This window comes from Streptomyces sp. NPDC032091, assembly GCF_055580265.1.
This window is the reverse complement of record NZ_JBVILR010000008.1, coordinates 191,042-243,932: the sequence shown is the minus strand read 5'-3', so window position 1 is coordinate 243,932 and position 52,891 is coordinate 191,042. Positions and strand designations below refer to the sequence as shown.

63 protein-coding genes and 1 pseudogene (1 of these 64 only partly in view) are annotated in these 52,891 nt (G+C 74.0%); 38 read left to right on the top strand and 26 right to left on the bottom strand.

The window, feature by feature from the left end:
• Positions 1–441, top strand: the final stretch of a protein-coding gene (locus ACZ5NJ_RS16195; RefSeq protein WP_468765514.1) for an exo-alpha-sialidase. Its footprint begins 1,596 nt before the window's first position; the window shows 441 of its 2,037 coding nt (coding positions 1,597–2,037); its start codon lies off the left edge, out of view; it ends in the stop codon at positions 439–441.
• Between the two features lie 42 nt (positions 442–483).
• Here the strand turns inward: ACZ5NJ_RS16195 and ACZ5NJ_RS16190 are convergent, their stop codons facing one another.
• Entirely contained in the window at positions 484–1,644 is a 1,161-nt protein-coding gene (locus ACZ5NJ_RS16190; protein WP_468765513.1) for an FAD-dependent oxidoreductase, read from the bottom strand.
• A 106-nt stretch (positions 1,645–1,750) separates the two neighbouring features.
• On the opposite strand from ACZ5NJ_RS16190, the gene ACZ5NJ_RS16185 reads away from it, so the two are divergent.
• Positions 1,751–2,311 carry a TetR/AcrR family transcriptional regulator gene (locus ACZ5NJ_RS16185; RefSeq protein ID WP_468765511.1) on the top strand — a complete coding sequence of 187 codons (561 nt, stop codon included), beginning with the start codon at positions 1,751–1,753 and terminating at the stop codon, positions 2,309–2,311.
• A 64-nt stretch (positions 2,312–2,375) separates the two neighbouring features.
• Here the strand turns inward: ACZ5NJ_RS16185 and pgm are convergent, their stop codons facing one another.
• Positions 2,376–4,016, bottom strand: coding sequence for a phosphoglucomutase (alpha-D-glucose-1,6-bisphosphate-dependent) (pgm, locus tag ACZ5NJ_RS16180; RefSeq protein WP_468765510.1), 1,641 nt, complete (start codon positions 4,014–4,016; stop codon positions 2,376–2,378).
• 235 nt (positions 4,017–4,251) lie between these two features.
• Here pgm and ACZ5NJ_RS16175 point away from each other — a divergent pair, with 235 nt between their 5' ends.
• The gene (locus ACZ5NJ_RS16175) at positions 4,252–4,461 is read left to right on the top strand and encodes a hypothetical protein (RefSeq protein ID WP_468765509.1); all 210 of its coding nucleotides are present in this window, start codon (positions 4,252–4,254) and stop codon (positions 4,459–4,461) included.
• 36 nt (positions 4,462–4,497) lie between these two features.
• On the opposite strand, the gene ACZ5NJ_RS16170 is transcribed toward ACZ5NJ_RS16175, so the two are convergent.
• Both ACZ5NJ_RS16170 and ACZ5NJ_RS16165 read right to left on the bottom strand, forming a co-directional pair.
• Complete coding sequence (locus ACZ5NJ_RS16170; protein WP_468765507.1) at positions 4,498–5,688, bottom strand: spore photoproduct lyase family protein; 1,191 nt, start codon at positions 5,686–5,688, stop codon at positions 4,498–4,500.
• A 144-nt stretch (positions 5,689–5,832) separates the two neighbouring features.
• Positions 5,833–6,318, bottom strand: a complete 486-nt coding sequence (locus tag ACZ5NJ_RS16165; RefSeq protein ID WP_468765506.1) for an MSMEG_6728 family protein — start codon at positions 6,316–6,318, stop codon at positions 5,833–5,835.
• A 152-nt stretch (positions 6,319–6,470) separates the two neighbouring features.
• Between ACZ5NJ_RS16165 and ACZ5NJ_RS16160 the strand changes: the two genes are divergently transcribed.
• From ACZ5NJ_RS16160 to ACZ5NJ_RS16140, 5 genes are all read left to right on the top strand, one after another.
• Entirely contained in the window at positions 6,471–7,346 is an 876-nt protein-coding gene (locus ACZ5NJ_RS16160; protein WP_468765505.1) for a hypothetical protein, read from the top strand.
• 119 nt (positions 7,347–7,465) lie between these two features.
• Positions 7,466–7,834 (top strand): PRC-barrel domain-containing protein, encoded by a 369-nt coding sequence (locus tag ACZ5NJ_RS16155; protein ID WP_468765504.1) that lies wholly within the window; start codon positions 7,466–7,468, stop codon positions 7,832–7,834.
• A 27-nt stretch (positions 7,835–7,861) separates the two neighbouring features.
• Positions 7,862–8,065 carry a hypothetical protein gene (locus tag ACZ5NJ_RS16150; protein ID WP_468765503.1) on the top strand — a complete coding sequence of 68 codons (204 nt, stop codon included), beginning with the start codon at positions 7,862–7,864 and terminating at the stop codon, positions 8,063–8,065.
• Between the two features lie 130 nt (positions 8,066–8,195).
• Positions 8,196–8,603 carry a VOC family protein gene (locus ACZ5NJ_RS16145; protein ID WP_468765501.1) on the top strand — a complete coding sequence of 136 codons (408 nt, stop codon included), beginning with the start codon at positions 8,196–8,198 and terminating at the stop codon, positions 8,601–8,603.
• 153 nt (positions 8,604–8,756) lie between these two features.
• The gene (locus ACZ5NJ_RS16140; protein WP_468765500.1) at positions 8,757–9,194 is read left to right on the top strand and encodes a VOC family protein; all 438 of its coding nucleotides are present in this window, start codon (positions 8,757–8,759) and stop codon (positions 9,192–9,194) included.
• 181 nt (positions 9,195–9,375) lie between these two features.
• On the opposite strand, the gene ACZ5NJ_RS16135 is transcribed toward ACZ5NJ_RS16140, so the two are convergent.
• Entirely contained in the window at positions 9,376–9,642 is a 267-nt protein-coding gene (locus ACZ5NJ_RS16135; RefSeq protein WP_468765499.1) for a GlsB/YeaQ/YmgE family stress response membrane protein, read from the bottom strand.
• 114 nt (positions 9,643–9,756) lie between these two features.
• Positions 9,757–10,383, bottom strand: coding sequence for a TetR family transcriptional regulator (locus ACZ5NJ_RS16130; protein WP_468765498.1), 627 nt, complete (start codon positions 10,381–10,383; stop codon positions 9,757–9,759).
• 100 nt (positions 10,384–10,483) lie between these two features.
• Here ACZ5NJ_RS16130 and ACZ5NJ_RS16125 point away from each other — a divergent pair, with 100 nt between their 5' ends.
• From ACZ5NJ_RS16125 to ACZ5NJ_RS16110, 4 genes are all read left to right on the top strand, one after another.
• A complete protein-coding gene (locus ACZ5NJ_RS16125) occupies positions 10,484–10,657 on the top strand; it encodes a hypothetical protein (RefSeq protein ID WP_468765497.1) in 174 nt (57 codons plus the stop codon).
• A 110-nt stretch (positions 10,658–10,767) separates the two neighbouring features.
• The gene (locus ACZ5NJ_RS16120) at positions 10,768–10,983 is read left to right on the top strand and encodes a DUF4190 domain-containing protein (protein ID WP_468765496.1); all 216 of its coding nucleotides are present in this window, start codon (positions 10,768–10,770) and stop codon (positions 10,981–10,983) included.
• A 116-nt stretch (positions 10,984–11,099) separates the two neighbouring features.
• Positions 11,100–11,831: a hypothetical protein gene (locus tag ACZ5NJ_RS16115; protein ID WP_468765495.1), complete on the top strand. Its 732-nt coding sequence runs from the start codon at positions 11,100–11,102 to the stop codon at positions 11,829–11,831.
• A 135-nt stretch (positions 11,832–11,966) separates the two neighbouring features.
• Positions 11,967–12,500, top strand: coding sequence for a cysteine hydrolase family protein (locus ACZ5NJ_RS16110; protein WP_468765493.1), 534 nt, complete (start codon positions 11,967–11,969; stop codon positions 12,498–12,500).
• 46 nt (positions 12,501–12,546) lie between these two features.
• Here ACZ5NJ_RS16110 and ACZ5NJ_RS16105 read toward each other — a convergent pair whose 3' ends face one another.
• From ACZ5NJ_RS16105 to ACZ5NJ_RS16095, 3 genes and pseudogenes are all read right to left on the bottom strand, one after another.
• Positions 12,547–14,139, bottom strand: coding sequence for a phytoene desaturase family protein (locus ACZ5NJ_RS16105; RefSeq protein WP_468765492.1), 1,593 nt, complete (start codon positions 14,137–14,139; stop codon positions 12,547–12,549).
• Positions 14,126–14,572, bottom strand: a complete 447-nt coding sequence (locus ACZ5NJ_RS16100) for an SRPBCC family protein (protein WP_468765491.1) — start codon at positions 14,570–14,572, stop codon at positions 14,126–14,128. The genes ACZ5NJ_RS16105 and ACZ5NJ_RS16100 overlap by 14 nt, the downstream gene beginning before the upstream one ends.
• A 39-nt stretch (positions 14,573–14,611) precedes the next feature.
• Positions 14,612–15,627: pseudogene (locus ACZ5NJ_RS16095) on the bottom strand (SDR family NAD(P)-dependent oxidoreductase).
• 159 nt (positions 15,628–15,786) lie between these two features.
• Between ACZ5NJ_RS16095 and ACZ5NJ_RS16090 the strand changes: the two are divergent.
• Entirely contained in the window at positions 15,787–16,167 is a 381-nt protein-coding gene (locus ACZ5NJ_RS16090; protein ID WP_468765490.1) for a hypothetical protein, read from the top strand.
• 12 nt (positions 16,168–16,179) lie between these two features.
• Here ACZ5NJ_RS16090 and ACZ5NJ_RS16085 read toward each other — a convergent pair whose 3' ends face one another.
• The 3 genes from ACZ5NJ_RS16085 to ACZ5NJ_RS16075 form a co-directional block, all read right to left on the bottom strand.
• Positions 16,180–16,875 (bottom strand): DUF6766 family protein, encoded by a 696-nt coding sequence (locus ACZ5NJ_RS16085; protein ID WP_468765489.1) that lies wholly within the window; start codon positions 16,873–16,875, stop codon positions 16,180–16,182.
• 82 nt (positions 16,876–16,957) lie between these two features.
• Positions 16,958–17,407, bottom strand: coding sequence for a hypothetical protein (locus tag ACZ5NJ_RS16080; RefSeq protein ID WP_468765488.1), 450 nt, complete (start codon positions 17,405–17,407; stop codon positions 16,958–16,960).
• Positions 17,404–17,880 carry a hemerythrin domain-containing protein gene (locus ACZ5NJ_RS16075; protein ID WP_468765487.1) on the bottom strand — a complete coding sequence of 159 codons (477 nt, stop codon included), beginning with the start codon at positions 17,878–17,880 and terminating at the stop codon, positions 17,404–17,406. The genes ACZ5NJ_RS16080 and ACZ5NJ_RS16075 overlap by 4 nt, the downstream gene beginning before the upstream one ends.
• Positions 17,881–18,071: 191 nt before the next feature.
• Here ACZ5NJ_RS16075 and ACZ5NJ_RS16070 point away from each other — a divergent pair, with 191 nt between their 5' ends.
• The 5 genes from ACZ5NJ_RS16070 (at position 18,072) to ACZ5NJ_RS16050 (ending at position 21,440) form a co-directional block, all read left to right on the top strand.
• Positions 18,072–18,905, top strand: a complete 834-nt coding sequence (locus ACZ5NJ_RS16070; RefSeq protein WP_468765486.1) for an SDR family NAD(P)-dependent oxidoreductase — start codon at positions 18,072–18,074, stop codon at positions 18,903–18,905.
• Positions 18,902–20,083, top strand: a complete 1,182-nt coding sequence (locus tag ACZ5NJ_RS16065) for a zinc-dependent alcohol dehydrogenase (RefSeq protein WP_468765485.1) — start codon at positions 18,902–18,904, stop codon at positions 20,081–20,083. Before ACZ5NJ_RS16070 ends, ACZ5NJ_RS16065 begins: the two co-directional genes overlap by 4 nt.
• A gap of 113 nt (positions 20,084–20,196) precedes the next feature.
• Positions 20,197–21,114: a serine/threonine-protein kinase gene (locus tag ACZ5NJ_RS16060; RefSeq protein ID WP_468765561.1), complete on the top strand. Its 918-nt coding sequence runs from the start codon at positions 20,197–20,199 to the stop codon at positions 21,112–21,114.
• Positions 21,105–21,251, top strand: coding sequence for a hypothetical protein (locus ACZ5NJ_RS16055; protein WP_468765484.1), 147 nt, complete (start codon positions 21,105–21,107; stop codon positions 21,249–21,251). The genes ACZ5NJ_RS16060 and ACZ5NJ_RS16055 overlap by 10 nt, the downstream gene beginning before the upstream one ends.
• 24 nt (positions 21,252–21,275) lie before the next feature.
• Positions 21,276–21,440 carry a hypothetical protein gene (locus ACZ5NJ_RS16050; RefSeq protein WP_468765483.1) on the top strand — a complete coding sequence of 55 codons (165 nt, stop codon included), beginning with the start codon at positions 21,276–21,278 and terminating at the stop codon, positions 21,438–21,440.
• A 42-nt stretch (positions 21,441–21,482) separates the two neighbouring features.
• Here the strand turns inward: ACZ5NJ_RS16050 and ACZ5NJ_RS16045 are convergent, their stop codons facing one another.
• Complete coding sequence (locus ACZ5NJ_RS16045) at positions 21,483–21,818, bottom strand: hypothetical protein (protein WP_468765482.1); 336 nt, start codon at positions 21,816–21,818, stop codon at positions 21,483–21,485.
• 328 nt (positions 21,819–22,146) lie between these two features.
• Between ACZ5NJ_RS16045 and ACZ5NJ_RS16040 the strand changes: the two genes are divergently transcribed.
• Together ACZ5NJ_RS16040 and ACZ5NJ_RS16035 are read left to right on the top strand one after the other, a co-directional pair.
• Positions 22,147–22,542 carry an ATP-binding protein gene (locus ACZ5NJ_RS16040; protein WP_468765481.1) on the top strand — a complete coding sequence of 132 codons (396 nt, stop codon included), beginning with the start codon at positions 22,147–22,149 and terminating at the stop codon, positions 22,540–22,542.
• A gap of 370 nt (positions 22,543–22,912) precedes the next feature.
• Positions 22,913–23,659: a dienelactone hydrolase family protein gene (locus tag ACZ5NJ_RS16035; protein ID WP_468765480.1), complete on the top strand. Its 747-nt coding sequence runs from the start codon at positions 22,913–22,915 to the stop codon at positions 23,657–23,659.
• Positions 23,660–23,677: 18 nt separating this feature from the next.
• Here ACZ5NJ_RS16035 and ACZ5NJ_RS16030 read toward each other — a convergent pair whose 3' ends face one another.
• Positions 23,678–24,424 carry a GAF and ANTAR domain-containing protein gene (locus ACZ5NJ_RS16030; protein WP_468765479.1) on the bottom strand — a complete coding sequence of 249 codons (747 nt, stop codon included), beginning with the start codon at positions 24,422–24,424 and terminating at the stop codon, positions 23,678–23,680.
• A gap of 265 nt (positions 24,425–24,689) precedes the next feature.
• Here ACZ5NJ_RS16030 and ACZ5NJ_RS16025 point away from each other — a divergent pair, with 265 nt between their 5' ends.
• A complete protein-coding gene (locus ACZ5NJ_RS16025; RefSeq protein WP_468765478.1) occupies positions 24,690–25,070 on the top strand; it encodes an STAS domain-containing protein in 381 nt (126 codons plus the stop codon).
• 10 nt (positions 25,071–25,080) lie between these two features.
• Here ACZ5NJ_RS16025 and ACZ5NJ_RS16020 read toward each other — a convergent pair whose 3' ends face one another.
• The 5 genes from ACZ5NJ_RS16020 to ACZ5NJ_RS16000 all read right to left on the bottom strand — a co-directional run bounded on the left by ACZ5NJ_RS16020 (position 25,081) and on the right by ACZ5NJ_RS16000 (position 28,450).
• Positions 25,081–25,875: a GAF and ANTAR domain-containing protein gene (locus ACZ5NJ_RS16020; protein ID WP_468765476.1), complete on the bottom strand. Its 795-nt coding sequence runs from the start codon at positions 25,873–25,875 to the stop codon at positions 25,081–25,083.
• Positions 25,868–26,620: a GAF and ANTAR domain-containing protein gene (locus ACZ5NJ_RS16015; RefSeq protein WP_468765475.1), complete on the bottom strand. Its 753-nt coding sequence runs from the start codon at positions 26,618–26,620 to the stop codon at positions 25,868–25,870. The genes ACZ5NJ_RS16020 and ACZ5NJ_RS16015 overlap by 8 nt, the downstream gene beginning before the upstream one ends.
• Positions 26,621–26,710: 90 nt before the next feature.
• Positions 26,711–27,166 (bottom strand): hypothetical protein, encoded by a 456-nt coding sequence (locus tag ACZ5NJ_RS16010; RefSeq protein ID WP_468765474.1) that lies wholly within the window; start codon positions 27,164–27,166, stop codon positions 26,711–26,713.
• A 255-nt stretch (positions 27,167–27,421) separates the two neighbouring features.
• Positions 27,422–27,661, bottom strand: coding sequence for a hypothetical protein (locus ACZ5NJ_RS16005; RefSeq protein WP_468765473.1), 240 nt, complete (start codon positions 27,659–27,661; stop codon positions 27,422–27,424).
• Positions 27,662–27,724: 63 nt separating this feature from the next.
• Positions 27,725–28,450 carry a VOC family protein gene (locus ACZ5NJ_RS16000; RefSeq protein ID WP_468765472.1) on the bottom strand — a complete coding sequence of 242 codons (726 nt, stop codon included), beginning with the start codon at positions 28,448–28,450 and terminating at the stop codon, positions 27,725–27,727.
• 223 nt (positions 28,451–28,673) lie between these two features.
• Here ACZ5NJ_RS16000 and ACZ5NJ_RS15995 point away from each other — a divergent pair, with 223 nt between their 5' ends.
• The 9 genes from ACZ5NJ_RS15995 to ACZ5NJ_RS15955 all read left to right on the top strand — a co-directional run bounded on the left by ACZ5NJ_RS15995 (position 28,674) and on the right by ACZ5NJ_RS15955 (position 35,882).
• Positions 28,674–30,182, top strand: coding sequence for a DUF4246 domain-containing protein (locus tag ACZ5NJ_RS15995; protein WP_468765471.1), 1,509 nt, complete (start codon positions 28,674–28,676; stop codon positions 30,180–30,182).
• Positions 30,183–30,266: 84 nt separating this feature from the next.
• Positions 30,267–30,980, top strand: coding sequence for a hypothetical protein (locus ACZ5NJ_RS15990; protein WP_468765470.1), 714 nt, complete (start codon positions 30,267–30,269; stop codon positions 30,978–30,980).
• Positions 30,981–31,074: 94 nt separating this feature from the next.
• Positions 31,075–32,115 (top strand): YihY/virulence factor BrkB family protein, encoded by a 1,041-nt coding sequence (locus tag ACZ5NJ_RS15985; protein WP_468765469.1) that lies wholly within the window; start codon positions 31,075–31,077, stop codon positions 32,113–32,115.
• Between the two features lie 156 nt (positions 32,116–32,271).
• Positions 32,272–32,688, top strand: a complete 417-nt coding sequence (locus ACZ5NJ_RS15980) for a phage holin family protein (protein ID WP_468765468.1) — start codon at positions 32,272–32,274, stop codon at positions 32,686–32,688.
• A complete protein-coding gene (locus tag ACZ5NJ_RS15975) occupies positions 32,685–33,167 on the top strand; it encodes a DUF3618 domain-containing protein (protein WP_468765467.1) in 483 nt (160 codons plus the stop codon). Before ACZ5NJ_RS15980 ends, ACZ5NJ_RS15975 begins: the two co-directional genes overlap by 4 nt.
• Entirely contained in the window at positions 33,164–33,430 is a 267-nt protein-coding gene (locus tag ACZ5NJ_RS15970) for a DUF4235 domain-containing protein (RefSeq protein WP_468765466.1), read from the top strand. Before ACZ5NJ_RS15975 ends, ACZ5NJ_RS15970 begins: the two co-directional genes overlap by 4 nt.
• A 241-nt stretch (positions 33,431–33,671) precedes the next feature.
• Positions 33,672–33,791 carry a putative leader peptide gene (locus ACZ5NJ_RS15965; protein ID WP_468765465.1) on the top strand — a complete coding sequence of 40 codons (120 nt, stop codon included), beginning with the start codon at positions 33,672–33,674 and terminating at the stop codon, positions 33,789–33,791.
• A 97-nt stretch (positions 33,792–33,888) separates the two neighbouring features.
• Positions 33,889–34,767 carry a glutathione S-transferase C-terminal domain-containing protein gene (locus ACZ5NJ_RS15960; protein WP_468765464.1) on the top strand — a complete coding sequence of 293 codons (879 nt, stop codon included), beginning with the start codon at positions 33,889–33,891 and terminating at the stop codon, positions 34,765–34,767.
• Positions 34,768–34,982: 215 nt separating this feature from the next.
• Entirely contained in the window at positions 34,983–35,882 is a 900-nt protein-coding gene (locus ACZ5NJ_RS15955) for a formylglycine-generating enzyme family protein (protein ID WP_468765463.1), read from the top strand.
• 18 nt (positions 35,883–35,900) lie between these two features.
• On the opposite strand, the gene ACZ5NJ_RS15950 is transcribed toward ACZ5NJ_RS15955, so the two are convergent.
• Positions 35,901–38,132, bottom strand: coding sequence for a sulfatase-like hydrolase/transferase (locus ACZ5NJ_RS15950; RefSeq protein WP_468765462.1), 2,232 nt, complete (start codon positions 38,130–38,132; stop codon positions 35,901–35,903).
• Between the two features lie 324 nt (positions 38,133–38,456).
• Here ACZ5NJ_RS15950 and ACZ5NJ_RS15945 point away from each other — a divergent pair, with 324 nt between their 5' ends.
• Entirely contained in the window at positions 38,457–39,206 is a 750-nt protein-coding gene (locus tag ACZ5NJ_RS15945; protein ID WP_468765461.1) for a hypothetical protein, read from the top strand.
• A gap of 53 nt (positions 39,207–39,259) precedes the next feature.
• Positions 39,260–39,793 (top strand): DUF7822 domain-containing protein, encoded by a 534-nt coding sequence (locus ACZ5NJ_RS15940; RefSeq protein WP_468765460.1) that lies wholly within the window; start codon positions 39,260–39,262, stop codon positions 39,791–39,793.
• A 35-nt stretch (positions 39,794–39,828) separates the two neighbouring features.
• Here ACZ5NJ_RS15940 and ACZ5NJ_RS15935 read toward each other — a convergent pair whose 3' ends face one another.
• From ACZ5NJ_RS15935 to ACZ5NJ_RS15915, 5 genes are all read right to left on the bottom strand, one after another.
• A complete protein-coding gene (locus ACZ5NJ_RS15935; RefSeq protein WP_468765459.1) occupies positions 39,829–40,905 on the bottom strand; it encodes an LLM class flavin-dependent oxidoreductase in 1,077 nt (358 codons plus the stop codon).
• 136 nt (positions 40,906–41,041) lie between these two features.
• Entirely contained in the window at positions 41,042–41,824 is a 783-nt protein-coding gene (locus tag ACZ5NJ_RS15930) for a GNAT family N-acetyltransferase (protein WP_468765458.1), read from the bottom strand.
• Positions 41,821–42,837, bottom strand: coding sequence for an ABC transporter substrate-binding protein (locus ACZ5NJ_RS15925; protein ID WP_468765457.1), 1,017 nt, complete (start codon positions 42,835–42,837; stop codon positions 41,821–41,823). Before ACZ5NJ_RS15925 ends, ACZ5NJ_RS15930 begins: the two co-directional genes overlap by 4 nt.
• Before the next feature lie 32 nt (positions 42,838–42,869).
• Positions 42,870–43,841: an amino acid ABC transporter permease gene (locus ACZ5NJ_RS15920; protein ID WP_468765456.1), complete on the bottom strand. Its 972-nt coding sequence runs from the start codon at positions 43,839–43,841 to the stop codon at positions 42,870–42,872.
• Positions 43,842–44,017: 176 nt separating this feature from the next.
• Positions 44,018–44,974: an amino acid ABC transporter permease gene (locus ACZ5NJ_RS15915; RefSeq protein WP_468765455.1), complete on the bottom strand. Its 957-nt coding sequence runs from the start codon at positions 44,972–44,974 to the stop codon at positions 44,018–44,020.
• A gap of 620 nt (positions 44,975–45,594) precedes the next feature.
• On the opposite strand from ACZ5NJ_RS15915, the gene ACZ5NJ_RS15910 reads away from it, so the two are divergent.
• The 6 genes from ACZ5NJ_RS15910 (at position 45,595) to ACZ5NJ_RS15885 (ending at position 50,813) form a co-directional block, all read left to right on the top strand.
• Positions 45,595–46,752: an LLM class flavin-dependent oxidoreductase gene (locus ACZ5NJ_RS15910; protein WP_468765454.1), complete on the top strand. Its 1,158-nt coding sequence runs from the start codon at positions 45,595–45,597 to the stop codon at positions 46,750–46,752.
• 74 nt (positions 46,753–46,826) lie between these two features.
• The gene (locus tag ACZ5NJ_RS15905) at positions 46,827–47,756 is read left to right on the top strand and encodes an ABC transporter substrate-binding protein (protein WP_468765453.1); all 930 of its coding nucleotides are present in this window, start codon (positions 46,827–46,829) and stop codon (positions 47,754–47,756) included.
• Positions 47,757–47,779: 23 nt separating this feature from the next.
• Positions 47,780–48,532 (top strand): amino acid ABC transporter ATP-binding protein, encoded by a 753-nt coding sequence (locus ACZ5NJ_RS15900; RefSeq protein WP_468765560.1) that lies wholly within the window; start codon positions 47,780–47,782, stop codon positions 48,530–48,532.
• 157 nt (positions 48,533–48,689) lie between these two features.
• Complete coding sequence (locus ACZ5NJ_RS15895) at positions 48,690–49,082, top strand: MarR family winged helix-turn-helix transcriptional regulator (protein WP_468765559.1); 393 nt, start codon at positions 48,690–48,692, stop codon at positions 49,080–49,082.
• Positions 49,083–49,132: 50 nt separating this feature from the next.
• Positions 49,133–50,482 carry an MFS transporter gene (locus ACZ5NJ_RS15890; RefSeq protein WP_468765558.1) on the top strand — a complete coding sequence of 450 codons (1,350 nt, stop codon included), beginning with the start codon at positions 49,133–49,135 and terminating at the stop codon, positions 50,480–50,482.
• Between the two features lie 34 nt (positions 50,483–50,516).
• A complete protein-coding gene (locus ACZ5NJ_RS15885) occupies positions 50,517–50,813 on the top strand; it encodes a DUF1330 domain-containing protein (protein ID WP_468765452.1) in 297 nt (98 codons plus the stop codon).
• Positions 50,814–50,902: 89 nt separating this feature from the next.
• Here the strand turns inward: ACZ5NJ_RS15885 and ACZ5NJ_RS15880 are convergent, their stop codons facing one another.
• Positions 50,903–52,372: a hypothetical protein gene (locus ACZ5NJ_RS15880; protein WP_468765451.1), complete on the bottom strand. Its 1,470-nt coding sequence runs from the start codon at positions 52,370–52,372 to the stop codon at positions 50,903–50,905.
• Positions 52,373–52,891: the final 519 nt, after the last annotated feature.

Sequence of the window (52,891 nt, the reverse complement as noted above, 5' to 3'; positions counted from 1 at the left end):
GCGTACGGCATCGAGGTCGTCGGCGGCAGGCTGGTGGGCCGGATCAAGCCCGCCGGGCAGAGCGAGACCACCGTGGCCACGGCCGACTCGTACGCCAACGCCTGGCACCACGTGCTGCTCCAGCGGCAGGCGGGGCAGCTGTCCCTGTGGGTGGACGCCGAGCTCAAGGCCGGCCCGGTCGCCGCCGCCGGCGACTTCACCACCGCCAACGAGGGCTTCTCCTTCCTCATCGGCGCCCGGCCGAGCTACGCGGACGTGACGACCGTCGGCCAGCCCACCGTGTACGGCCATTTCAAGGGCGGGATCGACGAGGTCCGCCTCTACGGGGCGGCCCTGACCGACAGCGAGATCCGGACCGTGAAGGACGGCCAGGACGTCCGCCCGGACGACCTGCTCCTGAAGCTGTCGTTCAGCAGCGTCTGGAAGCCCGCCGCCTCCTGACCCGCCCGGGGACGGGCACCCGCCCCGCGCCGCCGCCGGCTTTCAGCGGTAGTCGAGCTCGGCGAGTTCGGTGGCCAGGCGGCGGCGCAGGGCGGGGACGCGGGAGGCGAGCGGCAGGACGGCGTTGCGCGCGGCGCGCAGGGCCGGGTTGCGGAGGGTCGCGATCCGGGTCATCCGGTCGGTGAGGGCCACCACCCGCCGGGCGACGGGCCGGCGGCGGGCCTCGTAGCCGTCGAGGTCCTTGTCGGCGAAGGCGCGGCCGAGGGCGTACGCGTCCTGGATGCCGGTGTTCATGCCCTGGCCGCCGGCCGGGCTGTGGACGTGCGCGGCGTCCCCGGCGAGCAGCAGCCGGCCCGCCCGGTAGCGGTCGGCGACCCGGTGGTGGATCCGGAACCGGGAGGACCAGGCCAGCTCGCGGACGGCGGCCTGGCCCGGCGCGCGCTCGTCCAGCAGCCCCCGTACGAACGCGAGGTCCGGCTCGGCGGGGGCCTCGGCGACGCTCGCGACCACCCGGTAGTGCCCCCCGGGCAACGGAGCGACCACGGTGAGCCCGGCGGCGCCCAGGGTGAGCGAGACCTCGCCGGCCCCCGGGGCCCAGTCCATGACGACGTCGGCCAGCACGAAGGACTCCCCGTACGTGCTGCCGGTGAAGCCGATCCCGGCGGCCTGCCGGACCGTGCTGTGCATCCCGTCGGCGCCGACGGCGTAGTCGGCGCGCAGGGTCTCGCCGGTGCCGGTGGTGAGGGTGACCCCGTCCGGGTCCTGGGTGATCGAGGTGACCTCGTACGGGCGGTGGACGTCGCCGCCGAGGGCGCGCAGCCGGGCGAGGAGCACGGCCTCGGTCCGGTCCTGGGGGACCATCAGCGCGTACGGGTGGGTGGTCGGCAGGCCGTCGAAGCCGATCGTGGCGAGCGGGCGGGCGCCGTCGCGGATCCGGAACGTGCGCACCGGGATGCCGCGGCCGATCAGCTCGGCGGACAGGGCGCGGGTGGGGTCGAGCTCGTCGAGGACCTCCAGCGTGCGGGCGTGCACGACGGCGGCCCGCGAGGTGTTGGCGCCCTCGGCCTGCCGGTCCAGGAGCACGAAGTCGATCCCGGCCTCGGCGAGGGTCACGGCGAGGGCGAGGCCGGTGGGTCCGGCCCCGACGACGGCGGCACCCGTCGTGGCGGGAAGCGGACGCGGGAGCGGGGCGGTGCTGGTCATCGCTGGCCTCCTCCAGTAGGCCAACACTTGTTGGCCAACGGCTGTTGACCCCAGGATGACGCGGCCGCCCTGGCGTGTCAACGCCTGTTGGCCTACGCTTGTTGGCATGACGGTACGACGCACTTCCGACCACACCAGGGCGGCAATCCTGAAGGCCGCGCGAGAGCGCTTCGCCGTCCAGGGCTACGAGCGCGCCACCATCCGCGCCATCGCCGCCGACGCCGGGATCGACCCCTCGATGGTCATGCGGTACTTCGGCAGCAAGGAGCGGCTCTTCGACGCGAGCCTGGCCATCGACCTGCGCCTGCCCGACCTGGGCGCCGTCCCGGCCGAGGAGCTGCCCGCGGCGCTGGTGGGGCACTTCGTGGCGCGGTGGGAGGGCGACCCCGCGGACGACGCCCTGCTGGTCCTGCTGCGCTCCGCGGTGACGAACGAGCAGGCGGCGGCCCGGATGCGGGAGGTGTTCGCGGCGCAGGTGGCCCCGGCGCTGGCGGCCGCCCTCGGCCCGGAGCGGGCGGGCAGGGTCGCGGGCCTGGTCTCGTCCCAGCTCCTGGGGCTGGCCCTGACCCGCTACCTCCTCAAGCTGCCCGGCGTGGCCTCCCTGTCCCCGGAGGCCGTGGTCACGGGCCTGACCCCGGCCCTGGCGGCCGTCCTGTCGAGCCCCTGAAGCCGGCCGGGGGCGGGCCGGGCAGCCCGGAGCCGGGCCGGGCGACCCTGAGCCGGGCCGGACGTCAGGAGGACAGGGCTGCCGCGACGACCGACCGCGCCGCCTCCTGGACTTCGGCGAGGTGCTCGGGGCCCCGGAACGATTCCGCGTAGATCTTGTAGACGTCCTCGGTGCCCGAGGGGCGGGCCGCGAACCACGCCTGGTCGGTGGTCACCTTGATCCCGCCGAACGCCGCCCCGTTGCCCGGGGCGCTGGTGAGCACTCCGGTGACCGCGTCACCGGCCAGCGTGTCCGCGGTGACCTGCTGCGGGGAGAGCCGGCCGAGGACCGCCTTCTCCTCCCGGGTGGCCGGCGCGTCCACGCGGGCGTAGGCCGGCGCGCCGAACCGGGCGGTGAGCGCGGCGTACCGCTCGGAGGGGCTCTGCCCCGTGACCGCGAGGATCTCGGAGGCGAGCAGGGCGAGGAGGATGCCGTCCTTGTCGGTGGTCCACACCGACCCGTCACGGCGGAGGAACGAGGCCCCCGCCGACTCCTCGCCGCCGAACCCGAGGGTGCCGCCGGCCAGGCCGTCGACGAACCACTTGAAGCCGACGGGCACCTCCACCAGGTCCCGGCCCAGGTCGGCGGCGACCCGGTCGATCATCCCGGAGGACACCAGGGTCTTGCCGACGGCCGCGGACGCCGGCCAGCCCGCGCGGTGGCGGTAGAGGTAGTCGATCGCCGTGGCGAGGTAGTGGTTGGGGTTCATCAGGCCGCCGTCCGGGGTCACGATGCCGTGCCGGTCGGCGTCGGCGTCGTTGCCGGTCGTGACGTCGAACCGGGCCCGGCCCTCGATCAGCGAGGCCATCGCGTAGGGGGAGGAGCAGTCCATCCGGATCTTCCCGTCCCAGTCCAGGGTCATGAACCGCCAGGTGGGGTCGGTCTCCGGGTTGACGACGGTCAGGTCGAGGCGGTGCTCCTCGGCGATCCGCCCCCAGTAGGCGACCGACGCGCCGCCGAGCGGGTCGGCGCCGATGCGCACCCCGGCCGCGCGCACCGCCTCCAGGTCGAGCACGGAGGGCAGGTCGCGGACGTAGGCGCCGAGGAAGTCGTACCGCCCCGTGGTGGCGGCCGCGAGGGCCCGCGCGTACGGCAGCCTCCGGACCTCCTTGGAGCCGCCGGCGATGATCTCGTTGGCCCGGTCCTGGATCCAGCCGGTGGCCTCCGATCCGGCGGGGCCGCCGTGGGGCGGGTTGTACTTGAACCCGCCGTCGCCGGGCGGGTTGTGCGAGGGGGTGACGACCACCCCGTCGGCCAGGGCGCCGGCGCGGCCGCGGTTGTGGGTGAGGACGGCGTGGGAGACCGCCGGAGTCGGGGTGTAGCCGTCCTCGGTGTCGACGAGGAGGGTCACTCCGTTGGCGGCGAACACCTCGACGGCCGTCACCCGGGCGGGCTCGGACAGCGCGTGCGTGTCGGCTCCGAGGAACAGCGGCCCGTCGACGCCCTGCCGGGCCCGGTACTCGCAGATGGCCTGGCTCGTCGCGGCGATGTGGTCCTCGTTGAACGCGGTGGCCAGGGACGAGCCGCGGTGCCCGGAGGTGCCGAAGGCGACGCGCTGGGCCGGATCGCCCGGGTCCGGGTGCAGGGCGTAGTACGCGGTCACCAGCCTCGCCACGTCGACGAGGTCCTCCGCCCGCGCCTGCTGCCCCGCTCGCTCGTTCGACATCCGTTCGCTCCTCCGTACCGCTCGGGCCCCGACGGGGCCGGCGCCGCTCCATGGACGTGCCGCAGCGGACGCGCCGGCAGATCCGGCGCTCACCGCTCCGATCGTCCTCCCCCCACGGCCTACCCAGCGGGAGCCACTCCTATCGGCCGGTTTCCGCCGCGCTGAGCGGCCCGATACCGGGTAGACGCCACCGGTCGAGGAGCGTCGAGGAGAGTCGAGGAGAGGAGTCCCGGTCATGGACGGCACGCGGCACGAAGCGACGGGCGGCAAGGAGCACAAGCGGCAGGAGCCGGGGATCGGCCGTGAGGAGCAGACCAGCGAGCATCCCGGCCCGGACCCCGTCCACCCCGAGGCCAGTGAACCGGTGGCCGGCAGGTCGCCGGAGGAACGGCGGGAGCGCCAGGAACGGAACATGGAGCGCGGTCGCCGGCGCTCCGCCCGGTGACCGCACCGGGTCCCGCCCGCGCGCGGGCCCCCGCCCTCAGAAGGCGTACCGGATCCGGAGCCAGGGCGCGCGGGCGGCCACGAGGGCGCGCAGGGTCTCGACGGCCCGCGCCTTCACACCGGCCCGGTAGCGGACGTTCCAGCTCCCGTTCTCGGAGCGCTTGGGCTCCTGGAGGCCGGGCTGCCACAGGACCTCCTCCGCGCGCGGGTGCCAGCCCAGGTTGAGGTCGTGCAGGCCCTCGTTGTGCGTCAGCATGATCACTTCCGCGGCCGCCTGGGCCTTCACCGCAGCGGGCAGGACGTCGTCCATCTGCCGGAGCAGCAGGCCCCAGTCCCGTTCCCACCCGGGGCGCAGCACCACGGGCGAGAGGTTGAAGTGGACCTCGTATCCCGCGTCCAGGAAGTCCCCCGCGGCGGCGATCCGGTCCTCGACCGGGCTGGTGCGGAGGTCCAGCAGCCGGGAGTCCTCCTGCGGCATGACGGAGAACCGCACCCGGGTCCGGCCGCGCGGCTCCAGCAGCAGGAGGTCGGGGTTGACGAACTTGGTGGCGAAGGAGGCCTTGGCGGCCGGCCACCGGGCGAACGAGCGGACCAGATCGGCGACGTTGTCGCTGATCAGGGCGTCGACGGAGCAGTCGCTGTTCTCTCCGATGTCGTACACCCACGCCGTCGGGTCGCACTGGTTCGCCTCCGTCTTGGGGCCGAGGCGCGCGACGTGCCGCGAGAGGTGGGCGATGATGCGTTCGATGTTGGTGAAGACGGTGACCGGGTTGGCGTAGCCCTTGCGGCGCGGGACGTAGCAGTAGGCGCACGCCATCGCGCAGCCGTTGGCGGGACCGGGGGCGATCCAGTCCGCGGAGCGGCCGTTGGGGCGGGTGGTGAGGGTCTTCTTCTCCCCGAGCACCAGGACCTCGGACTTGGTGCGCACCCAGCGGTCGACGTTGCCCGCGTTGCCGTGGAGGTCCGGGATCCCCCAGTGCGAGGCGACGGGGACGACCTCGGCGCCGGGGAAGCGGGCGAGGACCTGGCGGCCGCGCGGGGAGGCCGCCGCCGCCGGTTCGGCGTGGATCACCCGTACGGAGAGCATGCGGCGGGCTGCCGGGGAGTCGCGGAACAGCGGTCCGGCACCGGCGGGGGGAGGGAGCTCCCGGCCCGTGTCGAGGTCCTCCAGGGCGAAGAGCGCGTCCGGGGGGCCGGCCGGCCGGTCCGGGTGGGGGTGGGCGCCCATGTGCGTCTCCTGCGCGGTCGTCGCGGCTGCCCGGCGCGGGCGCTGCCCCCGGGGGAGGAGCCCCGGGTGGACCCTCCACTGTAGGCGAACCCGCCCGAGGGCCCGCTGCGCGCCGGCGCCCGCGCCTGCCGTACCGCTCGCCGCTCAGCGCGGTCGCGCGCGGGGGTCGCGGTCGGAGGCGGGCCAGACGTAGGGGAGGTCGTCGGGAACCCCGGGGAAGTGCCTGCCGTAGAAGTCCGCGTCCTTGCGCACCAGCGCCGACTGGTGGCTCCGGTGGAACCCCGGGTCGCCGAGCCATGGCGGAAGGTCCCCGGCGGCGGCGAGCTGCTCCTGGGTGCGGGGCTCCGCGTCGCCCGGCAGCCAGGTGCGGAAGTCCCGGACCAGGGTGACGGCGCAGGTGTCGCCCCGCCCCTCGGCGGTCCAGACCCGGCAGACGTCCAGCCCGTAGCGGACGAGGGCCTCCTCGTACCCCGCCCACATGCGGACCGCCGGATGATTGCGCCACCCGTAGCCGGGCAGTGTCAGGCCCCGCAGCACCTGCACGGCCTCCACCCGTTGCTTCCCGAGCCGCCGCCCGTCGAGGACGGCGGCCGAGGCACGGAACGACGCGAACGGCAGGAAGGTCTGCACGGGGCCTCCTCACCTCGGCCGACGACCGCCCCGGACCCCGAGCCCACGAACGGCGACTGCCCCCACCGGACCGCACCCAACCCTCGGCCGCGCCCTGCCCCCTCCCCGAGCCGGACCGTGCGGGGCGCGGCCGTGGGGCTCATGGTGGTGGTGTGAACGTGGAGCAGGTGATCAGCGAGCTGTACGGGCTCCGCCCGGCGCAGTTCACCGCGGCACGCGGCGCGTACACCGCCCGAGCCCGGCAGGAGAAGGACGCCGAGGCCGCCCGCCGGATCGCCGCCCTGCGCAAACCCACCCTCGCACTGTGGGCGGCGGGCCTCTTCGCCCGCGCCCGCCCCACCGAGGCGCAGGCGCTCCTGCGCCTGGGCGGGGAGCTGCGGACGGCACACCGGGAGCTGGACGGTGCGCGGCTGCGCGCGCTCTCGCACGAGCAGCACCGGGTGATCGGCGCGCTCGCGCGGGAGACCTCTCGGCTCGCCGGCGAGGCGGGGGAGCGGATCAGCGAGAGCGTCCTGCACGAGATCGAGCAGGTCTTCCACGGTCTGCTGGCCGACGAGGACGCGGGCCGGCAGTGGCTCGCGGGCCGGCTGACGGCCGCCCCGAAGGCGCCGGTCGGCTTCGAGGGCGTGGCCCCCGCCCCGGGCGCCTCCCCGCCGCCCCCGGCGACCCCGCGCGAGCGGCCGGCGCCGTCCCGCCCGGAGCGGGACGCGGCGGCCGAGCGGCGCGCTCGGGAAGACGAGCGGCGCGTCGAAGCGGCCCGGCAGGCGGCGGCCGAGGCCGCCGCCGCGCACGAGCGGGCCCGGGCGGAACTCACCGAGGCAGCCACCGCGCTGGAAGGAGCCCGCAGCGAAGCCGCAGCCGCGCGGGAAGAGCTCCACGCGGCACAGCGGCGCCTCGACGCCGCCGAGCGGGCGACCGCCGACGCGCGCTCGCGCCACCAGCGGGCCGAGACGGCGGCCGGGAAGGCCGCCCGGGCGGCCGAGTCCGCCACCCGGCGCCTGCGGGACACCGGGAACAGCGCGGCATAGGGCGCGTCCGCCCCGACGCTCGCGGCCGGCCCACGACGCGCCTGTGTGAGATCCGCGGGACGGGGCAGCCGGGACAGGGAGACAAGGCGGTATCCGCACCACGGAAAGGACCACCCTTCATGAACGAGAACGCCTGGGACTACCGCGAGACGGACGCCCGGACGCAGGGCATCGACCTCAGCGGGTACAAGGTCGAGGCCGTCGACGGGAGCATCGGCAAGGTCGACAAGCACTCGGACGAGGCCGGCTCCGCCTGGATCGTGGTCGACACCGGCGTGTGGATCTTCGGGAAGGAGGTCCTCCTGCCGGCCGGCACCATCTCGCGGATCGACGTCGACGAGGAGACCGTCCACGTGGACCGGACCAAGGAGCAGATCAAGAACGCCCCGGAGTTCCACCGCGAGACGCACCTCGGAAACGCCGACTACCACGACGAAGTGGGCGCGTACTACCTGCAGGGCGCCCCGTTCGGCGGCCGCCCCTTCTGAACCTGAACCGGTACGAGGAGCACGAGCGTGAACGAGCACGAGAAGCACCACCGCGAGCACCACGAGGGCACGCCTCCCTCGAAGGCCGTCGGGGAGAGCGGCGACCGTGAGGCCCGCAAGGAAGCGGAGGACGCGGTCATGCCCGGCAGCCAGGACGGCGAGGCCGGCGACGCCCTCACCCCGAACACCGGGGCCCAGAGCCGTACGGCCCACCGCGACCGCCGGAGCTGACGGACCCGAGACGCGGACGCGGAGATGAGCGCGGCTCCCCGGTGCCCCCGAGGCACCGGGGAGCCGCGCCCGTCCGGGCCCCCTCGATGACGCCACGTATACGTACGGCCGCACAGGGCACACGGGGTTCATGACCGTACCCAAGACAAGCGTGCTCGTACTGGACTGCGCGGAGCCCGAAGCCCTGGCCCGCTTCTACGCCTCCCTGCTGGACGCCCGTGTCGGGCCGGCCGAGGGCGACGCCGGCCTCCTCCTCGTCACCGGCCCCTCGGGCACGGTGCTCGGCATCCGCCGGGACCCCGACCGCGTACCGCCCAGCTGGCCGCTCCCCGAGGGGCCCGAACAGCCCCACCTGCGCATACTGGTGACCCCGGAGGCACTCGACGAAGCGGAGCGCGAAGCGGTGGCCCTGGGGGCGCGGCCCGTGGCGGCGGAAGGGGAGGACTCCGGCCCCGAGGGCAGGACGACGCAGCGCCGCTACGCCGACCCGGCGGGCCACGCCTTCGTCCTGGCCGCCGCCCGGATCCCGGCGCCCTGACCGGTGGGCCGAACGTCGGCGGGCCGCGCTCCGTTCCGGGGGGACGGAAAACGGAGCGCGGCCGCCGTCGGCGCGTATGTCCGCTCCCCGCGCTCCCAAACCCCGTGGAAGGCCGTCCTCTGGGAACCGGGCCCGCTCGGTAGCATGCGGCGCATGGCCATCAGACTTGAGAACGTCGGCATCGCCGTCCGCGATCTCGAAGCGGCGATCTCCTTCTTCACCGACCTCGGCCTCACGGTCGTCGGCCGCGACACGATCAGCGGCGAATGGACCGACACCGCCGTCGGCCTCGACGGCAACCACGCCCGCATCGCGATGCTCCAGACTCCGGACGGTCAAGGCCGCCTCGAGCTCTTCGAGTACATCCACCCCGAAGCGATCGAGGTGGGGCCGGCCCGTCCGAACGACATCGGCATGCACCGCGTCGCCTTCTCGGTCGACGACATCGACGCGGCCCTGGAGACGGCCGCACGGCACGGATGCCACCCGCTGCGCGGCGTGGCGACCTACGGGGACGTCTACAAGCTCACGTACGTGCGCGGCCCCAGCGGCATCATCGTCATGCTCGCCGAGGAGCTGAAGAAGGCCTGACGGCGTGAGAGGGCGGCGCGCAGCACGACCCGTACCGTGAGCCACGCGCAGCGCACCGCCCACCGCGCGCCCCACGCCGTCACCCGGGTCATGGCACGGCGGGCGACGGCGCGGGGCGCCAGGCGCCGCAGCAGCCGTCGCCGTCTCCTCCTCGCGCGCCGGCCCCGCCCCGGAAGGGCCTTCATCCATGCCTCCGGCCTACCACGAGGCGGTAGACCCCCAGGAGGATGAGGGCGCCCACGATCGCCGCGATCCAGGTGGAGAGCTGGAAGAACCCGTCGATGGACTTGACGTGGAAGATCACCTTGCCGAGCCATCCTCCGAGGAGGGCGCCGGCGATGCCGATCAGGATCGTCACGACGCAGCCGCCCGGGTCCCGCCCGGGCATGATGGCCTTGGCGATGATCCCGGCGAGCAGACCCAAGACGATCCAGCCGATGATGCTCATGAAACGCCCCTTGTCCTTGTTCGATCCGTGTGGTTCTTCTACGCCTCCCAGCGGATTCCAAACGCGGTGACGCCGCAGGCCGGCGGCCGTTCACCCGGTCGGGCCGTACGGGGATCACCCCCTCCAGTGCAGGCGCCCCAGATGGATCAGCCGGAGCTGGGCCCGGGCGGTCCCGGTGGCGGCCTCCCAGTCCTCGCCCCGCAGCGACGCGGCGAGGAACGCCGACGCCGTCATGAACATGTGGTCCACCAGCAGCCGGGCCAGCATCCGCACGTCCTCGGCGGCCCAGCCCGGACCGGTGGGATCCGCCCGCAGGGCGGCGCCTATCTCGTCGGCGAAGGCGTCCAGTTGGGCGGCGATGGCCGCGCGCACCGCCGGCACCCCTCCGTGGCGCTCGCGCACCAGGAAGCGGACGTGCGCCGGCCTGCTGCGCACCAGTGCGGCGACGAGCCGCACCGCGGCGTCACCGCGCCGCTCGGCGTCACCGGTCGCGGCCAGCATGCCCCGTACCGTCACGTGCAGGGTGGCCAGGGCCTCTTCGACGAGCGCGATCCCCAGCTCGTCCATGCCCCGGAAGTGCCGGTAGAAGGCGGTGGGGGAGACGCCGGCGGCCCGGGTGACCTCCCTGAGGCCCAGACTGCCGAGGCTGCGCTCCTCCAGCTCCGACAGGGCCGCGTCGAGCAGGGCCCTTCGGGTGCGGCGGCGCTGGATCTCGCGGGCTCCGGTGGTGTGCAGGCTCATGACGCGCAGTCAAGCGCGTCACACTCGCGCACCGCCAGCATGAGGCTGATTGGACCGGGTAGTCAGTGCACAACTGTCATCCGAAGGGAAGGACGTCCCCATGCTCTTCCTCGTTGGTGCCCTGCTCGTCCTCGGCGTCGTGCTCGGCGCCGTGGCCCACGTCCCCGTCCCCGTCAGCGTGGGCGGCGGCCTCGTGATCGCCCTGTGGCTCGCGGTGTTCGCCGCGCGCGAGCGGTTCTCGGGCCGCCGCCGGACGCACGGAGGTGCGCGATGAACACCCGGACCGATGCGCATCCCCGTGACCGTGCCGGTGCTCGCGACCACGGCCGCGGCCGCGCCCGTGACCGTGCCCTTGCCCTTGCCCGTATCCGCGACGCCGACGCGATGGCCGTCACCGCGTTCGTCCTCGGCCTCGTGGGCCTGCTCGTGACGAACCTGCTGCTCGGCCCCGTCGCCATCGTCCTCGGCGCCCTCGCCCTGGGCCGGCGCACGAGCAGGCCCGGCCGCGCCCGCCTGGGCATCGCCCTGGGCGTGGCCGACCTGGTCGTCCTCGCCTGCCTCGTCACCGCCGACGGCACCTGGTCGTGGAGCCTCGCCTGACCACTCCCCGCCCAGGGCCGCTCCGCTGCGGGAACCCGGCCCGCCCCATGGACCTCGGACGTTGCAGGGAGCGATCTCTTTGTACACACTGCACTACCGGCGATGAGGAGGAGACGATGAGCGCGGCCCACGAGGCACGGCAGTGGCCGGACGAGGTCAGCGTCGACAACGCGAGGACGACGCTGCTGCAGCTCCTCGCGCGGGCCGGGGTCCCCGCCGGTGACGCGCGCCAGCTGATCGGGCTCGTCGAGGCCGGCATCCTCGCCCTCGCGCACACGGAACTCGACGGCGCCGGCCGTACCGTCCCGGGGGACAAGGGAGAGGAGTACCGCTCCGGCTGGCTGGACGGCGCCGAGGCCTTCCTGGACGACCTCGGCGCCGTCGCCGAGCGGACCCTGGCGGGGGTCACCGGGCCCGAGGGGGACCACGGCGGCGCGGGCGCCCACCCCCGGGCGCGGCGCATGGAGGTGGAGCGGGCCAAGGTCGCCCTCACTCCCCTCTACCTGTCGTTCACCGCGGCTTCGGAACTGGACCCGGAGGTGACCGAGGAGGTGCTCGTCGCCGTCCTCGGCACGATGAGCCCCCGGCAGCGGGCCGGCTACGCCGGACGGCTGACCGAGTTCACCGCGCTGCACCGCAGCCGGCTGGAGCGGCTGTTCGCGGCGTTCGGGCCGGACAGCGCCACCACCATGCACGGCCGCTACTCGCTCCTCCACTCCGTGACGAGCATCGCCGTACTGGAACGGCTCCTCGCCTCCCCCCGGACGCTGCGGGAACAGTGGGACGCCGCGGAACTGCCCCCCGCCTGGCTCGACGGCCTGACGACCGCCTGGACCGCCGAGGCCTAGCCGGACAGAACCCAGCCCGGCGTGCCGGTGCTCGTCCGCGCGGGGCCGCGAACCCGCAACAATCCGGAGTGACAGGGTGAACCCCGCGGCCCGGCCACCCGCCGGAACGCGGGGAGGGGGGCGAGATTCGACGGTATGGACAACACGGCCGTGGTGGTCATCGACATGCTGAATCCCTACCGGCACCAGGACGCGGACCTCCTGGTCCGGTCCGTCCGCGCCGCGCTGCCCGGGGTGGTGGACGTGATGTCCGCGGCGAGGGCCGCCGGCGTGCCGGTCGTCTACGCCAACGACAACTTCGGCCAGTGGCGTTCCCACCACGGCCAGATCGTCGACTTCGCCCTGGCGGGCGAGCACCCCGAGCTGGTGGAGCCGGTCCTGCCGGACGAGGACTCCCTCTTCGTGGTCAAGGCCCGCCACTCCGTCTTCTACGAGACGCCGCTCGCCTACCTGCTGGGCACCATGGACGTCACCCGTCTGGTGCTCGTCGGCCAGGTCACCGAGCAGTGCGTGCTGTACTCCGCCCTGGACGCCCACATCCGCCACCTCGACGTCGTCGTCCCCACGCAAGCGGTCGCCCACATCCACGCCGACCTCGCCGACGCGGCGCTGCGCATGATGGAGCGCAACATGGGCGCCCGGCTGATCGACGGCCCCGTACCGCTGTGATCGGCCGCCGCACCCGCCACGGCCCCGACCCCGGCCCGCCGGCCGCTCAGCCGGTCCGGCGCAGCAGCCGCGCCGGGGACCGCCGGGTGCGCAGGGCGGTCCGGGCCGCGTTCGCACCCGGGGCGCCGTGCACACCGCCCCCGGGATGCGCGGTGGCGGAGGCCAGGTAGAGCCCGGGGACGTGCGTGGCCGGCCGGCCGGTGCCCGGGACCGGGCGGAAGAAGAGCTGCTGGTGGAGGGCGGTGGTGCCCTGGTTGACGGCCCCGCCCACCAGCGCGGGGTCGAGTCGTTCGAGGTCGGGCGGGGCCAGCACGCGGCGGGCGCGGACCGTCCCGGCGAACCCCGGCGCGTACCGCTCGACCTGCGCCTCGATCCGGTCGGCGATGGCCTCCCTCTCCCGCTCGTCCCAGCGGCCGGTGATGCCGTCGCCGCCCGCGTCGCCCACGATCTCCTGGGGCACGTGCGTGTACGCCCACGCCGACTCGGTGCCCGCCGGGGAGCGGGCGGGATCGGCGGTGGTCATCTGCCCGAGGACCGCGAACGGGGACGACGGCACCTGCCGCATGGCGATCTGGGCGGCGAAGAGCGTCAGCTCGTCCACACCGTCGGCCAGGTGCACCGTGCCCGCCGTCCCCGGCCCCTCGGCGGACCAGGGGACGGGCCGGGACAGCGCCCAGTCGACCTTGACGGTGGAGAAGTCCCACTGGAACCGCCGCAGATCGCCCCGCAGCCGGTCGGGCAGGTGCTCGGGCCGCAGCAGCCGCTCGTAGAGCACGGGCGCCGGCACCGCGGCGAGGACCGCCCGGCGGGCTTCCACCAGCGTGCCGTCCACCGTACGGACCGCCGCCGCCCGCCCGCCGCGCACCACCACCTCGGCCGCCGCCCGCCCGCAGTGCAGCACGCCGCCGTGCGCCCGCAGCCGCCGCACGAGGGCGTCGGTCAGCGCCTGGGCGCCGCCCTGCGGCACGGGGAAGCCGTGGGCCTGGCCGAGCATGCACATCAGCCACCCGAAGCCGCCCCCGAGCGCGGACTCGGGCGCCAGGTCGGCGTGGAGGGCATTGCCCGCGATCAGGAGCCGGCCGCCCGCACCGGCGAACTCCTCCTCCCCGAACCGGCGGGCCGGCAGCAGCATCCTGCGGGCCATCCGCAGCCCCTCGGCGCGGCCCAGCCGCAGCGCCAGCCGCCCGCCCGCGCGCAGCGGCGGGAACGGCGTGAACAGACAGTCCATCAGCAGGTCGTCGATCCGCTCCCACAGCCGGCACAGCCCCAGCCACGCCTCCCCGTCCCCGGGGGCGAACCGTTCCAGCGAGGCCGCCGTCGCCTCCGGGTCGGCGGCCAGGACGGCGCAGCGGCCGTCCGTCAGCGGGTGGGCGACCACGGCCGGGGCGCGGCTCCAGCGCAGCCCGTACTCCTCCAGGCGCAGCCGCCGGATGACCGGCGAGGCGGCCGCGAGCGGGTAGAAGGCGCTGAAGAGGTCGTGGACGTACGCCGCGTCCAGGCCGCGGTCGCTGCGCACCGCTCCGCCCGGCGACGGCCCGGCCTCCAGGACGACCACCTGCCAGCCGGCGTCGGCCAGGACGTTCGCGGCGACCAGCCCGTTGGGGCCGGCGCCGATGACCACCGCGTCAGGACCGGTCACGGCCGTCGCCGTCCTCGCACTCGCGGGCCAGGCGGGCCAGCAGCAGGCGGTGGCGCACCTGGGCGACGGCGTCGACCGCCGCGTGGTGGAAGGACCAGCCCCGGCCCCGCAGGGGATGCTCGTCCATGACCACCAGCGTGTCGGCCCCCCAGGGGCGGACCTCGAAGGCGATCCGCGCGCTGGAGTTGCCCGCGACGGCCTCCAGCTCCAGCCGGTCCGGTGCCGCGTTCACCCGCACGACGGTCTCGCCCTCGTAGCGCAGCGGTCCGAGTTTGACCTGGTAGCGCAGGGTCGAGCCCTCCTGCGGCCACCGGCCGTCCGCCTCGGCGGAGTCGTGCGCCCCCACCACCCAGTTCGCGTACCGGTTCCCGTCCTCCAGGACCTCCCACACCCGTGCCGGACGGGCCCGGACCAGTCGGTGCTGCAACGCCATGACGCCTCCCACGCGGCTCGGGGTCTCCCGGAGCGGCGCCTACCCCCGCCGGGCGCACCCCACGCGGAGCCGGCCGCCCCCGCCCCCGCGCCGGGCGGCCAGCGCCCGCAGAGCCGCCGGCAGGGCCGCGACGGCGGCCGTCCCGGCCGCCCGGCGCACCACGGTCCGCAGTCGGCCGTGGCGCCCGCCGTGCACCGCGGCGGACCGGCCGGACGGAGCCCGCAGGACGCCGGCGCCGCCCGGCCCGCCCGGCCCGGCGGCGAAGTAGGCCCGGTCCGTGCGCCACGCCACCGCGCGGCGCACCGGCCCCGGCGCCACGAGCCGCGCTCCGGTCAGCAGTCGGGCGTACGGCCCGACCAGCACCCGGCGCCGCGGCCGCCGGGCGGCCCGCACGACGGCACGGGCGACGCGCTCCGGCGTCCCCACGGGCGGCAGGGAACGCAGTTCGCGCCCGCTGCGGTTGGCCGCGTGCCGGAAGAACGGCGTGTCCACCCCGGTCGGCAGGACGGTGCACACGTGGATCCGCCGCTCGCCCAGCCGCGCCAGCTCCTGGCGCAGCACGTCGTCGAACGCGACCAGCGCCGCCTTCGACATCACGTAGCCGCCCATGTACGGGGCCGTGACCCGCCCCCCGAGCAGGGAGGAGACGTCGACCAGCACCCCGTGCCCCTGGCGCCGCATGACCGCCAGGGCGGCACGGGCCCCGCGGACCACGCCGAGCACGTTCACCTCGAACAGGCGCGCCAGGTCCGGCACGGGCACCTGGTCCCACCGCCCGAGGATCCCCACCCCCGCCGCGTTCACCCAGACGTCGATCCGCCCGAACCGCTCCACCGCGGCCGCGGCCAGCCCTTCCACCGCCCGCTCGTCGCACACGTCGTCGGCACGGCCAGCGCCCGGCCGCCCCGCCGCCGGCACTCCCGCGCCGCCTCCTCCAGCGGCCCGGCGCTGCGGGCCGCCAGCACGACGCACGCACCCCGCCGGGCGCAGGCCACGGCGGTGGCGCGCCCGATCCCGCTCGAAGCACCGGTGACGACGACGACGGCGTGGCGCATCCTCATGCCCTGCCTCTGACCGCTGTCCGCCCACTCCATGCCCCGCACCGGGCGGGGCCGTCGGACGGGACCGCCCCGGGCGGGACGGTCGCGGGGTTGGGCGGCCCCCGCCCGGGCAGGGGCGGGGGGACCGGGGCGACGCCCGAGGAGGTACTCCTGATGTCCAGCACACCCAAGTCGCACGTCCCGCACGGCCAGGGACCCGGCCGGCACGAGGGCACCGAGCAGCACGGCTGGTCGCCCGACGTCGATTCCACGCACACCCAGGACAACCCCAGCGCCCGGCGGTCCTTCGACCCGCCGGAGAAGGGCACGGCCGCCCGCCGCGCCCCGTCCGCGTCGTCGGCGGACACCGACAGCGGCACCCCGGTGGAGAGCACCTCCCGCAGCGGCGAGGACCTGGCCAAGAGCGGCACCCACAAGGGCCACCACGACCTGGGACCCCGCGGCCGCTCACAGCGCCCCAGCGGCGGCAAGGACGACGACGCCTTCACCGGCGTGGACGCCGGCAAGGGCCCCAAGCACCTCCGCAAGGGCTGACGCCCGACTGTCCTAGCCCTCCACCCCGGTGGCGCCGTGGGAGGCGCCGACCGGCTTGGATTCCGGGGAGCCGCGCTGGCGGAGGTAGACGGAGAGGATGGCCATCGCGGCCACCGCGAGGAGTTCGGACTGCCAGTTCTGCAGGGTCCGGCTCCAGAAGTCCGCGGACGCCAGGTACGCGGCCCAGCTCACCGGCTGCGACCGCTCCCGCAGCTGTTCGGCGTTGTAGGCGGCGGTGCCGGCGATGGACTGCGCCAGCCAGGACAGCAGGAAGAGCAGCGCCATCACGATGCCCAGCGAACGGGAGTACGCCGCCTGCCGCCAGCCGCCCGCGGCCGCCCAGCGGGGCGAGTCCGCGCGCGCGTGCTCGCCCATGCGCTGCTCCTCCTCGCTCTCCGGGCCGACCTTGTGGAGCTCCTTCGACTCGGGGGAACCGCGCTGGAGCAGCCACACGGTGCCGAAGACGTAGAGGAAGAACTGCAGGAACTCCGACTGCCAGTTCTCGGTGACGTCCACCGCGAAGTCCGAGGACGTCAGGTACTGGACGAAGGAGACCTGTTGCAGCCCCGCCGTGGCGAGCTGCTCGTTGAACTCCGCCCGCCCGGCGACGGCCTGGCAGGCCAGCACGACCAGGAACGCCCCGCCGAAGGCCAGCGTGAGGCCGTTGTCGCGCCAGAAGCCGCCCGCCGGGGCCCGTCGTCCGGTCATCGTTGCAGCAGTCCGATCGTGATGAAGTAGCCCAGGCCGACGAGGATGACGGCCAGCGTCCCGATGAACAGCCCGCGCACGTTCAGCCTCCCGTGACCGTGCAGTCGTACGGCCGGTCGGGCTGCGGGGTGCAGCCGGCGGCGACGACCTTCCAGCCCTCGCCGAACTGGGACAGGAACAGCGTGTCCCCGCCCAGCCGTACCATCGCCTGCCGCCCGTACACCTCCGCCGCCGCCTCCGTCCCCCCGCCCGTCACGGCCGGCAGCCCCTCCTTCGCCAGGGCACGGGCGCACTCCTGCCCGTCCGCCACCTCCCGGCGGGTCTGCGGCGCCAGCCACGCGCAGGCCTGCCCGTACCGGGCGGCGCCCAGCGCGTCCTCGAACGCGCGGGCCGCCGACACGGCGTCGTCCGCGCGGGGCCCCGGCGCCCCGCATCCGCCCACGGCCAGGACGCCCACGAGCCCCAGGGCCACGGCCGGCGTCCGGCGCAACCGGGGTGCCCGCTCCACGGCGCGCCCCGGTGCGACGGTCACGCGGACGCCGCGCTGGGGACCTTCAGCGGGTCCCGCGGCGCCTGCCCCTTGGCCTCCGCCAGCTGGGACCCGAGGTCGAGGAGACGGTTGCGGCCCATGGCCTTGCGGACGTCCGGGAACCAGTCCTTCTCCTCCTCCTCGACGTGGTGGCGCACCTGTTCCATCAGCACGGTCATCTTGGCCTTGAACCGCTCGTCGGCGGGGTCCATGGCCTTGAGCTCGGAGAGCATCCACACCACCGCGTGGTGCTCCTCGATGCTCTCCAGGACGTGGTCCTTGGTGTCGGGCGCGGCCTCCCGCGCGGCCGGATAGAAGTACTGCTCCTCGATCCAGGCGTGGACGGTGAGCTCCTCGATCACCTCGTCCGCGATCCTGCGCCGTTCCGAGGTGTCCTCGTCGTCGGTCTTCTCGAACTCCTTGAAGAGCTTCTCGACGGTCTTGTGGTCTTCCCGCAGCAGCACGATGGCGTCCAACAGCGTTTCCTCCCGCCGGGCGGCGGCGCCGGCCGCCGCCGCAAGATCTCCGCTGCCGACCGTTCCCCCGCCCGGGGCCCCTCTCCCGCCGCGTCCGGGGATCTCACCCGTCCGGCGACCGTTCACCACCCCGGTCGGCCGAACCCCGTCACCCCCGCGTATCCGCCGCCGAACCGGGCACACGGCAGGGCATGAACCCAATGAACCCCTTTGCGGTAGTAACCGGCGCTTCGAGCGGAATCGGGTACGAACTGGCGCTCCAGCTGGCCGACCGGGGCTACGACCTCGTCATCAACGCCGAGGACGACGCCCGGCTCCGGACGGCGGCGCAGCGGATCCGGCAGGCGGGCACCCAGGTGGACGTCGTACAGGCGGACCTGCGCCGGTACGAGGAGGCCGAGCGGTTGTGGCAGGCGGTCACCGCACGCGGCCGCCCGGTCGCGGTCGTCGCCCTCAACGCCGGCGTCGGCCAGGGCGGGGCGTTCGTCGACACCGACCTCGCCGACGAGCTGGAGATCGTCGACCTCAACGTGCGCTCGACCGTGCACCTCGCCAAGCGGGCGCTGGGCCACATGGTCGAGCGCGACGAGGGGAGCGTACTGATCACCTCCTCGATCGCCTCGACGATGCCGGGCTCCTTCCAGGCCGTCTACAACGCCTCGAAGTCCTTCCTCCAGTCGTTCTCCCAGGCCCTGCAGAACGAACTCAAGGACTCGGGCGTCACCGTCACGGCGCTCATGCCCGGCCCCACGGAGACCGACTTCTTCCGGCGCGCGGACATGGGCGACACCAAGGTCGGCCGGCAGGACAAGGACGACCCCGCCGACGTCGCCCGCCAGGGCCTGGACGCCATGGAGTCCGGGGACGACAAGGTCGTCGCGGGCTCCGTGAAGACCAAGGCCCAGGAACTCCTCAACAAGGTGCTGCCCGACGCGCTCAAGGCCGAAGGGCACCGCAGGATGGCCGAACCCGGGACCGGCGACGACCGGGAGCCGGCCGCGGGACGCGGGGAGGGATCGTCATGAAGGCCCTGACATGGCACGGGAAGGCCGACGTCCGCGTGGACACCGTCCCCGACCCGGTGATCCAGGACCCGGCCGATGTGATCGTCAAGGTGACCACCACCGGCCTGTGCGGCTCCGACCTGCACCTCTACCAGGTGTTCGGCCCGTTCCTCGAAGCGGGCGACATCCTGGGCCACGAACCGATGGGCATCGTCGAGGAGGCCGGACCGGACGTCACCGCCCTGCGCCCCGGCGACCGCGTCGTGGTCCCCTTCAACGTCTCCTGCGGCACCTGCTTCATGTGCGCCCGCGGCCTGCACTCGCAGTGCGAGACCACCCAGGTCCACGAACACGGCAAGGGCGCCTCCCTCTTCGGCTACACCAAGCTCTACGGCCAGGTCCCCGGCGGCCAGGCCGAGTACCTGCGGGTGCCCTTCGGCAACACCCTGCCCGTCAAGGTCCCCGAAGGGCCGCCGGACGACCGGTTCGTCTACCTGTCCGACGTGCTGCCGACCGCCTGGCAGGCCGTCCGGTACGCCGACGTCCCGGCGGGCGGCAGCCTCGCCGTCCTGGGCCTGGGCCCCATAGGCGACATGTGCACCCGGGTGGCCGCCCACCTCGGGGTGGAGACGGTGATCGGCATCGACCTCGTACCCGAGCGCCTGGACCGGGCCCGCCGCCACGGCGTCCACGTCTTCGACGTCGAGCGGGACGACGACGTCGTGGCCGCCGTCCGGGACCTGACCGGCGGCAGGGGCCCGGACGCCGTGATCGACGCGGTGGGCCTGGAGGCGCACGGCGCGCCCGTCGCCGCCGGAGCGCAGACGCTGACCGGCCTCCTGCCCGACGCCCTGGCCGCCCGGCTGATGAAGCGCGCCGGAGTGGACCGCCTCTCCGCCCTGTACCTGGCCATCGAACTGGTCCGCCGCGGCGGGACCATCTCCCTGTCCGGGGTCTACGGCGGCATGGCCGACCCGCTTCCCCTGCTCACCCTGTTCGACAAGCAGATCCAGCTGCGCATGGGCCAGGCCAACGTCCGGCGCTGGACCGACGACCTCCTGCCCCTGGTCTGCGACGGCGACCCCCTGGGCGTCGAGGACTTCGCCACCCACCGCCTTCCCCTCTCCGAGGCCCCGATGGCCTACGACATGTTCCAGAAGAAGCGGGACGGCGCCGTCAAGGTCCTGTTCACCCCCTGACGGGGGCGGGCGGGCCCGCATCGGTCAGGGCGGGACGGGGACGGTCTACCTCTCCCGCAGCCGCGGTGGAGAGCCCGTCGCGCTGAAGGTGATCCGGCGCGAGTACGGCGACGATCCGGGGTTCCGCCGAGCGGGAGGTCCGGGCGGCCCGACGGGCCCAGGGCTACCACGTCGTCCCGGTCGTCGACCACGACACCTCCGGCGAACTGCCCTGGCTGGCCACCACGTTCGTCCCCGGCTTGTCCCTGCACGCGGCCCTCGCCGCACACGGTCCGCTCCCGCCGGCAGCCGTCCTGCAGCTCGTCGGCTGCACCGCCCGGGCCCCGACCGCGATCCACACCGCCGGCATCGTCCACCGCGACCTCAAGCCCGGCAACATCCTGCTGAGCGGCGAACAGGGCCCGTACGTCATCGACTTCGGCATCGCCCGCGCCGCCGACGCCCCCCACGTCACCGCGTCCGGGGGCCTCGTCGGTACCCCGCAGTTCATGTCGCCGGAGCAGGCGCTCGGCGAGCCGGTCGGACCCGCCGTGGACGTCTTCTCGCTCGGCCTGATCGCCGCCGTCGCCGCGACGGGCCACCACCCCTACGGTGACGGCGGCGCCCTCACCGTCGCGACGCGGATCGCCGACACCGCCGTACGGCCGCCCCGCCTGGACTCCTACGACGAGACGCTCCGCCCGCTCCTGGAGCGCTGCCTGGCGGCCGGGCCGGCCGACCGGATCGGCGCGGCGGAACTGGCCGCGCTGTGCGAGGGGGCGGCGGGCCGCCCCCTGAACGAGTTCACCGGCTGGCTGCCGCAGCCGCTGGCGCGGGAACTGGCCGCTCGTGGACGCGCCCCGCTCGCACCGGACCCCGAGCCGGCGGACACCGGCTCACGGCCCCGCCCGCCGCACGGCCCCGACCTTCGCCGCGGCCCCCACGGCGCCGCCGCCCCCGCCGCCGTCCGCCCCGGCGGCGACGCCCGCCCCCCCGGCGTACCCGCACGGCCCTGGTCACCGGCGCGGCTGTCGTCCTCGCGGTGGCCCTGACCTGGACGGTGGCCCGCCCCGCCGGCACCTCGGACCGCGCCGAGGGCAAGGGCGACGCCGGGGCGTCCGCCCAGCCGGCCCACGGCTGGGAGTTCTACACCCCCATGGGCAAGGCCGCCGCGAAGACGCCGCAGTAGTGCCTGGAGGGCGCCCGGAGCAATGTGCTGCCCACCGAGGTCCGGGCGGAGGACCTGACCGCCGCCCTCCCCGTCGGAGCCCTGCTGTGCACCGTCACGACGGAGGACCGGCCGGCGCTGCTGGAGATCACCGGCGTCACCGCCGGCCCGGTCGACCTGCCCGAGTACACCACCCGGCTCACCCTCTGACAGAAGCGGTGAAAGCCCTCCGCGAGGGCCCGGGGCCGCCCCTCAGAGTTCGGGCCGGCGGGCCGGGTCGATGACCAGGAGCCACTCGTCGCCGCGCGTCTCGACGCCGTACCCGGCATTGCGGAAGGCCGCGGCCAGGGCCAGACCGAAGGCGTGACGGAGCCCGGGCAGGTCGGGCCGGCCGTGGTTGCGGGTGCGCCGGGGCCCGCGTCGGCGTCCGCGCAGGCGCGGGATGTCCTGGGGCATCCAGCCGACCATCACACCCCGGGCGTGCGCGATGGTGTGGACGCCTTCCGCCCCGGCGACGCTCTCGGGGAATCCCGCCTCGTCCAGTACGGCGCGGACCGCGGCCAGGAACCGGCTCTCGTGATCGTTCACGGCCGCACTCTAGAGCGCGCGGTGCCCCCGTCCGCTCAGCCTCGCAGGTGGCGTCCGCGCCAGGGCCGGGAGCGCGCCGGCCGGCCCGGGCCGAATGTGTCCGAAGTCCTGCGTGCCGACGGCCGGGCGGGGCAGACGCGAGGCGTCGCCCTGTCCACTGCTACCGGGGGTGTTGCTGATGGCCCGCGCCCTGCGGGTACCGGTTCCGGTTCCGACGCTGCCTCCTTGGCGCGGCGTGGTGCCCGCTCCGCCCGTGTCACTCTTGTACGCCCCCGCTCCGGCCCCCGCCCCGGCCCGGCCGCGCGGCGCAGCCGGTGCGGGGCCGCCGGTGAGGGGGTTCGCGGTACGGCTGGGACGCGGCCGGGGCCGGGCGGCGGCCGCCCGTGACCTGACCCGGCACGCCCTGCGGGCCCGCGCCGCCGGCTCCGAAGCGGTCGAGGACGTCCTGCTGGTGGTCTCGGAACTGGTCACCAATGTCCTGGACCACACCGCCTGCGATCCGCTGCTGGTGATCGGCCTGCGCCCCGAACGGGTGCGGGTGGAGGTCCGCGACGCGGACGCGCGTCTGCCCGTGGCCCGGCACCCGTCGCCCGGCGCCCCGCACGGGCGGGGCCTGGCCCTGGTGGCGGCGGTCTCCGTCCACCATGGGGCGCGGGTGCTGCCCGGCGGGGGCAAGGCCGTCTGGGCGGTCCTGGCGCTCCCACCGGCCGGCGGAGGGAACTGACGATCCCGGTGCCGGCCGACGACTCACGCCCCGGCGCGTGGGGGACGCCCCTCCACGCCTGAGCCCCCTCAGCCGGCGGCGCGGAGCCGCGAGAACGCACGCCGCGCGGAGGCGCCGGCCGGGCACGAAAGGCCCGTCAGGCCCCTTGGCACCGTAGTGCTGGCACCCGCTCTCCCCGGTGGGCTATGTTGCGTACATGACCACCGGGACGGCATCGCGCCACACACGGATCGGTGACCCGGTGCTCCTCTGAGCGCCGTACGGGCCCCCGCGGGCCCGCCGCCCGATCGAGGAACCCGCCCCGCCGCCCGGGCTCCGCCCCCGTCGTGTTGACCCAAGGCCCCACACGTCAACCACGACCGGAGGATCCATGCCCCTCGACACGCTGCACAAGACCCTGCACCTTCCCACGGCGGACGGCCGGGCCGACGCTTTCGCCGCCTTCCCCGACGACGGCGCACGACACCCCGGGGTGCTCATGTACCCCGACGGCTTCGGCATCCGTCCCGTAGTGCGGCGGATGGCCCGCGAACTGGCCGGCCACGGGTACTGCGTACTCGTCCCCAACCCCTTCTACCGGCACGGCCCCGCGCCCGTGATCCGCCTCCCCGAGCACATCGGGGAGGCGGAGCGGCCCGCGGTCTTCGCGCAGGTGATGCCCTTGATCGAGGCGCACACCGCCGAACGGGCCCGCGACGACGCCGACTCCTACCTCCGGTTCCTCTCCGCGCGGCCCGAGGTCGCGGGCGGCCCCCTCGCGGTGATCGGCTACTGCGTCGGCGGCCTCCTGGCGATGCGCACCGCCGCGGCCCACCCCGGCCGGGTGGCCGCCGTCGCCGCGTTCCACGCCCCCGTGGGCGCCGACGGCCCCGGCCTCTTCTCCGCGCTCACCGCCCAGGTCCACCTGGGCCACGCGGCGGGCGACCTGACGCCCGGGGCCCTCGGCGAACTCAACCGGTCCCTGGACGACGCGGGCGTCGATCACACCTCCGAGATCTACCCCGGGACCGTCCACGGCTTCACCCTGTCCGACACCGACGCTTTCAGCCCCTCCGGGCTGAAGCTCCACTGGGACCGCCTGCTCGGCCTCCTGGAGGACACCCTGACGGCCGGCTGAGGCCACCCTCCGGCTGCCTCACGCAGGCCCGCGTTCGCCCGTGACCCGCGAGGGCGCGAGACGGCCGGCGACCAGGTCGTGGGCGGTGCGGGCGAGGGAGACCCGGTGGCGGTCGGCGTAGGCACGCAGCAGCTGTGCGGCTTCCTCGACCGTGAGGCCGGTCCACTGGGCGATCATGCCCTTCGCGATCTCCAGGGTGTTCCGCAACGAGATCGCGTGCTGCGTGCCGGTGACGAAGTCGCCGTCGGGCACGGGGTCGGCGCTCCAGTGGAGCAGTGAGAGGGCGGCTGCGTCGGCCAGGGCCTGGGCCAGCTCCGCCTCCACCTCCGGCAGGGCGCCCGCCGGGCGGCGGAAGAGGGTCACGGCGCCGATGACCTCGTCGCGCAGCCGCAGGGGCACGGTGTGGGAAGAGCGGTAGCCGATCAGCAGAGCGGTCCGTACGAGGTCGGGCCAGCGACGGCGTTCGGCTGCCAGGTCGGGCACCCGCAGCGGCCGGCCGGAGCGGCAGCATTCGACACACGGCCCGCTGTCGCTCTGCAGCTGGAGCAGCTCCAGCAGGACGGCTTCCTCTCCCGAGGCCGCCATGATCCGCAGGCCGCCGCGCGCATCGCCCATCAGCACGCCCCCGGCATCCACGTGCAGCAGACGCACGCAGTGGGTGACGAGCCGGTCGAACAGGGTGAGCGGGTCGAAGCCGGGAGCGAGCGTGTCGCCCAGGCTGACGAAGGCCTCGGCCAGCTGCTGCTCACGGCCCGTCCCGACCATCTCGCTCGCCCGCCTCCGCTTCTCCGCCCCCGCCCCGTGCTTCTCACCCGCGCGGCACCGTTCATGCGACCGGCGGCCCGGAGCCGTCCGACGGCTCTCCCTTTCGCTTCCCGGCGGCCGTACTTCGTTCAGGGGGCAGCGCCGGCCCCGTCCGCCGCCGCATCCTGGAGATCTCCCCGCCCGACCGGGCGGGCTCGCCCACCGCGTGGCCGCGGTCTCCGGGCGGCGGATGCGACACCGGCTCCCTTGAGGGGAGGCACCGCGCGTGATCGAGATCCTTTCCGCCCACGTCACCCTGGACACACCGGCGGCGGCTCCGGGGGTGGCGGTCTGCCGGATCTTCGGCGAGGTCGACATCGAGTCCCGCCCGGACCTCTACGACGCCTTCGCCAGGGCCGTCGCGCGCGCCACCACGGCCGTCCTCGTCGACTGCGCGCAGCTCGTCTTCGCCGACTCCACCCTTCTCAACGCCCTCGTCCAGCTCCGTAAGGAGACCCGCGCGCGCCACCTGCCCCTGGCTCTGGTCGCGCCCCCGCGCCAGCTGCGGCACCTGCTCGACCTCACCGGTACGGCCGGCCTGCTGCCCGCCCACCCCAGCCTCGCCCAGGCCATCGCCGCCACCGCCGGCCCCACCGGCAGCCCGTGACGGAGGCTGGTCAAGGGGCCGGCGCGAGGACGGCCTGGGGGGTGACGCGGCGCCGCACGAGGTCCTCCGCGATGTCGGCGGCCCGCCGGTGATGGAGGACCGCGTAGGCCCGCAGGCGGTGCGCGCCTTCGGCGGGGGAGATGTGGGCGGTGGCGGCGAGCATGCCGGCGGCGATGTCCAGGACGGTCTTCGCGGAGAGTGCCGCCTGGGTGCGGGTGACGACGTCGTACGGCCGCAGGGGCTCACGACTCCAGGTCAGCACCGACGTGGTGGCCGTGGTGGCGAGGGCCTCCAGGAGGCGTGCGTCTTCCGGCGGCAAGGGCGTGGGGGTCCGCGCGAGGAGATTGAGGGCGCCGATGTTGTGGTCGCGCAGCCGCAGGGGGAAGCTGTGGGCGGCCGAGAAGCCGGCGGCCCGGGCCAGCGGGGCGAAGACGGGCCAGCGGTCCCCGGCCGCTGCCGCCGCCAGGTCGTCGGCGTGGACCGGCTCGCCGGTCGTGTAGGAGTCGATGCAGGGCCCTTCGGCGACCTGCGCCTGGAACATCTCGGTGATCTCGACGCGCTCCTCCGTGACGACCGCCGACTGCAGACGGCCGCGGGCGTTGGCGAGCATGACGCCGGCCGCGTCCATGTCCGTCAGGCGGACGCAGTGGTCGGCCAGGCGGCGCAGGAGCGTGAGGGGGTCCACGTCGTCGGCGATGGTGTCGGTGAGGCCGACGAACGCCTCGGTGATCGACTGCTCGCGGTTCATGTCCCTCGTCCCCGTCTTCTTGGCTCCCGTCCGGCCGTACGGGATGGAGCTAGTCATCGAACCTCACCCTTCCGGCGAGCACGTCACGGGCCGCTGCGCTGACGCTCTGGCCCTCGGCGAACGCGTGCGCCCGGAGGCGGGCCAGAGCCTGCGGTGCGTCCAGACCGAGGAGCACCATGAGCATGCCGGTGGCCTGGTAGACCTCTTCGTGGTCGCTTTCGGCCGCATCCAGCCACGCCGCCCCGTCGCCCGGTGGTTCCTGCGCCTGGAGGGCCAGCAGGGCGGTGGTGATCGCGTCGGCTGCGGGGAAGGCGAACGACCGGTCCCGTTCGGACAGCGGTCCGGGGCGGTCGCGGTAGAGGTCGAGCGTCCCGATCGCCAGGCCGGCCGAGCCCAGCGGGATCGAGAACACCGCCCGCACCCCGAGGTCGACGGCCTGCTGGGCGAAGACCGGCCAGCGCCGGGCGTCCGTGCCGACCGCCAGGTCCTCGGCGAGTACCGGCGCCGTCAGGGCCAGCGCGCTCTGGCAGGGGCCGTCGCCGAGCGTGTACTGGGCTTCGGCGAGCTGTCCGGCCACCGGGTCGCTGGACCACCACAGCGTCTGGGCTCCGTTGTCGCCGCTCAGCGACACCGACGCGCCCGTGACGTCCATGAGGTCCACGCACGCCCGGCACAGCGCCGCCGGCGTCTCGACACCGCAGGTGCCCGCGAGGGAGTCGGCGAGCAGCCGGGACAGCCGTTTGAGGTCCTCCGCGCCGAACGGCGGGCCTCCGTCCTCCGGGAAGTCCGCACGATCCCCCACGGCACATCACCTCCCGTGTCGGCCGCCCCGGCCTTCATTCTCACCTACCGGCTACCCGCCGGACGCACCGCGACACCCCGGGCCCGGCCCTCAGGAACACGGGTGCCCCTGGTGACGGGCCTGCCGGATCCCCGCCGCCTGACGCACCAGTACCCGCACTCCGAGGACCCGCCGCAGCCGGTGGGCCGACGACGCCCCGCCATACGAGGGGACGAGGGGGCGGCTCGGGGGCGGGCCGGCGGGGGCCGGGCGCAGGGACGGGGCACCCGGCCGAAGCGTCCCGCCGCAGTCGTCGGGGGCCAGCACCACCACGGTGACCGTCCTGCCCGCCGCCCAGGCGTCGACGGCGGCCAAGGCGTCCCCGGGGGCCGGGTACGGCGCGCAGTCGAGGTCCAGGACCACGGAACGCACGCCGGTGCCGATGGCCTCCAGTACGCGGACCAGCTCGCGCAGCGCTGCCGCGCCGTGGCCGCGGGCGTGCCGCGCGCACAGCGTCACCACCGCCACGGACCCGTAGAGGTGCACTTGAACGGTGTAGGACTTCACAACGGGCTCCCCCTCACACGGGGTACCAGCCCTGGAAGCGGAAGGCCGCGGTTGCGGCGGCTGCTCGGAACACGGTCCGCGGGGCGGCTCGTGTTCATGTCCGGCGATCAGGGCCACCAGGGCACCACGCGCATGCCGCTGCCCGTCGGGAAACGACGGCCGAGCCTCAAGCGACGGAACCAGAACGGTCCATCCCCTCCACCATCCCACACCCTTCCCCCTTCGGGGACTGCCCGGGCCTCGCACACCGTGCGCTCACGCCGCCGTCCCCCACCCCCGCTCCCGGGCCTGCCGCCGCAGCTCGGGCCAGCCCGCCGGGGGGCGGCCGGGCGCAGCCCAGTAGGGGTGCGCGTGGAGCCGGCAGGACAGCCGGAGCAGCCGCCGCCGCAGCACCGTCGTACTCCGGACGCCGGGCGTCCGGGCCAGCGCGGCGTAGGTGTCGAGCCAGGCGGCCTGGAGTTCCACCAGGTCGTCGGGAAAGCGGAACGGATCCATCCATTAATTAGAACACGCGTTCGGCCTCCTTGGTGCGGAGGTGGCCCTCGCCCTCCACCGGGGTTACCGGAGCCGATGGGGCCGCCGCAGGGAGAACTCGTTGCCGTCGGGGTCGAGCATCAGCGTCCCGCCGTCCTCGCCGGTGCCGGCGCGCGTCGCGCCGAGTGAGACCAGGCGCTCGACCTCCGCCTCCCCGTCGGCGCCGGCGGGCAGCGCCAACTCCAGGTACAGCCGGTTCGCGCCCCGCTTCGGCGCCACCGGGGGACCACCCCACGTGATCTTCGTACCGCCGTCCGGCGACTGGATCGCGGTCTCCTCGTCCTGGTCCCAGACCAGCGGCCACCGCAGCGCCTCGCTCCAGAAGTAGCCGACCTCCTGCGTTCCGTCGCAGGCCAGCGCTCCGATGAAGCCGGTGTCGGCGAGGAACGAGTTGCCCGCCTGGATGACACAGAACTCGTTGCCGTCCGGATCGGCGAGCACCACGTGCCCCTCTTCCGGGAGTTGGCCCACGTCGATGTGCCGGCCGCCCAGTGCCAGCGCCCTGGCCACCGTCTGCTGCTGCTCCTCCGGGGAACCGCTCGTCAGGTCGAAGTGCGCCCGGTTCTGCCCGGACTTCGGCTCCTGACCCGGCACGAACCGGATGCGGAACCCCGTGGCATCAGGGGGCAGGATCGCGACGTCGCCGTCCGCACCGTCGGCCGGCTTCCAGCCCAGGACCCCGGACCAGAACCGTGCCAGCTCCGAGGGCCGGCTCGCGTGGAAGCAGATCGCGAACAACTGACTGGTCATACCCGCACCTCTCTGTTCCTCGGCGGCGACACCCGCCACCCGGCGCGCGCAGCCTAGGCGCGGCCCTACGGCATCCGCATCCCGGTTTCGGGTTCGGCGGTTCACCGGGCCACGCCGGCGCCGGCGCACTCCGTCTCCGCCCGCCCAGGGGGCCGCGGCCGGGGTGTCAGTGGGCCGGGCTATCCTTCCCGGCACCGCAATCCGACCGTGAGGACCACCCGAAGTGACCGGCCTGTCCGCCTTCCCGCTGCCCTTCCAGAGCTCCCTTTCCCCGGCGTTCGCGACGCCCCGGACGGTGCGGGAACTACAGATGATGCGGTGCAGCGCGGCCCTGCGCGCCAAGACCGCGTGGTTCGACAAGCGGAACGACCCCGACATCGCCGCCAGATGGACGCGGGAGGCGGTGGCCCAGGGCCTGACAGAGGCACAGGTGCGTTACGTGCTCGCCGAGCTGGGACACTACGCCGCGCTGCGGGACGCGCGGACCGGCATCGAGGTGTCCGCCGTCGACGGGGTCTGGCAGTCGGACACCCTGGTCGACGAGCCGCTCCGGGCCCGGCTGCGCGAGGCCGTCCGGGTGCTGGAAGAGGTCCCCGAAGCGGAGCGGGACTGGCACCCCGGATCCGGCGGCCAGGTGCTGGACCTCGTGCACCCCTCCCTCTTCTGCCTGGTGAAGGACGTGAGCGGCGGGCCCGAGCGGGCCTGGCAGAACCCGGCCAAGCACTACGCGAAGTACGAGTTCTCGGAAAGGTTCCAGTGGCTGCCCACGGAGGTCGACGTCAGTGACGACGGGGCCGTCGCCTTCCGCTCCTATGTCAACAACGTCCACCCCGAGACGCATCACGCCCTGGCCTCCGTCCTCCCGGACGTGTTCGCGCGCCTGCGCCCGCTGTTCGAGAACGTGCTGACCGATCTGCGGCACCCCCGGCCCCTGCGGATCGAGGCCGACCCCTACGGCTGGTACGACGCGGAGCCGGAGTATCCCCACCGGTCGTCCTTCAGCGACGACGCGGCCTACGCGGAGGCCCGCGACGCCTGGTCGGACGCCTACGAGGCCTGGTACGACGACCGCGTCCCCGCCGTCCCGGACGCCCCGGACTTCACCCCGCCCGCCCTGCCGGAGGCGTCCGCCCGGGTCGACCTGCGCGGCCGCCGGCTCCAGGTCATCGTCAAGCTCGCCACCGTCCACCTCACCCCGGACGACCCCGAGTACTCCGGCGGTTCCTGGCACGTCGAGGGCATGCTGAACGAGCGGATCGTCTCGACCGGCATCTACTACTGGGACAGCGAGAACATCACCGAGAGCCGGCTGGGATTCCGGGCCGCACTCGACGACCCGGACTACCAGCAGAACGACGGCACCGGCCTGCGCGCGGTCTACGGCCTGGAGGACGAGGACGCGCTGAACCAGGTCCTGGGCTCGGTCCCGACCCCGGCGGGCCGCTGCCTGGCGTTCCCCAACGTGCTGCAGCACCGCGTGGACGCGTTCCGCCTCGTGGACCCCACCCGCCCGGGACACCGCAAGATCCTCGCGTTCTTCCTGGTCGACCCGACGGAGCGGATCGTCTCGACCTCCGATGTGCCGCCGCAGCAGCCCTGGTCCGACACCTCCACCATGACGCGCGAACAGGCCGAGGCCTACCGCGAGGAACTCATGCGGGAGCGGAAGTTCTTCGTCGACGAACACAACGAGCAGCTCTACGAGCGGGAGTTCTCGCTCTGCGAGCACTGACCGCGCCGAGTGGCCAGGTCGGGGGGCACCTGCGCCCTGCCGGCTTCGAACGGTTTGATCACCAGGGGCGGGAAGTACGCAGAGATGAACAACTCCGGGATCCGGCAGGTGGCCGGATGCGTGGTCCTCATTGCGGTCGCCGGGTGCGGCGGCCCGGCGCAGCCGCGCCCGCCGGCGCCGGCCACGCGGCCGGCACCGCTGTCGGCCGCCGAGTTGCGGACGCACCTCCTCCCCGCAGTCCTGCCGGACGGCTGGACCTCCCGGGCCGAACCCGCGGCCGCCGGCCCCGGGGCCTCGGGCACGTCGGCGACACCCGCGTCCTGCGGCGGACTGCTGGACGGGCAGAGCGTCGTGGACGCGAGTACGACCACGGCGTCCGCCTCCGCGACGGCCATGTTCAGCGGCGGGCACTCCTCCGGCAACGGCGTCATCCCGGGAATGGAGAAGCTCTACTCGTTCCCGGAGGACGGTGCGCACAGGGCGATGGAGGACATGCGCGCCCTGGTGGGCCGGTGCCGGAGCGTGGCGCTGCCGCACGCGGCGGCGGAGCCCGCCGAGACCGCCGATTTCGCCCTCGCGGAAGGCCCCCGGCTCGGGGACGAGAGCCTGGTCGTCCAGGCGGCGGTGCTGCCGGGCCGACAGCGCGCGGACGCGACCGTGGTCCGCGTGGGGAGTTCGCTCGTGGTCATCAGCAGCGTCCTCACGCTCACCCCGGCCGAGGCCGCCACCGTCGCGGCCTTCACACCCACCGCCGTGGCCCAGGCCGCATCGGACCATCCTGAACCGGTCGACCAGTGACGCGGGCGCAGCGGACGCGCACGCCGATGCCCCCGGACCGTACCCGCGGGACCCGAACGGGCATGGGTGCGGCCGGAGTGGAAATGCGCCGACCATGGAATCCACCCACACGCCGAAACCGGGGGACGAGCACCGCGACGCCGTGAGCGGCCGTGAGGCCGCGGGGCCGGACCGGGCGATCGAGGAGCGGGCCCCGGACCGGCTCTCGCAGTTGCCCGAGCGGTCCTGGAAGGCGGTGCTGCGCGGGACGCTGAAGGAGTTCAAGGACGACGAGCTGGCGGACCGCGCCGCGGCGCTGACCTACTACGGGGTGCTGGCCCTCTTCCCGGCCCTGCTGGTCCTGGTGTCGCTGCTGGGCATCGCGGGCAAGTCGGCCACCGACCAGGTCCTGAGCAACCTCGAACGCCTCGCCCCCGGCCCCGCGCGCGACGTGATCGGCAACGCCGTGCGACAGCTCCAGGGCAGCGCGGGCCTAGGATCGCTGCTGGCGGTCCTGGGCCTGCTCGTCGCGATCTGGTCGGCCTCCGGGTACGTCGCCGCGTTCATCCGCGCCTCGAACGCCGTCTACGACATGCCCGAGGGCCGGCCGCTGTGGAAGGTGCTGCCGCTGCGCCTCGGGCTGACCGTCACGCTCATGGTCCTGGCCGTCGCCAGCGCCCTGATCGTGGTGTTCACCGGCGGTCTGGCCCGGCAGGCCGGCTCCGCACTGGGGCTGGGCGACACCGCGATGACGGTGTGGTCGATCGCGAAGTGGCCCGTCCTGCTGGTGCTGGTCACGATCATGATCGCGCTCCTGTACTGGGCCGCGCCGAACGCCAAGGGCCGCGGTTTCACGTGGGTGACCCCCGGCAGCCTCCTGGCGCTGGTCATCTGGATGATCGCCTCGGCCGGGTTCGCGTTCTACGTCGCGAACTTCGGCTCGTACAACAAGACCTACGGCACGCTCGCGGGCGTCGTCATCTTCCTGGTCTGGTTGTGGATCACCAACCTCGTCATCCTCCTGGGCCTGGAGTTCGACGCCGAAATGGTCCGCCAGCGTGCCATCGTCGGCGGGCTCCCCGAGGACGAGGAGCCCTACGTCGAGCCGCGGGACACCCGGGAGTGGAGTGACGAGGACCGCCGCCGCCTGGAGTAGGCCACGGACGGCGGCGGAGCTGTGTCGAACGCGCCGGCGGCGGACCAGGAGGCGGGGCGCGGTGCGGATGACCACGCGCGCCCCAGGGGTGACCGGCGGGTTCCCGGGTATGCGCGCCCCGGGGATTCCCGGCAGGCGGAGGAAGGTGAAGGGTCGATGAGTGCCGTTGGAAGCCGTGTCGCGCACGGCGGCGACGCGCCGGTGGGCGAACTCGTGACGCGTGCGTCGCAGCAGATCTCGGAACTGGTCCGGGAAGAGATGCGACTGGCCCGCGCGGAGATGACGCAGAAGGGCAAACGCTACGGGGTCGGCGGCGGCCTGTTCGGCGGGGCCGGCCTCATGGGCGTCCTGGCCGCCCAGGCCCTCGTCGTCGCCGCGATCGCGGCGCTCTCCCTGGTCCTGCCCGTGTGGGCGGCGGCCCTGGTCGTCGCCGCCGCGCTGGCGGCCGTTGCGGCGGTCCTGGCCGTGGCCGGCCGGAAGCAGGTCGCCCGGGCCGGAGGGCCCGCGCCCGAGAAGACCATCGACAGCGTCAAGGCCGATGTCGCCGAGATCAAGGAGAGGACACACCGATGAGCCATCACCCCCGGGGCGACGGATCCGGACCGGGACCCGCCGCGGAACCGACTCCGGACCAGTTGCGCGAGCAGATCGAGCGCACCCGCGACGAGCTCGGCAAGACCGTGGAGGCGCTGGCGGCCAAGGCCGACGTCAGGGAGCAGGCCAAGGAGAAGGCGGCCGAGATCAAGGAGCAGGTCGCCGAAAAGGCGGCGCAGACCGTCGAGCAGCTCCGGCACACGGCGGCCCACGCGGCCGAGGCGATCAAGGACAAGGCCCCGGACCCGGTGCTGGACAAGGCCGCCCACGCCGCAGCCCAGGTCCGTGACGGCATGAGCCACGCCGGCCACCTGGCGGCCGGCGTGGCCCCGGAACCGGTACGCGAGAAGGCCGGGGCGGCCGCGTCCCTGGCGCGGGCCAACCGCGGCCCGCTGTGCGTCGGCGCCGCGGCGCTGGTGCTGTTCCTGCTCCTGCGCCGGAGCCGGAGGCGCAAGTGAAAGCCTCCAAGATCGCGTACAAGCCGGTCGGGCTGGCCCTCGGCGCCGCGAGCGGCCTCGTCGCGGGTGCGGCCTTCAAGCAGGTGTGGAAGGTGATGGGGCACGAGGACGACGCTCCGGACGCCACCGACGAGGACCGCACCTGGCAGGAGGTCCTGATCGCGGCAGCCCTGCAGGGCGCGATCTTCGCCGTCGTCAAGGCGGCCGTGGACCGTACCGGGGCCGCCACCGTCCGGCGTCTGACCGGCACCTGGCCCGGCTGACCACCCCGCCGGGCACCGTCGCGGCGCACAGGGCGACGAACCGGACCCGGTGTGACCGCCCCGCCGGGCGGCCCCACCGGGTCCGCCAGGTCCGGGACCCTGGACCACCGTGACCCGGGCGCGGCCGCGGCGGCGGTCTTGACACCCACCCGGACGGGCGCCGACACTCCAGAACGGCGAATCCTGGTGAACCGGTAGGGAAATCATGGGCTGTTCAGCGCTGGACCGAGGTACCGACGGCGTGCGCGCCGCCGTGCCCGCGCTCCCGCTGCTCACGTCCCGCCGCCACATCGACCTCCTGCGCGTGTGCAGTGCGGCGGATCCCGCGCACCCCGGCGCCCCCGCAGCCGTCCGCGGCTGACCTGCGCCCCCCTCACCCTCCGGGTCCCGGCCGCGCCGAATCCGTCGCCGGCCGCCGTCGTCGCATGCCCCGTGCCCGCGCAATCCCAGGGAGAAGCATGTCCACCACTCGCCCGACCGACGCGCCGCCCTTCCGGAGCAGGATCGGCCGTGACGCGCGCAGCGGCTACCCCGCCGTGCCGTACCGCTACCGGCTCCACCTCTCGCCGTCCGGCCCGTCGTGTCTGCGGATCGCGGTCACCCACAGCCTGCTCGCCCTGGACGACGTCCTCCCGATGACGCTGCTGCCCGCCGTCCCCGACGCGCCCGATGGCGGACACCTGGCACTGCGCCCCCTCTACCAGGCCAGCTCGCACCGGTACCCCGGACCGGCCGTGGCACCGGTACTCGCCGACTGCTGGACCGGACGGATCGTCAGCACGCACGCCCCGGACATCCTCCAGGACATGGGCAGGCTCTTCGACACCGGCGGCCCCCAGCTGTACCCGGCCGGCGCCGAGGAGCGGATCGAGGCCGTCGGGCGGCTCTGCGAGCACGGCATCAACGCGGCCGCGCAGCGCGCCGGCCGGTCCGGCGGCGACCAGGCGGAGCGCGACACCGCGCTGGCCACCCTGCTGCGCGCACTGGGCGCGCTGGAACGGCGGCTGTCCTGCGCCGAGTACCTGCTGGGCGTGGAACCGACCGCCGCCGACGTCGAGTTGTGGGTGACGCTGGTCCAGCTGGACACCGTGCACCGCTGGCACCTGGACGCGGCCGCGGTCTACCGCCTCACCGACCACCCGCACCTGTGGTCGTACGCGCGACGGCTGGCGGCGCACCCCGCCTTCGCCCGCCACCTCGACCTGGACGGCATCGCCCGCCGGCACCACGCACAGTGCCGGGGCAAGGAGGCCGCCGGCGCGGCGGTACGGATCGTCGACTGGGCGGGAGACGTGCCGGACCGGGGGACCGGAGCCGTCCGCACCGCCCGGCACTGACCGGCACGTTCCACGTCCCGGCGAACCCGGCGCGGGACGCCGCCCGCCGCCGAACGGCCCCGTCCGCCTCCGAGGCGCCGGGGCCGTTCCCCATTTCATCCGCTGTACATGGAACCGGCGTTCCGCTGCGCCTACTCTCGTCGCCATGGCAGCAGGACCCCCACCTCGCGCCACCATGCGCCGGTGTCCGGCCGCCCTTGTCCCATGGAGCCGACATGCCCGCATGCTGCACCCCCGGCCACGCACACGCCCCCGTGCTCACCCTCGCGCCGCCGCCCCCCGCGGCCCCGCCCTCCCGGGCGGCCCGGCAGCTGCTGAGCCTGCCCGGCGGCCGCTTCCTGATGGGCACCGACGACCCGGAGGGCTTTCCGGCCGACGCCGAGGGGCCGGTCCGGGAGGTGACGGTGGACCCCTTCCGGATCGCGGCCACGACCGTCACGAACGCCGGGTTCGCCACCTTCGTCAAGGCCACCGGGTACACCACCGACGCCGAGCGCTTCGGGTTCTCCTTCACCTTCGGCGCGTTCCTCGCCGAGGAGGTCGCCGCCGTGTCCCGCCCCGTGCAGGGCGTCCCGTGGTGGCGGGCCGTGGAAGGGGCGTCCTGGCGCAGCCCCGAAGGGCCCGGCTCGCACGTGACCGGCCGGCAGAACCATCCCGTCGTCCACGTCTCGTGGAACGACGCCCTGGCCTACTGCGCCTGGTCCGGCACCCGCCTGCCCACCGAGGCCGAATGGGAGTACGCCGCACGCGGCGGGCTGGAGCAGCGGCGCTACCCGTGGGGTGACGAGCTGACGCCCGGCGGCCGCCACATGTGCAACATCTGGCAGGGCGAGTTCCCGGTGCACAACACCGGTGCCGACGGCCACGTCTCCACCGCCCCCGTGAAGTCCTTCCGGCCCAACGGCTTCGGCCTCTACAACACGGTCGGCAACGTCTGGGAGTGGTGCGCCGACTGGTTCACCCCCGGCGAGGAGACCTCGCGGGCGATGCGCGGGGGCTCGTACCTGTGCCACGACTCCTACTGCAACCGCTACCGGGTCGCCGCCCGCAGCTCGAACACGCCGGACAGCTCGACCGGCAACATCGGCTTCCGGGTGGCCGCCGGTCCCGCGTAGGCCACCCGGAACGCCGGTTCAGGAGACGGTGACGCGGGCCAGGGCCCAGGAGGTGTGGTCGAAGGACGTCCGGTTGTTGGCGTCCTCGACCACCAGACGCAGGACGCGTACGCCGCGCACGTCCAGGTCGACCGCGACGGGGCCGCCGGCCGCCGTCAGGGTCGGGGTGGTCAGCAGCAGCCGGCCGTCTCCGTAGACCTTGGCCCGGGTGGCGCCGAGCGCGCTCTGTTTGGCGGAGAAGTCGTCGATGCCGACGAGCGAGGTGAACCGTACGGCGGCCCCGCCGAGGTGGTAGGCGATGTCGCTGGGGGCGTGGACGCCGAGCCCCTTGGCGTACGAGGTGCCCCCGAAGGAGATCGGCGGGCCGTCCCCGGCGGCGTTCTTGCCGTTCGAGGCGTCGCGTTCCACCGGTCCCCAGCCGTTCGCGGCGCTGATCCAGGCGAGGTCGGAGAGGTACGAGTCGCGGGTCGGGGCCGGCGGCGGCGTCGGCACGGTAGTCGCCGCCGTGTAGCGGACCGGACCGCCCGGCGCGACGGCGCTCCCCTCGGCGGTGAGCGACCACACGGTCGCGGGAGCGGCGTTCGCGGGCGGGGTGACCTGCCAGGACACGGTGAGCCGGCCGCCCGCGGCAAGCTGCTCCGCGCTGGTGGGGGAGGCGGGGGCCACCGTCCATCCGGCGGGGGCGGCGAGGCCGAGCGCGGGGCCGGTCCAGGGGCGCGAGGAGCCGTTGTCGAGGGTGGCGGTGACGGTGAACGCCTCGCCCGGGACGGCCAGGGCGGGCAGCGTCAGGCGGACACCGAACGGGGTGCGCGGATACGGGTCCTTCCAGGAGGAACGCATCAGCGCCACCAGTTCCGCGGCCCGGGCCGGGTACGTGCCGGCGAGGTCGCGGGTCTCGCCGGGGTCGGTGGCGAGGTCGTACAGCTCGACCTGCCACTTCGCGTCGGGGAGGGCGTGGTCGCGTTCGGGGGCGAAGCGCACCGCCTTCCAGTTGTCGCGGCGCGCCGCCTCGGCCAGCCAGGTGGCGCGCTGCGCGTCCTGGGCGTTGGCCCGGCTGGTGACGCCGAGTTCGTCGCGGAACCAGTACAGGTGCCCGTGGCGGGCCGCGTCCGGGCTGCCGGCGAGCAGGGGCGCGGCGGACAGGCCGTCCACGTCGGTGGGGGCGGGGGCGCCGGCCAGCTCGGCGAGGGTGGGCAGGACGTCGGTCAGGGGGGTGGGGCGGTCGCTGGTGCCCTGCCTGACCCGGCCGGGGCCCCAGGCGATGAAGGGGACGCGTACGCCGCCCTCGTAGAGGTTGCGCTTGTAGCCGCGCAGCGGGCCGTTGGCGTCGAAGAGGTCCGGGTTGACGCCGCCCTCCTCGTGGGGGCCGTTGTCGCTGGTGACGAGGAGGACGGTGTCCTGCTCCAGGCCGAGGGCGCGCAGCCGGTCGACGACCTTGCCGACGAGCGCGTCGAAGTAGCTCACCTGGGCGGCGTGCCCCTTGTTCGCGGCGGTCCAGGTGCGGTCGGCGTAGGCACTGGTGTCGGGGATGTCGCTGGGGGCGTGCGGGACGTTCGGGGTCAGCAGGAGCAGGAACGGCTGCGCCGCGTGGTCCCCGATGAAGTCCAGGGCGTGCCGCTCCAGCAGATCGGGCGCGTACACGGCCTTCGCGCCGCCCGCGTTGGCGGGTATGGGCTCCTTCACGTCGTTGTGCCAGAGGTACTCGGGGTAGTACTGGTGGGCGTGGCTGTGGTCGATGTACCCGTAGAACTCATCGAAGCCGCGGGCCGCCGGGTGGCTGTCCTGGCCGGCGGCCTCCGGGCCGAAGCCCCACTTGCCGATCACCGCCGTCCGGTAGCCGCGTGCCCGGAGCACCTGGGCGAAGGTGGTGTCGGCGGCGGTGAGGGAACCCTGGCCGCCGGAGGACGGGTTCGCCCGCACCGTCGCGTGGCCGGTGTGGAGCCCCGTCAGGAGGGAGCCGCGCGAGGGGGCGCAGACGGCGGCGGTGGAGTAGGCGTCGGTGAACCGCAGCCCCTCGGCGGCCAGCCGGTCCAGGCGCGGGGTGGCGATCAGCCGCTGCCCGTACGCGCCGAGCTCGCCGTAGCCGAGGTCGTCGGCGAGGACGACGACGAGGTTCGGCGGCCGGCCGCCGGGGGCCGCCGGCTCCGGGTCCGTCACCGAGGGCGCGGCCCGGGCCACGGGCACGGCCGCGGCGGCGGCGACGCCGAGCGCGGCGGTCGAACCGGCCAGGAAGGTACGGCGGCTGGACATGGCGAAGTGCTCCTCGGGTGGGTGGGGACCGTTCGTGTGCGCCGATCATGGACGCACGGCTCCGCCAGGACCATGCACAGGACATGAAGACCTTGTGACGCCGCTCGGCCCCCCGCTGCCCGTTCGACGTACCGGCGTTGAAGACGGACTTCACGTAGATGGTGGCGGCCCACGAACAGCGGATGCCGCCGCCCACGGCCGCCCTTCACGCCACCCTCCGCGCGCCACGGGCCCGGCGGCCCGGCGCGCGCACTCCTGTGATGGGATACGCACAGCGCAAGGTCACGCGGCCGGCCAGGAATCCGGGACGAAGGGGTGAAGCGCATGGCGAGCAGGCAGGACGACCCGCCCCCGACCTCGCCCGCCCCAGAGCTGCCGGTTCTCGCGCTGACCCGCGAAGCGGACCGCGCCCGGCGCCTGCTCGCCGCCGGGGAGTGGCGCGCCAACGAGGCGGACACCGCGGCGGCGGCCGCGCTTCTCGCCCGCCTCACGGCCCCACTCCCGGCCCGCGCGGCCGGCAACGCACGGGCGCGGGCGGTGGACCGGGACCGGCGGCTCCAGCGGATCTGGCGCAGCGCAGTGCACCACCTCGACGCCGGCGCGGTCAGCGCGCCGGCCGCCGCCCTGCTGGCCGCCGTCGCACGCGCCTTCCTGCCGTGGTCCGGCGTCCCGAATCCACCGGCCGCCGCGGCGGCTCCGCACTACCCGCTTCCCCCGACCACCGGCGCCCGCCTCCCGTCGGCGCCGACCGGGGCGGGCGAAGCCCTCCTGCCCGAACTGACGGCGCTGTTCGCCGCACTGTCCGCCCCGCATCCACCCGGGACCACTCCGCCCACACCAGAGGCCACCCCCTGGCGGATCCGGCACAGGGGCCGGTTCCGGCACTACGGGAGACCCGCCCGCGACGTCTGGACGGCCGACACCTTCCGCTGCTCCACCTGCGGAAATGCGGACGGCCCCTGGTCGGTGACCTGCGACTGGCGTCGCACCACGCTGCGCTGCCCGTGCGGCCAGGCGACTGACCGGCACGACCTCACTTTCTCGGAGGTCTTCCTCGTCCTACCGGACATCTGAGGGGCGCCGCTTCGCCACGACGTGTGTCAGACCCCGCTGTTAGGGTCGCCGTCATGGCAAACCGTTCCTATCTCTACTCCGCCGATTCGATGCCCACCGAGGACGACATCCCCAAGCCGATCCGGTGCATATCGGAACACAACTGGGCTGTCCCGCTCGCTCACCAGCTCCTGGTCGGACACGGCACGACGATCGTCCCCTCCATGATCTGGAGCCCCCGCATCGGCATCGCCGCGGACTACGGCAAGGGCGCCGCCCTGCTCCGCGACCTCCTCCTCACGGTCGGTCAGGGACTGCAGGACGACGACGAGTTCGACCGGTGTGTGCAGGCGACGACGTCGCACCTGGACAGTCAGCGGGCGCGGTACTTCCTCCTGGAAACCGGCGAGATGGTCTCCCTCGGGGACGAGGACCCGGTGGCGGCGGTCGAGCGGCTGGTCTCCGCCGACATCCCCGCCGCCGTCGCCCAGGCCGAGGCGGCGATCGCGGGCGAGAACGACGCCTGGCTCGCCACGGTCCGCGCCAACTGGCAGGAACACTTCGCGTCCTTCTACGGCAAGGCGCTCTACTACTCCTTCCCGGACTGAACGCTTCGCACCGCCGCTTCCCCGCTCCGGGCTGCTCAGCGGTCGGGCGAGGACGGGTCGGGGAAGGGCGGGTCGGGGAAGGGCGGGTCCGGGATCTCGCGGCGCAGCACCGGGGCGATGTCCGACTGGAAGAGTTCGAGTGAGGCGCGGTGCTCCGCCGCGCTGAGTCCGCCCGGCTCGGCCTGGAGGTGCAGGACCGTGTGGCCGAACTCCTCGTGGTAGCGGTGGACCTTCTCGATCACCTGCTGCGGGCTGCCGATCAGCGCCGAGCTGCGCTCGATGAAGTCCTCCAGCGTCGGGAACACCGGATCCAGCCCCTGCCGCCTGTGGGAGTCGAGGTAGCGGGCGAACGCCGGCCGGTACGCCAGCGCCGCCCGCTGTGAAGTGGGGGCCGCGTGGTAGCCGGCCGTGCCCGCCCCGACGACCGCGTGCGCCGGATCGTGCCCATAGTGCTCCCAGCGCTCCCGGTAGTGCCGGATCAGCTCGGCGTAGGGGCCGATGGGATGGGTGACGTTCGCGGAGAAGAGCGGGTCCCCGTAGCGCGCGGCGAGATCGACGGACTCCCGGCTCGTGGCGCTGCCGTGCCAGACCCGGACGGCCCGCTGGTACGGCCGCGGCAGCACCTCCGCCCCGGTCAGGGCGGGTCGGAAGCGCGGCTCGGCGGTCACCTTGTCCTCGCGCCAGATCCGCCGGAACAGCTCGTAGCCTTCGGTGTTGCGCTCCCACTGGTCCTCGGGGGTCACGTGGAAGAGCTCCCGCTGCGCCGTGCCGTTGCCCTTGCCGATCATCAGCTCCAGGCGTCCGTCGCAGAGGTGGTCGAGGGTCGCGTAGTCCTCGTACGCCCGCACCGGATCGAGCAGGCTCAGGGTGGTGACGGCGGTGAACAGCCGGATCCGACGGGTCAGCGCGGCGATGTGCGAGAGGACCACGGGCGGGGAGGAGGACAGGAACGGACGTTCGTGGCGCTCGCCCACCCCGAATCCGTCGAAGCCGAGCGATTCCGCCAGCAGGGCGGCGTCCACGACCTCGCGGAACCGCTCGCGGGTGGGGGTGGGCGCACCCGTCACCGGGTCCGCGGAATCCGCGATCAGGGTGATGGCGAGGAATTTCACGCCACCACCGCCGGCCGGCCCGCCGGGTACAGGACCGCGCCGCCGAGCGCGCCGACGGGAGGGAGTTCGGACACGGAGAATTCCGCCTTTCCTGATCGCACGTGCGGGGAAGGAGTAAAGAGAGAAAACGTCACACCTATGGGGCAGCCGTGTTGCCCGGTGCCCGGACCGTCATGAAGAAAGGCCGTCGGCGCACGGTGAAACCGAGCGATTCGTAGAGCCTGACCGCCCCCGTGTTGGCCGCCGCGGTGTGCAGGAAGGGGACCTCGCCCCGCTCCCGGATCCCCGCCGCCACGGCCCGCACCAGCCCGGTCGCCAGGCCCCGCCCCCGGTACCCGGGACGGGTGCACACGGCGCTGATCTCGGTCCAGCCGGGCGGGCGCAGCCGCTCCCCGGCCATGGCGACCAGCCGGCCCCGGTGCCGGACGCCGAGGTAGGTGCCCAGTTCCACGGTGCGCGGCAGGAAGGGCCCCGGCTTCGTGAGCTCGATCAGCGCGAGGATCTCCGGTACGTCTCCGTACCCCAGCCGGACCGCTTCCCCCAGGGGTTCGGCGCGCAGCGAGGTGTCCACCAGCTGTACCCCCTCGACGGCGGCGACGGTCTCCCACCCCGCGGGCGGGGTCAGGACGCCGGCCAGCGAGGCGACCCGGCCCGGTCCGACCAGCGCCGCCAGGTCGGCCCAGGAACGCGGGTCGGCCGGGTCGGCGAGGGCGGCGAAGGGCGCGACCTCCGGGCCATATCGGGCGGCGCGGGACAGCCCGGGCGGGGCTCCGCGCGGGTGCTCGGCGAACGCGGAGTGGGCGCCGGCCAGCGAGGCCCAGGCGGCGTTGTCCAACACGTCCGACACGTCCGGGGCGTCCCGGACGTGCGGGGCGAGCGAGGTCCGTGCCGCGGCGCCGCCCGGGTCCGCCGCGCTCATGAGGCGGTCTGCGGCAGGCCGGGCGGGTTCACCTCGGAGGTGGTGACGGACTCGTTCGACAGGTTCCAGGCGGCCAGCAGCTGCGCGTACTGGCCGTTCCCGATCAGGTGGTTGACGGCCTCCGCCAGCGGCTTGGCCAGCCCGCTGTCCTTCTTCGCCGTGGCGGCGATCAGCCCCTGGACGCTCTCTCCGGCCCCGGAGAACGAACCGGCGTTGCGGGTGGGGGCGTTGCCGCTCGCGGTCTGCGTGATGTGGTAGGCGATGGAGGGGTTCGGCCCGAAGTTGAGGTCGATCTTCCCGCCGCTCAGCGCCAGGTAGACGCTGTTGGGGTCCGGGAAGTACTTGACCTCGATGTCCTTGCCCTCGGCCCGGAGCCTGGCCTGCCACTCCAGCAGGATCTTCTCCTGGTTGGTGCCCTTGCTGACCGCCACCGTCTTCCCCGCGAGATTGCGGTAGTCGCCGCCGAAGTTCCAGGGGTTCTCCTTCAGCACCTCGAAGGCCAGGTTGTCCTTGCGGTAGGAGGCGAACTCGTACTTCTTCTTGCGTTCCTCGGTGACCGTGACGTTGGAGAACGCCGCGTCGACCTTGCCGCTGTCGACGCCGACGAAGAGGTTCTCCCAGGTGGAGTTCTTGACCACGGGCTTCAGTCCGAGGGTCGCGGCGACCAGGCGGCCGAGGTCGGGCTCGGCGCCCGTGAGGGTCTTCTGGTCGGTGCCGACGTAGGCGAGCGGCGGGAACCCGGCGGGCAGGGCGCCGACGCCGATGACCAGTTCGCCGCGGTCGCGGACGGACTTCGGGAGCTGCGCGCGCAGGGACTCGACGACGGGGACGGACAGTTCGGTCTGCCGGGCGGCCCCGTTGGAGACGGCGCCGACGGTCACCCTGCCCGGGGCCCCGCCGTCGGCCTTCGCGTCACCGCCGCATGCCGTGAGTCCCGCGGCCAGGGCGGCGGTGGCGGTCGTCGCGCCGAGGCCGCGGACGAGTCTGGTGCGCAGGAGGGACCGGCTTCGCATGGTGTTCCTTTTCACGTGTATGGACGGGTCTGTCACGGGGCCGTCTCCCGCCGGAAGCGCGGCCGCAGCTCGCGCAGGCCGGCGAGGGCCCGCTGGAGGGGGGTGGGCGGCACGGAGCGCAGTGCCCCGCGGGCGTAGTGCCGCTCGACGTGGAACTGGACGACGGAGACCAGGCTGGTGAGGATCACGTACCAGACGGTCGCCACCAGCAGCAGGGGCACCACGTCACCGGGGTAGGTGCTGGCCAGGCTCTGCACCGAGCCGAACAGGTCGAGCAGGGAGACGTAGAAGACCAGCGAGGTGGCCTTGAGCAGGCCGATCAGCTGGTTGACGTACGAGGGGACGATGGAGCGGAGCGCCTGGGGGAAGACGATCCGGGTGAACTGGCGCCGCCGGGGCAGCCCCAGGGCCGCCGCCGCCTCGTGCTGGCCCTGGTCGACCGAGAGCACGCCGGCCCGGACGATCTCGGCCGCGTACGCCGCCTCGCTCAGCCCCAGGCCGACCACGGCGACCACGATGTCGGTGGCGAACCGCGACTCGTCGAAGGTGACGAAGGCGGGCCCGAACGGCACCCCGATGCTGAGGGTCGGATAGAGGGCGCTGAGGTTGTAGAGGAAGAGCAGGACGACGATCAGCGGCACGGAGCGGAACAGCCAGACGTAGGTCCAGCTCACGGACCGCAGCACCACGTTGCCCGAGAGCCGGCCGAGGGCGAGCAGGACACCGCCGGCCAGGCCGAGGACCGCGCTGTACGCGGTCACCTGGAGGGTGATGAGCAGCCCGTCCAGCACGACCGGACGCAGGAACCAGTACGCGAAGCGGTCCCACTGGTAGAAGGGGTTGGTGATCAGCCCGTGGCCGGCCTGGGAGACCAGCACGAGTACGGCGACGGCGGCCACCCACCGCCCGGGGCGCCGCAGCGGGAGGACCCGCTCGGCCGCCTCCGAGGGGCCCGCGGGGCCCGGGGGGCCGGTGGGCGCGGAGAGGAGCAGTGGTTCGGTCAACGGGTACTCCAGCGGCTTCGACGAAACGGGATCCGGCCAGCCCCGTGAATCGAAAAGCAGCGGTCGTGCCGGAGGAGAGAGGCCGCCGATGGGGGTATCTGCGGCGTAAGTTAGGCGGCCCGGAGAAGGGGTGTCAACGGCCTCGATATCGGAATGCGCGAATGCGTCGGCCGATTTCATCCGCCGTACATATAACGCCTCTTGGTGAAATGAAAAGCCTTTCGGTCGGCAGCGCCGCGCGAGGTGCCGCGCGCGTAATACCGCTCGACGTAGTACTGGCCCGCGCTCAGCACGGTGGTGACGGCGACGTACCAGAGGGTGGCGACCAGCAGCAGCGGAATCACCTGGTAGGTCTGGTTGTAGACCAGCTGGACCGAGTACAGCAGGTCGTGCACGGCCAGCACGCTCACGATGCTGGTGCCCTTGAGGGTGCCGATCAGCATGTTCCCGGCGGTCGGCACGATCGAGCGCATCGCCTGCGGAACGATGATCCGGCGCAGTGTGCGGAGCCTGCCCAGCCCGAGCGCCTGGGCGGCCTCGGTCTGACCGGGGTCCACGGAGAGGATCCCGCCGCGCACCACCTCGGCGGCGTACGCGCTCTCGTGCAGGGTCAGGCCGACGACGGCCGTGAGGGTCGGGCCGAGCAGGTTCACGGTCTCGACGGTGAACAGCCGCGGGCCGTACGGGATTCCGAGACCCAGCGTCGGGTACAGGGCGCCGATGTTGAACCAGAACAGCAGCTGCACCAGCAGGGGAGTGGAGCGGAAGATCCACACGTACCCCCAGCTCAGGGTCCGCAGGACCGGGCTGTCGGAGAGCCGCATCACCGCCAGGACGGTGCCGGCCAGGAAGCCGAGCACCATCACCACCGCGGTCAGCCACAGGGTCAGCAGCAGCCCGTTCAGGACCGCGGAGGTGGTGAAGTACCGGCCCACCACGTCCCATTGGAAGGCGTCGTTGCGCAGGACGGAACGCACCAGGAGCGCGAAGACCAACAGCGCGGCGGCGGCGGACACCCGGCGGCCCACGCGTCGGCGCGGCACGATCCGCGGCGGGTCGGCCGTGGGGGCGGCGCCGGGCTCCGGCGCGGAGGTGGCGGGGGCGGGGGAGACGTCGGAAGGGACGGCGGCCATGGGAGGCCCTCCAGTCGAGGGATCGCGGCATGGATGGGGTGGGGTTTGGGAACCCCGCGTCGTCACGCTCGCCGCGTCCCTCAACGCGGCGGAACGGCCCTCCGTACGGGTGGAGCCGTTCCGCCGCCGATCGTAAGTGCCTGCGGCACGTCCCTGTCAACCATGCGCGGTCCGTACGGCCGGGGCGGTCCGGGATCCGGCCGTTGCTTGACGAAGACCATCGTGTACTGCTCAAGTAGTCATATGAACGCCCATCAGCGCCTCGTCTCGCGCGGCCACATCGACTTCGGTCGGGTGTGGTCCGCCGCGTGTCGCGCCTGATGCGGCAGCGGGCTGCCTGATCGGCCCTTCCCTCCCTCGGTGACCCCGTCGCGGGCCGAGACCTCCCCGCGCACCACCGCCGCCGTCCCCGCACGCCGGCCCGGTGACCCGCGCCCGGACGCGCGCTGCCCGCCGCCCTTCCCCCCCGATGCCCCGCGTCGTCACACCCGTACCGCTCCCGCGCACCCGTACCACCACCGGCCGACGGCTGCCGTCCGCCGTGCGCCTTCCGTCCGCCGTACGAGCCGGCGTCCACCCCTGCCCTGATGACTACACCGCCCCCGCGAAAGGCCACCCCCATGCCCGTGGAATTCCTCGGCATCGCCGCCACCCATGACGGATCCGAAACCACCGCCCGGTCCGGTGCCGCCTTCGACAAGGACTACACGCTCCGCCTCGCCCGGGCGCACGAGGACCACGGCTGGGACCGGGTGCTGTTCGCCTACGGGTCCGGATCCCCCGACCCCGTACCGGCGGCCGCGTACGTCGCCGCCCGTCTGGACCGCCTCCAGCTGCTGCTCGCCCACCGGCCGAACGTCTCCTACCCCACCTACGCCGCCAAGACCTTCGCCACCCTCGACCAGATCAGCGACGGCCGGCTGACCGTGCACTTCATCACCGGCGGCAACGACCACGAACAGGGCCGCGAGGGCGACACCCTCACCAAGGACGAGCGCTACGCCCGCACCAGGGAGTACATCCGGATCGTCAAGAAGATCTGGACCACCCGCGAACCCTTCGACCACGAGGGCGAGCACTACCGCTTCCACGACTTCGTCAGCGACGTCTTCCCCGCCCGCCGACCCCGTCCCGACGTCTCGTTCGGCGGCTCCTCGCCCGCCGCGTACGCCGCCGGCGGGGCCGAGGCGGACATCTACTGCCTCTGGGGAGAGCCCCTGGAGAAGACCGCCCAGCAGATCGACGCGGTGAAGGCGGCCGCCCGGGCGGCGGGCCGCACCGACGTTCCGCGCATCCAGGTCGCCTTCCGTCCGATCATCGCCGCGACCGAGGAGCTGGCCTGGGAGAAGGCCCACCGCACCCTGGGCGCCATCCGCCGCCGGCGCGAGGAGGCCACCGCACGACACGCCCGGGGCGGAGTCACACAGGCCGCGGCACCCGAGAACACCGGATCGCGGAGGCTGATCGCCATAGCGGAGGCGGGCGAGCGCTACGACCGGGCGCTGTGGACGCCGACCGCCGCGGCCACCGGCGGCGCGGGCAACTCCAACGCGCTGGTCGGAACCCCCGAGACGGTCGCCCAGGCGCTGCTGGACTACCACGACCTCGGCGTCGACATCCTCTCGGCCCGCGGCTACGACCTGCTGGACGACGCCGTCGACTTCGGCCGGTACGTCATCCCGCTGGTCCGGGAGGAAGTCGCGAAGCGCGACGCCGCACGCGCGGCCGCGCAGCCGGTGTCCGAGCCCCGTCGGCCCGTCTCGGCGGTACGGCGGTGACCTCCGCGCAGCGCGCCCCGCGCACGGCGGAAACCAGCGTGGGCCTTCCGAGGAGAAGGACACCGGCACCGCGCATGGCCGCGGCGCTGCTCCTCCTGCCCCTCTTGTCCCTCCTGACGCTGACCGCCTGCGGCTCCGGCGGCGCGGCCCCGGCGCCGGCGGGCGCCCGGGCCGGATCCGGACCGGCCGACGACCCGGTCGCCGCCGTACGGACCGTGGACGCGATCGCCTCCCTGCTCCCGGCCGACGTCCGCCGCACGGGCACCCTGCGGATCGGCAGCTCCATCGGGTCCCCGCCCTCCGCCTACTACCCGAACGGGCAGGACAAGCCGCCCGCCGGCCAGGACATCGACATCGCCGACGCGGTCGCCAAGGTCCTCGGGGTGAAGCTGGAGCGGCAGGGAGCCTCGTTCGAGACGATCCTGCCCGCCCTCGGCAGCGGCAAGTACGATCTCGGCACGGGCAACTTCGGCGTCACCGCGGAACGCCTGAAGACCGTCGACTTCGTCACCTACATCAACGACGGCCAGGGTTTCGCGGTCAAGACGGGCAGCACCCGGCTCACCACACCGGTCACCGACCTCGTCCAGCTGTGCGGGCTCACCGTCGGCACCGGAGCGGGCACCACGTTCGAGAAGACCCTCACCGCCCGGCAGGGCGTGTGCGCCGCCGCCGGCAGGAAACCGTACGAGGTCAAGGTCTTCTCCGACCCCGGGGCCGTCACCACCGCCCTCCAGCAGGGCCGGATCGACGTCGTCATGTCGACGATCAACGGCCTGCGCCACCAGGCCGCGCAGCCCGCCGCGCACACCACCTTCCTGGGCGAGTACCACCGTCTCGACGTCGGCTTCGCCTTCAAGAAGGACTCCCCGCTCACCCCGGCCGTCCAGGCGGCCGTCAACGAGCTGGTCAGGAACGGCACCTACGCCGCGATCCTCAAGAAGTGGGGCACCACCGCCTCAGCGATCGACACCTCGCAGATCAACCCGGCCGAGCACCCATGAGGAGGGAACCCGTGAACGACGTCATGGTCGACGTGCGCGGCGTCCACAAGAGCTACGGACCACTGGAGGTGCTGCGCGGCATCGACCTGACGGTCAGGACCGGCGAGGTCACGGTCATCCTGGGCCCCTCCGGCTCGGGCAAGTCCACACTGCTGCGCACCATCAACCACCTGGAGAAGGTCGACCGGGGCTGGATCGGCGTGGACGGCGACCTCATCGGCTACCGCAGGTCCCGCGGCAGGCTGTACGAGCTGAAGGAGAGGGAGGTGCTGCGGCAGCGCACCCGCATCGGGTTCGTCTTCCAGAACTTCAACCTGTTCCCGCACCTGACCGTCCTGGACAACCTGGTCGAGGCCCCGGTCTCCGCGCTGCGGCGCCCCCGCCGGGAGGCGGAGGCGACGGCCCGCCGGCTGCTCGCCCGCGTCGGCCTCTCCGACAAGGCCGACGCCCATCCGCGGCAGCTCTCCGGCGGCCAGCAGCAACGCGTGGCCATCGCCCGGGCGCTCGCCCTCGAACCCAAGGTGCTGCTCTTCGACGAACCGACCTCTGCGCTCGACCCGGAACTGGTCGGTGAGGTCCTGGACGTCATCAAGGACCTCGCGCGGGCCGGAACCACCATGATCGTCGTGACGCACGAGCTCGGCTTCGCCCGCGAGGTCGCCGACACCGTCGTGTTCATGGACGGCGGAGCCGTCGTCGAACAGGGCCCGCCCGCCTCCGTCCTGGACACCCCCCAACACCCGCGCACCCGCGCCTTCCTCGCCAAGGCGGTCTGACCGCCCAGGCTCGTCCTCCCATATCCATAAACGATAAATATAAAAGTGCTATGCTTCGGGTATGAGTCGTCAAGACGCCACTCCTGGCGCGTCCGCTGCCGTCGGTGCAGCCCTCTACGCCCTGGCCACCAGGGCCGCGAGACGGCTGCCCCGGGACATGAGCCTCACGTCCGCCGCCACCCTGGCCACCCTGGACCGGACCGGCCCGCGGCGCATCACCGATCTGGCCGCGGTCGAGGGCGTCACCCAGCCCGCGATGACCGCCCTGGTCCGGGTGATGGAGGAGTCCGGCCTGGTCGAGCGGCGGGGCGACGCGTCCGACAAGCGGGTCACGCTGGTGTGCCTGACCGAGGCCGGCGCCTCCTATGTCCGGACGCGGCGTCAGGCGGGCGTCCACGCGTTCGAGCGGTTGATCGGTGAGCTCACCGGCGACGAGGTCGAGGCGCTGGTGGCGGCCCTTCCGGCGCTGGAGCGTCTGGCCGAGCTCGAAAGCCAGGACCGCGAAGGGCCGAAGCAGTCATCGGGCAGCCGGCCGGCGGGGCCGCGGTGAAAGCGCTCCCGGTGGCGCGTTCCGAGGCGCGGCCGCTGGTCCCCGCCCTGATGTTCGTCGCTCTGGTCGTGGCGGCGGTCGGCAGCCTCGGGGCGCCGCTCATCACCAGCGTGGCGACCTCGTTCCACGTCTCGCTCGGCAGTGCGCAGTGGACGCTGACCGTCGCGCTGCTCAGCGGCGCCGTGGCCACGCCGGTCCTGGGCCGGCTCGGTGCCGGCCCGCACCGGCGGGCCACGATCCTCGTCACGCTGACGGTCGTCGTCGCCGGCAGCGCGCTCACCGTGCTGCCGCTGCCGTTCGGGTGGCTGCTGGCCGGCAGGGCGGCCCAGGGCGTCGGGCTCGGGCTGACGGCGCTGATGATGGGCGTGGCCCGGGACCACCTCCCCGAGGAGCGCGGCGCGGCCGTGATCGCCCTGATCTCGGTGGTCTCGATCATCGGGGCCGGCGTCGGCTACCCGCTGGCCGCACTGCTCGCCGAGCTCGGCGGGGTGCGGGCCGCCTACGGCCTCGGCCTGGTCGTCACCGCCGCCGCCCTCCTGACCGCGTGGCGCTCCGTGCCCGAAGCCCCCGAAGGCCGCTCCGCCCATGTGGACGTGGCAGGCGCGGTCGTCCTGGCCGCCGCGCTGCTCCTGGTGCTGTTCCTCGCCGGCGAACGGAACCTGTGGAGCCGGCACCTCGCCGTGGCGGCGGGCCTCGCCCTGGTCGCGGTGGTGCTGTTCTGCGTCTGGGCCGCCATCGAGCTGCGCAGCACGACGCCCCTGGTCGATGTGCGCGCGGTGCGGCACCCGGCGGTCGCCGGGGCGAACCTCGCCATGTTCGTCGGCGGGATCGGCATGTACCTCCTGCTCACGCTCATCACCCGGTACGCACAGACGCCGCTCGGCGCCGGCTACGGCTTCGGGCTGACGACCTTCGTGGCCGGGCTGGTCCTCATCCCGTTCTCGGCGCTGGGGTTCGTCGCAGGGAAGCTCACGCCCCGGGTCCGGACGCGGATCGCCGACCCCCTGCTCCTGGCCGGCAGCGCCGTCGTGGTCGGCGCCGGGTTCGCCCTGTTCGCGGCGGCCCGGTCGGACCTGGCCGAACTGTTCGCGGCGATGGGCGTGCTCGGCTTCGGCGTCGGCGGCTTCTCGGCCGCGATGCCCGGCGTCATCCTGGCCGTCACCCCCAAGAGCGAGACGTCGAGCGCCATGAGCTTCAACTACGTCGTCCGCAGCGTCGGGTACTCCCTGGGCAGTGCCGTCGGCGGCCTGATCCTCGCCGCGGGCACCGGCCGCGGCCACCTCTTCCCCGACGACAGCGCCTACACCACCGCGGCGCTGGTCGGCATCGGCGCCATGGCGATCGCGACGCTGACAAGTCTCGCGCTCGCCCGCCGACGCCCGTCCGAGACCAACCCGTAAATCAGAGCACTCTCATCACCGCACTGGAGGTTCCATGCCCAAGGGCTACTGGGTCAGCGTCTACCGCACCGTATTCGACCCTGAGAAGCTGGCTGCCTACAACGAGCTGGTCGGTCCGGCCGTCAAGGCCGGGGGCGGTCGGGTCCTCGTCCGTGACGGTCGGGTGGTGGCGCATGACGCCGGCATCGCCGGGCGCACCATCCTGATCGAGTTCGACAGCTTCGAGCAGGCCGTCGCGGCGCGCGAGAGTCCGGCCTACCAGGAGGCGCTGGCCGTCCTCTCCGACGGCGTCGAGCGCGACTTCCGCATCGTCGAGGGCCTCGACGACTGACGTGACGGCGCGTCAGGCTCCCCGGAAACAGGGCGTCATGGCGCCCCTGTTCCCGGGGAGTCGGCCGGAAGACCGGCTCCCTCGACGGGTCAGCGCCTGGAGATGCGCACCACCCCGGTTTCGGTGCCCTGGTAGAGGGTGCCGTCCGGGGCGGCCGTCCCCCGCATCTGGAGCGGGTTGTAGACCAGCCCGATGCCCAGGAAGGAGCTGTTCAGCTGCGCCCCGGTGGCCGGGTCGATCACCGCGTGGTGGTACCGGGCGAAGGTGTTGAGGCCGGCGCTGCCGGTCGGCCCGGTGACGGAGACCGTGTAGATCTTCCCATCGGCCAGGGAGAGCCGGGGCAGCGCCGCGGACTTCACCGGGCTGTTCCACACCACCGAGCAGCCCGTGCCCTCGGCATTGACGTCGATCCGGCTGAGACCGCCGTCGAAGTCCGCCGAGGAGGGCTGGCTCGCGGGAGCGCCCTCGGGCAGGGCCGGGTACGGGTATCCGTAGGTGTTGGTCACGAAAACGCTGCGGCCGGAGGCGATGACGGCGTCCTCGGTGCCGCTACGGGCGTACCCCGTCAGCACGGGGATCCGGCAGACCGGGTCCGGGCCGCCCGCCGCCCGGTAGACGAGCAGGTTTCCGTGCGGGGCGGCGTTGTCGACGATGGTGACGTACTCGGTGCCCTGGTCCGGTCCGAAGAAGCTGGGCGTGGTCCCCGTGCCCCAGCTGAGCTGACCGGGCTTGCGGGCCGGTCCCCGGTCGTAGGGGGCCCGCCAGTCCACCACCGGGGTGCCGTCGGCGGCGGCCGACAGCAGGTAGAGGGCATGGTCGGTGGCGACGGCCGTGCGGCCGGGGACGGTGGAGATGCTGTTCTGGACGCCCTCACCGGTGCTGATGCTGCGTACCGCGCCGGCGGCGGTGTCGACGGTCCCGATCACTCCGCCGCTCGTGGCGAACCAGACCCTGCCGTCCCAGTCGGGGGTCAGGCCCACGATGTTGTCCCCGGCGGGGACGGCGCCTCCCAGCGGGGTGGACTCGTCGATCCGCAGCTCCCATCCGGAGCCGGTGCGGTGGTGGCCCACGCGGACGAGGTCGTTGTTCCCGTCGACGACGACCAGGCGGTCCCTGTGGTCCAGGTAGGCGTAGACGCCGCCGAAGAGGCTGCCCTTGGCCAGGGAGAGCGAGGCGAGGTCGGTCCCGGTCTTGGGGTCGAGCAGGTGGACGGTCGGCGTCCGGCCGAAGATGGTGGTGCACAGCGCGATCACATAGCCGTCACCGCCCACGACCACCGTCGGGCAGGCCGAGGCCAGCGCCGTCCGGGAGTAGTCGATGGCGGAGGTCCCGGGCCCGGGGTAGGTGGTGGTACCGCTGGAGGCGCTGTCGCCATGCATGGTCGCTGCACCGTTGGCCGCGGTGAACGGGTTCTGCGGTGCCTGCGGGCCGAACGGGGACACGGGACCGTCAGCGGAGGCGGAGGCGGGAGCTGCGGTCAGGCCGCCGGCGCCGAGGGCCAGGGCGAAGGAGCAGACGAGCGCGGCGAGGCGCCCGCCTGCGGGCAGGGAGAACGGCATCAAGGGGTCCTCAGGACTGGAGGGGGGCGAAGAACGGCCGCACGGCGCCCGAGGGCGACGGACGGTGCCACGTGCTGCGAACCGTGCGGCGCGTACGGAGCGGAACCGGCCGCGGTGTACGCCGCAGACGGATGCCGGTGGTGCGGGGCCGGCCGGCACGGCGGTGGCCGAGGGGGCGGCCGGGCCCCTGGTCCCGTGCGGCGATCGCCCCGCGGAACGCCTCTGACGGGGACGCTAGCCGCTGCCCGCACGATCCGGATCTTCCCGGGCCCACCCGCCACGGCCTGTTCACGCTGTTTCACGTTCCCGCAGCACCCGGGCAACACAAGGCCGTTGAACCCGCCCGGCCACCACGCGCGGCGCCCACGGCGCACCGGGGGTTCGCCACGCAGCCGGCCGAACTAGGCCGTCTCTTCCGGATCTTGCCTGACCCGCGCCGCCCGGCACCGCGCCTCGCCGCGTTGGGGGGGGGGACAGGGAAGGGGGCGGAAGGGGGGGGAGCGCAAAAAAAACGAGAAA

Coding starts and splice junctions, on each gene's coding strand:
- ACZ5NJ_RS15945 (WP_468765461.1), top strand. CDS start 38,457: ATGGCGAGCAGGCAGGACGACCCGCCCCCGACCTCGCCCGCCCCAGAG.
- ACZ5NJ_RS16115 (WP_468765495.1), top strand. CDS start 11,100: ATGAGCGCGGCCCACGAGGCACGGCAGTGGCCGGACGAGGTCAGCGTC.
- ACZ5NJ_RS15955 (WP_468765463.1), top strand. CDS start 34,983: ATGCCCGCATGCTGCACCCCCGGCCACGCACACGCCCCCGTGCTCACC.
- ACZ5NJ_RS15895 (WP_468765559.1), top strand. CDS start 48,690: ATGAGCCTCACGTCCGCCGCCACCCTGGCCACCCTGGACCGGACCGGC.
- ACZ5NJ_RS16135 (WP_468765499.1), bottom strand. CDS start 9,642: ATGAGCATCATCGGCTGGATCGTCTTGGGTCTGCTCGCCGGGATCATC.
- pgm (WP_468765510.1), bottom strand. CDS start 4,016: ATGTCGAACGAGCGAGCGGGGCAGCAGGCGCGGGCGGAGGACCTCGTC.
- ACZ5NJ_RS15980 (WP_468765468.1), top strand. CDS start 32,272: ATGAGTGCCGTTGGAAGCCGTGTCGCGCACGGCGGCGACGCGCCGGTG.
- ACZ5NJ_RS16110 (WP_468765493.1), top strand. CDS start 11,967: ATGGACAACACGGCCGTGGTGGTCATCGACATGCTGAATCCCTACCGG.
- ACZ5NJ_RS16145 (WP_468765501.1), top strand. CDS start 8,196: ATGACCGTACCCAAGACAAGCGTGCTCGTACTGGACTGCGCGGAGCCC.
- ACZ5NJ_RS16185 (WP_468765511.1), top strand. CDS start 1,751: ATGACGGTACGACGCACTTCCGACCACACCAGGGCGGCAATCCTGAAG.
- ACZ5NJ_RS15940 (WP_468765460.1), top strand. CDS start 39,260: ATGGCAAACCGTTCCTATCTCTACTCCGCCGATTCGATGCCCACCGAG.
- ACZ5NJ_RS16170 (WP_468765507.1), bottom strand. CDS start 5,688: ATGGGCGCCCACCCCCACCCGGACCGGCCGGCCGGCCCCCCGGACGCG.
- ACZ5NJ_RS16130 (WP_468765498.1), bottom strand. CDS start 10,383: ATGAGCCTGCACACCACCGGAGCCCGCGAGATCCAGCGCCGCCGCACC.
- ACZ5NJ_RS16090 (WP_468765490.1), top strand. CDS start 15,787: ATGTCCAGCACACCCAAGTCGCACGTCCCGCACGGCCAGGGACCCGGC.
- ACZ5NJ_RS16020 (WP_468765476.1), bottom strand. CDS start 25,875: ATGACTAGCTCCATCCCGTACGGCCGGACGGGAGCCAAGAAGACGGGG.
- ACZ5NJ_RS16005 (WP_468765473.1), bottom strand. CDS start 27,661: ATGGATCCGTTCCGCTTTCCCGACGACCTGGTGGAACTCCAGGCCGCC.
- ACZ5NJ_RS15890 (WP_468765558.1), top strand. CDS start 49,133: ATGTTCGTCGCTCTGGTCGTGGCGGCGGTCGGCAGCCTCGGGGCGCCG.
- ACZ5NJ_RS16175 (WP_468765509.1), top strand. CDS start 4,252: ATGGACGGCACGCGGCACGAAGCGACGGGCGGCAAGGAGCACAAGCGG.
- ACZ5NJ_RS15930 (WP_468765458.1), bottom strand. CDS start 41,824: ATGAGCGCGGCGGACCCGGGCGGCGCCGCGGCACGGACCTCGCTCGCC.
- ACZ5NJ_RS16000 (WP_468765472.1), bottom strand. CDS start 28,450: ATGACCAGTCAGTTGTTCGCGATCTGCTTCCACGCGAGCCGGCCCTCG.
- ACZ5NJ_RS16065 (WP_468765485.1), top strand. CDS start 18,902: ATGAAGGCCCTGACATGGCACGGGAAGGCCGACGTCCGCGTGGACACC.
- ACZ5NJ_RS15985 (WP_468765469.1), top strand. CDS start 31,075: ATGGAATCCACCCACACGCCGAAACCGGGGGACGAGCACCGCGACGCC.
- ACZ5NJ_RS16030 (WP_468765479.1), bottom strand. CDS start 24,424: ATGGTCGGGACGGGCCGTGAGCAGCAGCTGGCCGAGGCCTTCGTCAGC.
- ACZ5NJ_RS16100 (WP_468765491.1), bottom strand. CDS start 14,572: ATGGCGTTGCAGCACCGACTGGTCCGGGCCCGTCCGGCACGGGTGTGG.
- ACZ5NJ_RS15905 (WP_468765453.1), top strand. CDS start 46,827: ATGGCCGCGGCGCTGCTCCTCCTGCCCCTCTTGTCCCTCCTGACGCTG.
- ACZ5NJ_RS15975 (WP_468765467.1), top strand. CDS start 32,685: ATGAGCCATCACCCCCGGGGCGACGGATCCGGACCGGGACCCGCCGCG.
- ACZ5NJ_RS15880 (WP_468765451.1), bottom strand. CDS start 52,372: ATGCCGTTCTCCCTGCCCGCAGGCGGGCGCCTCGCCGCGCTCGTCTGC.
- ACZ5NJ_RS16035 (WP_468765480.1), top strand. CDS start 22,913: ATGCCCCTCGACACGCTGCACAAGACCCTGCACCTTCCCACGGCGGAC.
- ACZ5NJ_RS15950 (WP_468765462.1), bottom strand. CDS start 38,132: ATGTCCAGCCGCCGTACCTTCCTGGCCGGTTCGACCGCCGCGCTCGGC.
- ACZ5NJ_RS15915 (WP_468765455.1), bottom strand. CDS start 44,974: ATGGCCGCCGTCCCTTCCGACGTCTCCCCCGCCCCCGCCACCTCCGCG.
- ACZ5NJ_RS16120 (WP_468765496.1), top strand. CDS start 10,768: ATGGCCGTCACCGCGTTCGTCCTCGGCCTCGTGGGCCTGCTCGTGACG.
- ACZ5NJ_RS15990 (WP_468765470.1), top strand. CDS start 30,267: ATGAACAACTCCGGGATCCGGCAGGTGGCCGGATGCGTGGTCCTCATT.
- ACZ5NJ_RS16155 (WP_468765504.1), top strand. CDS start 7,466: ATGAACGAGAACGCCTGGGACTACCGCGAGACGGACGCCCGGACGCAG.
- ACZ5NJ_RS15885 (WP_468765452.1), top strand. CDS start 50,517: ATGCCCAAGGGCTACTGGGTCAGCGTCTACCGCACCGTATTCGACCCT.
- ACZ5NJ_RS16140 (WP_468765500.1), top strand. CDS start 8,757: ATGGCCATCAGACTTGAGAACGTCGGCATCGCCGTCCGCGATCTCGAA.
- ACZ5NJ_RS15960 (WP_468765464.1), top strand. CDS start 33,889: ATGTCCACCACTCGCCCGACCGACGCGCCGCCCTTCCGGAGCAGGATC.
- ACZ5NJ_RS16085 (WP_468765489.1), bottom strand. CDS start 16,875: ATGACCGGACGACGGGCCCCGGCGGGCGGCTTCTGGCGCGACAACGGC.
- ACZ5NJ_RS16125 (WP_468765497.1), top strand. CDS start 10,484: ATGCTCTTCCTCGTTGGTGCCCTGCTCGTCCTCGGCGTCGTGCTCGGC.
- ACZ5NJ_RS16190 (WP_468765513.1), bottom strand. CDS start 1,644: ATGACCAGCACCGCCCCGCTCCCGCGTCCGCTTCCCGCCACGACGGGT.
- ACZ5NJ_RS15910 (WP_468765454.1), top strand. CDS start 45,595: ATGCCCGTGGAATTCCTCGGCATCGCCGCCACCCATGACGGATCCGAA.
- ACZ5NJ_RS16070 (WP_468765486.1), top strand. CDS start 18,072: ATGAACCCAATGAACCCCTTTGCGGTAGTAACCGGCGCTTCGAGCGGA.
- ACZ5NJ_RS15925 (WP_468765457.1), bottom strand. CDS start 42,837: ATGCGAAGCCGGTCCCTCCTGCGCACCAGACTCGTCCGCGGCCTCGGC.
- ACZ5NJ_RS15900 (WP_468765560.1), top strand. CDS start 47,780: ATGGTCGACGTGCGCGGCGTCCACAAGAGCTACGGACCACTGGAGGTG.